The organism is Proteus sp. fly-1067, assembly GCF_040139345.1.
Taxonomy (GTDB): Bacteria; Pseudomonadota; Gammaproteobacteria; order Enterobacterales; family Enterobacteriaceae; genus Proteus; species Proteus vulgaris_B.
The window spans coordinates 1-57,671 of sequence record NZ_JBEEUL010000017.1 but is presented as its reverse complement, the minus strand read 5'-3'; the positions used below and the strand labels follow the sequence as shown (position 1 = coordinate 57,671).

Annotated in this window: 50 protein-coding genes and 5 tRNA genes (1 of these 55 running past the window's edge); 14 read left to right on the top strand and 41 right to left on the bottom strand. The window is 39.4% G+C overall.

Features of this window, described 5'->3' with window-relative positions:
- Together ABN217_RS17555 and ABN217_RS17550 are read left to right on the top strand one after the other, a co-directional pair.
- Positions 1 to 2, top strand: a 2-nt sliver of a protein-coding gene (locus tag ABN217_RS17555; RefSeq protein ID WP_349459701.1) for a fimbria/pilus outer membrane usher protein. It extends 2,524 nt beyond the left edge of the window; only 2 of the gene's 2,526 nt are visible here; the start codon falls outside the window, past its left edge; its stop codon straddles the left edge of the window (only 2 of its three bases are visible, at positions 1 to 2).
- Between the two features lie 9 nt (positions 3 to 11).
- On the top strand, positions 12 to 1,034 hold the full coding sequence (locus tag ABN217_RS17550; protein ID WP_340894702.1) for a fimbrial protein: 1,023 nt from the start codon (positions 12 to 14) through the stop codon (positions 1,032 to 1,034).
- A 76-nt stretch (positions 1,035 to 1,110) separates the two neighbouring features.
- Here ABN217_RS17550 and yigL read toward each other — a convergent pair whose 3' ends face one another.
- The 4 genes from yigL to pldA form a co-directional block, all read right to left on the bottom strand.
- The gene (gene yigL / locus ABN217_RS17545; protein ID WP_197269660.1) at positions 1,111 to 1,911 is read right to left on the bottom strand and encodes a sugar/pyridoxal phosphate phosphatase YigL; all 801 of its coding nucleotides are present in this window, start codon (positions 1,909 to 1,911) and stop codon (positions 1,111 to 1,113) included.
- A 12-nt stretch (positions 1,912 to 1,923) separates the two neighbouring features.
- A complete protein-coding gene (gene pldB, locus ABN217_RS17540) occupies positions 1,924 to 2,928 on the bottom strand; it encodes a lysophospholipase L2 (protein WP_349459700.1) in 1,005 nt (334 codons plus the stop codon).
- Between the two features lie 18 nt (positions 2,929 to 2,946).
- Positions 2,947 to 4,776, bottom strand: coding sequence for an ATP-dependent DNA helicase RecQ (gene recQ / locus ABN217_RS17535; protein WP_340894699.1), 1,830 nt, complete (start codon positions 4,774 to 4,776; stop codon positions 2,947 to 2,949).
- Between the two features lie 114 nt (positions 4,777 to 4,890).
- Positions 4,891 to 5,766 (bottom strand): phospholipase A, encoded by an 876-nt coding sequence (gene pldA, locus ABN217_RS17530; RefSeq protein WP_072070834.1) that lies wholly within the window; start codon positions 5,764 to 5,766, stop codon positions 4,891 to 4,893.
- Positions 5,767 to 5,998: 232 nt separating this feature from the next.
- On the opposite strand from pldA, the gene ABN217_RS17525 reads away from it, so the two are divergent.
- On the top strand, positions 5,999 to 6,466 hold the full coding sequence (locus ABN217_RS17525; RefSeq protein WP_036939522.1) for a thioesterase family protein: 468 nt from the start codon (positions 5,999 to 6,001) through the stop codon (positions 6,464 to 6,466).
- A gap of 145 nt (positions 6,467 to 6,611) precedes the next feature.
- On the top strand, positions 6,612 to 7,505 hold the full coding sequence (rarD, locus tag ABN217_RS17520) for an EamA family transporter RarD (RefSeq protein ID WP_109410165.1): 894 nt from the start codon (positions 6,612 to 6,614) through the stop codon (positions 7,503 to 7,505).
- Here the strand turns inward: rarD and ABN217_RS17515 are convergent.
- From ABN217_RS17515 to lptM, 7 genes are all read right to left on the bottom strand, one after another.
- Positions 7,502 to 7,909 (bottom strand): hypothetical protein, encoded by a 408-nt coding sequence (locus ABN217_RS17515; RefSeq protein ID WP_349459698.1) that lies wholly within the window; start codon positions 7,907 to 7,909, stop codon positions 7,502 to 7,504. The two genes, rarD and ABN217_RS17515, sit on opposite strands and share 4 nt — an antisense overlap.
- 151 nt (positions 7,910 to 8,060) lie before the next feature.
- The gene (gene uvrD, locus ABN217_RS17510; RefSeq protein ID WP_036939531.1) at positions 8,061 to 10,217 is read right to left on the bottom strand and encodes a DNA helicase II; all 2,157 of its coding nucleotides are present in this window, start codon (positions 10,215 to 10,217) and stop codon (positions 8,061 to 8,063) included.
- A gap of 144 nt (positions 10,218 to 10,361) precedes the next feature.
- Positions 10,362 to 11,078, bottom strand: a complete 717-nt coding sequence (gene yigB, locus ABN217_RS17505; RefSeq protein WP_196554235.1) for a 5-amino-6-(5-phospho-D-ribitylamino)uracil phosphatase YigB — start codon at positions 11,076 to 11,078, stop codon at positions 10,362 to 10,364.
- Positions 11,078 to 12,001 (bottom strand): tyrosine recombinase XerC, encoded by a 924-nt coding sequence (gene xerC / locus ABN217_RS17500; protein ID WP_197269663.1) that lies wholly within the window; start codon positions 11,999 to 12,001, stop codon positions 11,078 to 11,080. The genes yigB and xerC overlap by 1 nt, the downstream gene beginning before the upstream one ends.
- Complete coding sequence (locus ABN217_RS17495) at positions 11,998 to 12,708, bottom strand: DUF484 domain-containing protein (RefSeq protein ID WP_072070839.1); 711 nt, start codon at positions 12,706 to 12,708, stop codon at positions 11,998 to 12,000. The genes xerC and ABN217_RS17495 overlap by 4 nt, the downstream gene beginning before the upstream one ends.
- Positions 12,709 to 12,733: 25 nt before the next feature.
- Entirely contained in the window at positions 12,734 to 13,558 is an 825-nt protein-coding gene (dapF, locus tag ABN217_RS17490; RefSeq protein ID WP_072070840.1) for a diaminopimelate epimerase, read from the bottom strand.
- Positions 13,559 to 13,599: 41 nt separating this feature from the next.
- Positions 13,600 to 13,767: an LPS translocon maturation chaperone LptM gene (gene lptM / locus ABN217_RS17485; RefSeq protein ID WP_072070841.1), complete on the bottom strand. Its 168-nt coding sequence runs from the start codon at positions 13,765 to 13,767 to the stop codon at positions 13,600 to 13,602.
- A 79-nt stretch (positions 13,768 to 13,846) separates the two neighbouring features.
- Here lptM and cyaY point away from each other — a divergent pair, with 79 nt between their 5' ends.
- Complete coding sequence (cyaY, locus tag ABN217_RS17480; RefSeq protein WP_072064599.1) at positions 13,847 to 14,164, top strand: iron donor protein CyaY; 318 nt, start codon at positions 13,847 to 13,849, stop codon at positions 14,162 to 14,164.
- Positions 14,165 to 14,232: 68 nt separating this feature from the next.
- Here the strand turns inward: cyaY and ABN217_RS17475 are convergent, their stop codons facing one another.
- Entirely contained in the window at positions 14,233 to 16,827 is a 2,595-nt protein-coding gene (locus ABN217_RS17475; RefSeq protein WP_340894693.1) for a class I adenylate cyclase, read from the bottom strand.
- A gap of 987 nt (positions 16,828 to 17,814) precedes the next feature.
- Here ABN217_RS17475 and hemC point away from each other — a divergent pair.
- From hemC to hemY, 4 genes are read left to right on the top strand one after another with little or no spacing between them, the layout of a single operon-like run.
- The gene (hemC, locus tag ABN217_RS17470) at positions 17,815 to 18,756 is read left to right on the top strand and encodes a hydroxymethylbilane synthase (protein WP_196554232.1); all 942 of its coding nucleotides are present in this window, start codon (positions 17,815 to 17,817) and stop codon (positions 18,754 to 18,756) included.
- Positions 18,753 to 19,490: a uroporphyrinogen-III synthase gene (gene hemD, locus ABN217_RS17465; protein WP_196554231.1), complete on the top strand. Its 738-nt coding sequence runs from the start codon at positions 18,753 to 18,755 to the stop codon at positions 19,488 to 19,490. The genes hemC and hemD overlap by 4 nt, the downstream gene beginning before the upstream one ends.
- A 20-nt stretch (positions 19,491 to 19,510) precedes the next feature.
- Positions 19,511 to 20,764, top strand: coding sequence for a uroporphyrinogen-III C-methyltransferase (gene hemX, locus ABN217_RS17460; protein ID WP_349459697.1), 1,254 nt, complete (start codon positions 19,511 to 19,513; stop codon positions 20,762 to 20,764).
- Between the two features lie 4 nt (positions 20,765 to 20,768).
- On the top strand, positions 20,769 to 21,989 hold the full coding sequence (hemY, locus tag ABN217_RS17455; protein WP_196554229.1) for a protoheme IX biogenesis protein HemY: 1,221 nt from the start codon (positions 20,769 to 20,771) through the stop codon (positions 21,987 to 21,989).
- 85 nt (positions 21,990 to 22,074) lie between these two features.
- Here hemY and ABN217_RS17450 read toward each other — a convergent pair whose 3' ends face one another.
- The 19 genes from ABN217_RS17450 to trxA all read right to left on the bottom strand — a co-directional run bounded on the left by ABN217_RS17450 (position 22,075) and on the right by trxA (position 39,501).
- Complete coding sequence (locus ABN217_RS17450; protein ID WP_196554228.1) at positions 22,075 to 22,392, bottom strand: hypothetical protein; 318 nt, start codon at positions 22,390 to 22,392, stop codon at positions 22,075 to 22,077.
- A gap of 978 nt (positions 22,393 to 23,370) precedes the next feature.
- Positions 23,371 to 23,447 (bottom strand) — tRNA-Pro (locus ABN217_RS17445).
- A 28-nt stretch (positions 23,448 to 23,475) separates the two neighbouring features.
- Positions 23,476 to 23,562 (bottom strand) — tRNA-Leu (locus ABN217_RS17440).
- A 22-nt stretch (positions 23,563 to 23,584) separates the two neighbouring features.
- A tRNA-His gene (locus ABN217_RS17435) sits at positions 23,585 to 23,660 on the bottom strand.
- 64 nt (positions 23,661 to 23,724) lie between these two features.
- Positions 23,725 to 23,801: transfer RNA gene (locus ABN217_RS17430), tRNA-Arg, on the bottom strand.
- 217 nt (positions 23,802 to 24,018) lie between these two features.
- Positions 24,019 to 24,756 carry a lipopolysaccharide N-acetylmannosaminouronosyltransferase gene (wecG, locus tag ABN217_RS17425; protein WP_196554227.1) on the bottom strand — a complete coding sequence of 246 codons (738 nt, stop codon included), beginning with the start codon at positions 24,754 to 24,756 and terminating at the stop codon, positions 24,019 to 24,021.
- A complete protein-coding gene (gene wzyE / locus ABN217_RS17420) occupies positions 24,756 to 26,120 on the bottom strand; it encodes an ECA oligosaccharide polymerase (RefSeq protein ID WP_349459696.1) in 1,365 nt (454 codons plus the stop codon). The genes wecG and wzyE overlap by 1 nt, the downstream gene beginning before the upstream one ends.
- On the bottom strand, positions 26,117 to 27,202 hold the full coding sequence (locus tag ABN217_RS17415) for a TDP-N-acetylfucosamine:lipid II N-acetylfucosaminyltransferase (RefSeq protein WP_196554226.1): 1,086 nt from the start codon (positions 27,200 to 27,202) through the stop codon (positions 26,117 to 26,119). Before ABN217_RS17415 ends, wzyE begins: the two co-directional genes overlap by 4 nt.
- Positions 27,199 to 28,455, bottom strand: a complete 1,257-nt coding sequence (gene wzxE / locus ABN217_RS17410; protein WP_072070850.1) for a lipid III flippase WzxE — start codon at positions 28,453 to 28,455, stop codon at positions 27,199 to 27,201. Before wzxE ends, ABN217_RS17415 begins: the two co-directional genes overlap by 4 nt.
- A gap of 2 nt (positions 28,456 to 28,457) precedes the next feature.
- Positions 28,458 to 29,588 carry a dTDP-4-amino-4,6-dideoxygalactose transaminase gene (gene rffA, locus ABN217_RS17405; protein WP_196554225.1) on the bottom strand — a complete coding sequence of 377 codons (1,131 nt, stop codon included), beginning with the start codon at positions 29,586 to 29,588 and terminating at the stop codon, positions 28,458 to 28,460.
- 1 nt (position 29,589) lies between these two features.
- Positions 29,590 to 30,303, bottom strand: a complete 714-nt coding sequence (gene rffC / locus ABN217_RS17400) for a dTDP-4-amino-4,6-dideoxy-D-galactose acyltransferase (RefSeq protein ID WP_196554224.1) — start codon at positions 30,301 to 30,303, stop codon at positions 29,590 to 29,592.
- Positions 30,281 to 31,162: a glucose-1-phosphate thymidylyltransferase RfbA gene (rfbA, locus tag ABN217_RS17395; RefSeq protein ID WP_072064612.1), complete on the bottom strand. Its 882-nt coding sequence runs from the start codon at positions 31,160 to 31,162 to the stop codon at positions 30,281 to 30,283. The genes rffC and rfbA overlap by 23 nt, the downstream gene beginning before the upstream one ends.
- 19 nt (positions 31,163 to 31,181) lie before the next feature.
- A complete protein-coding gene (gene rffG, locus ABN217_RS17390) occupies positions 31,182 to 32,249 on the bottom strand; it encodes a dTDP-glucose 4,6-dehydratase (protein WP_072070853.1) in 1,068 nt (355 codons plus the stop codon).
- Positions 32,246 to 33,508, bottom strand: coding sequence for a UDP-N-acetyl-D-mannosamine dehydrogenase (gene wecC, locus ABN217_RS17385; protein ID WP_109410126.1), 1,263 nt, complete (start codon positions 33,506 to 33,508; stop codon positions 32,246 to 32,248). The genes rffG and wecC overlap by 4 nt, the downstream gene beginning before the upstream one ends.
- Positions 33,505 to 34,635, bottom strand: a complete 1,131-nt coding sequence (gene wecB / locus ABN217_RS17380; protein WP_069369918.1) for a non-hydrolyzing UDP-N-acetylglucosamine 2-epimerase — start codon at positions 34,633 to 34,635, stop codon at positions 33,505 to 33,507. The genes wecC and wecB overlap by 4 nt, the downstream gene beginning before the upstream one ends.
- A gap of 129 nt (positions 34,636 to 34,764) precedes the next feature.
- Positions 34,765 to 35,823, bottom strand: a complete 1,059-nt coding sequence (gene wzzE, locus ABN217_RS17375; RefSeq protein ID WP_349459704.1) for an ECA polysaccharide chain length modulation protein — start codon at positions 35,821 to 35,823, stop codon at positions 34,765 to 34,767.
- A 24-nt stretch (positions 35,824 to 35,847) separates the two neighbouring features.
- The gene (gene wecA / locus ABN217_RS17370; protein ID WP_197269670.1) at positions 35,848 to 36,936 is read right to left on the bottom strand and encodes a UDP-N-acetylglucosamine--undecaprenyl-phosphate N-acetylglucosaminephosphotransferase; all 1,089 of its coding nucleotides are present in this window, start codon (positions 36,934 to 36,936) and stop codon (positions 35,848 to 35,850) included.
- 411 nt (positions 36,937 to 37,347) lie between these two features.
- The gene (gene rho, locus ABN217_RS17365) at positions 37,348 to 38,607 is read right to left on the bottom strand and encodes a transcription termination factor Rho (RefSeq protein WP_036939597.1); all 1,260 of its coding nucleotides are present in this window, start codon (positions 38,605 to 38,607) and stop codon (positions 37,348 to 37,350) included.
- 567 nt (positions 38,608 to 39,174) lie between these two features.
- Entirely contained in the window at positions 39,175 to 39,501 is a 327-nt protein-coding gene (gene trxA, locus ABN217_RS17360; RefSeq protein ID WP_006535838.1) for a thioredoxin TrxA, read from the bottom strand.
- Positions 39,502 to 39,620: 119 nt separating this feature from the next.
- On the opposite strand from trxA, the gene rhlB reads away from it, so the two are divergent.
- Both rhlB and gppA read left to right on the top strand, forming a co-directional pair.
- A complete protein-coding gene (gene rhlB, locus ABN217_RS17355) occupies positions 39,621 to 40,922 on the top strand; it encodes an ATP-dependent RNA helicase RhlB (protein WP_349459694.1) in 1,302 nt (433 codons plus the stop codon).
- 3 nt (positions 40,923 to 40,925) lie between these two features.
- Positions 40,926 to 42,434 carry a guanosine-5'-triphosphate,3'-diphosphate diphosphatase gene (gene gppA, locus ABN217_RS17350; protein WP_196554220.1) on the top strand — a complete coding sequence of 503 codons (1,509 nt, stop codon included), beginning with the start codon at positions 40,926 to 40,928 and terminating at the stop codon, positions 42,432 to 42,434.
- Positions 42,435 to 42,507: 73 nt separating this feature from the next.
- Here gppA and rep read toward each other — a convergent pair whose 3' ends face one another.
- The gene (gene rep, locus ABN217_RS17345) at positions 42,508 to 44,532 is read right to left on the bottom strand and encodes a DNA helicase Rep (protein WP_196554219.1); all 2,025 of its coding nucleotides are present in this window, start codon (positions 44,530 to 44,532) and stop codon (positions 42,508 to 42,510) included.
- Positions 44,533 to 44,903: 371 nt separating this feature from the next.
- Positions 44,904 to 46,379, bottom strand: coding sequence for a ketol-acid reductoisomerase (gene ilvC, locus ABN217_RS17340; RefSeq protein WP_196554218.1), 1,476 nt, complete (start codon positions 46,377 to 46,379; stop codon positions 44,904 to 44,906).
- Between the two features lie 169 nt (positions 46,380 to 46,548).
- On the opposite strand from ilvC, the gene ilvY reads away from it, so the two are divergent.
- Positions 46,549 to 47,436 carry an HTH-type transcriptional activator IlvY gene (gene ilvY, locus ABN217_RS17335; RefSeq protein WP_072070861.1) on the top strand — a complete coding sequence of 296 codons (888 nt, stop codon included), beginning with the start codon at positions 46,549 to 46,551 and terminating at the stop codon, positions 47,434 to 47,436.
- On the opposite strand, the gene ilvA is transcribed toward ilvY, so the two are convergent.
- From ilvA to ilvL, 6 genes are all read right to left on the bottom strand, one after another.
- Positions 47,422 to 48,996 (bottom strand): threonine ammonia-lyase, biosynthetic, encoded by a 1,575-nt coding sequence (gene ilvA / locus ABN217_RS17330; protein ID WP_196554217.1) that lies wholly within the window; start codon positions 48,994 to 48,996, stop codon positions 47,422 to 47,424. The genes ilvY and ilvA overlap by 15 nt on opposite strands.
- A 3-nt stretch (positions 48,997 to 48,999) precedes the next feature.
- Complete coding sequence (ilvD, locus tag ABN217_RS17325; RefSeq protein WP_196554216.1) at positions 49,000 to 50,850, bottom strand: dihydroxy-acid dehydratase; 1,851 nt, start codon at positions 50,848 to 50,850, stop codon at positions 49,000 to 49,002.
- A 72-nt stretch (positions 50,851 to 50,922) separates the two neighbouring features.
- A complete protein-coding gene (locus ABN217_RS17320) occupies positions 50,923 to 51,849 on the bottom strand; it encodes a branched-chain amino acid transaminase (protein WP_349459693.1) in 927 nt (308 codons plus the stop codon).
- A gap of 10 nt (positions 51,850 to 51,859) precedes the next feature.
- Positions 51,860 to 52,135, bottom strand: a complete 276-nt coding sequence (gene ilvM / locus ABN217_RS17315; protein ID WP_023583660.1) for an acetolactate synthase 2 small subunit — start codon at positions 52,133 to 52,135, stop codon at positions 51,860 to 51,862.
- Positions 52,132 to 53,781, bottom strand: a complete 1,650-nt coding sequence (ilvG, locus tag ABN217_RS17310; RefSeq protein ID WP_349459692.1) for an acetolactate synthase 2 catalytic subunit — start codon at positions 53,779 to 53,781, stop codon at positions 52,132 to 52,134. The genes ilvM and ilvG overlap by 4 nt, the downstream gene beginning before the upstream one ends.
- Positions 53,782 to 53,911: 130 nt before the next feature.
- Positions 53,912 to 54,013 (bottom strand): ilv operon leader peptide, encoded by a 102-nt coding sequence (ilvL, locus tag ABN217_RS17305; RefSeq protein WP_071788577.1) that lies wholly within the window; start codon positions 54,011 to 54,013, stop codon positions 53,912 to 53,914.
- A gap of 442 nt (positions 54,014 to 54,455) precedes the next feature.
- On the opposite strand from ilvL, the gene ABN217_RS17300 reads away from it, so the two are divergent.
- Positions 54,456 to 55,988, top strand: coding sequence for a YifB family Mg chelatase-like AAA ATPase (locus ABN217_RS17300; protein ID WP_197269673.1), 1,533 nt, complete (start codon positions 54,456 to 54,458; stop codon positions 55,986 to 55,988).
- Positions 55,989 to 56,034: 46 nt separating this feature from the next.
- On the opposite strand, the gene ABN217_RS17295 is transcribed toward ABN217_RS17300, so the two are convergent.
- Entirely contained in the window at positions 56,035 to 56,373 is a 339-nt protein-coding gene (locus ABN217_RS17295; protein WP_072070866.1) for a MaoP family protein, read from the bottom strand.
- Between the two features lie 115 nt (positions 56,374 to 56,488).
- Between ABN217_RS17295 and hdfR the strand changes: the two genes are divergently transcribed.
- Positions 56,489 to 57,310 carry an HTH-type transcriptional regulator HdfR gene (gene hdfR / locus ABN217_RS17290; protein ID WP_115351255.1) on the top strand — a complete coding sequence of 274 codons (822 nt, stop codon included), beginning with the start codon at positions 56,489 to 56,491 and terminating at the stop codon, positions 57,308 to 57,310.
- Between the two features lie 203 nt (positions 57,311 to 57,513).
- On the opposite strand, the gene ABN217_RS17285 is transcribed toward hdfR, so the two are convergent.
- Positions 57,514 to 57,589, bottom strand: a tRNA-Trp gene (locus ABN217_RS17285).
- Positions 57,590 to 57,671: the final 82 nt, after the last annotated feature.

The window sequence follows — 57,671 nt, the reverse complement described above, 5'->3', positions numbered from 1 at the left end:
AGGTGATAACAATGAATAAATATATAACTCTAGGTTGTCTGTCTGTTCTTTTGTATACATCAACCACTAAGGCTGAATTTAGGGCAGATCTCACGACTAAGACAGTAACTTATTCAGCACCTATTTATGTATCACGTTCAGCACCAATTTTAACGGAAGTCGCCACAATTCCGTTAGGAACAATGAATGCATGGACATGGTGGAACCTTTCTGGAGGCGAAGTTAGGCCAGGGATTTATTTACCTGGTTCGTTTAATGCTTCCAGCCCTAGAGTCAATGGGGCTTATGTTAGAGAACTCAATAGCAGTGGTATTGGCTATACGTTACATGGCACCATTAGCGGAAGTTGTAGTGGATCTGCTTATGTAGATGGGCAGCAAAATATTGATGGTAACTATAGTAACAGGCTTATTTGTTCATCTAACACCACCAGCGGTAACTACTCTGTTACATTAGAAATGAAGCTATATAAGCTACGTGATAATGTAAAATCGCAAACCATTCCGGGTATATGGGCTGCAATGTTGATTGTCTATAACAATGGTTTTATCACCAGTGACTATACAGGTAAAACGGAGCCAAGAATTAATCTGTCACCGTTAACCATTATTTCTAGTGGTTGTGATGTGGTGAATAATAATATTAATGTTCCTCTTGGCGCTGTACCTAAATCCAGTTTTAATGGCGTGGGCTCTGTGAGTGCAGAGAGTATTAAAGATTTCAATATTGATTTAAGTTGTGATCCTGTTTCACCGATTAAAATTCGATTTGATGGTGTTGCTGATAGCCAACAAACCGCAGGAACAATTGGTTTAAGTAATCCAACAGACAGCAATACTGCTAAGGGTTATGGCATACAGGTTAAGTATCAAAACCAGCCAATAAAGCTGGGTCAATTAATAACAGTAAGTGAAAAAAACAGCAGTGCAGGAAGTTATTCTATCCCTTTAGAAGCGGGTTATATCCAAACATCTGATACAACGAGTGCGGGTAAAGCGAATGGGACATTACAATTTACAATGCAATATCACTAACAAAGTTTAGGCTGATTTAAAAAGATAAAAAGAAGGCGAACACTATTATCTTGTTCGCCTTTTTCTTTAGAGAGGATCACACTTGGTATAACTTACGTAAATAATGAGGAACTGCTTCATCCGCATTAGCACCAATGACTTCCATATTGGGTAGGAGATCTTTTAATGTCTGGTGCGCATTTTCCATAATGCAACCTTTACCCGCCATCTGTAGCATCTCTTTGTCATTCATACCATCACCAAATGCGATAGCATCTTTTGCAGAGTGTTGCATCAGTTCAGCCACTTGCTCTAGTGCCTCACCTTTAGATACGCCCCCTGCCATCACTTCTAAGCAATTACGTAGTGAGAAACTCACATTGACCTTATCACCCCAGAGCTGATTAATTTCATTCTCTAGTTTCAACAATAGCTCATGATCATCTGAGGTAAAAAAGACCTTACAGACATTGGTGGTCGGGAATCCTGTTTTACAATATAATTCATAGCTAAAGTCTGATTCTCGAAAAAACTCACAAGCCCCCGGCATCTCTTTATTAACATACCAGTAGTCACCCGCATAAATATTAGTTTCAATTTCAGGGTGATCAAAAACCATAAGCGCCAAATCATAAGCGATTTCAGGCTCAAGATCTTGGCTAAAAATAAGGTCGCCATGCGTGTTATGCACTCTTGCACCATTAGACGTTATCATATAAGCGTTAATGCCTAATCCATCACGAATTTGAGCAACATCAACATGATGACGGCCTGTTGCAAATACAAAATGCACCCCTTTATTAATAAGTAGGTGCAGAGTTTCTTGCGTATAGGGAGTTAATACATGATTAGGTGATAACAACGTGCCATCAAGATCTGAAGCGACTATCGAATACATACACATTCCTGATTAAAATAAATGCTTATCATAAAACTCACAGATTTCATTCAATGCTTGTGAGCGTAGCTTATCTATTTCGAACAAGATTTCATGATGCGCACCCTTAATCACCAGTGGCAATTTTTGCTTTTCTTCTCTTGTTCTGGACTGACTATAACGTTCACAGAAAGCCCTTAGCTCTTGATTATCGACCACCTTGTCATGCTCAGCTTCAAGCACTAATAAAGGGGTATCAATCTCTCCCGCATGTTCAATTAACCAATCTCCTGTTTTCAGGCTTTCGCCCATCCAATGATAAGTAGGGCCACCTAATCGTAGCTCAGGAAAATCAGCGTAATAACGTAAATAACGACGGTATCGTTCATGGCTATGTGTTAACACATTAAGAATAAAAGGTAATGGAAACCATTTACCTGTTGATACTGCGTAGTTATTTCTTTCAGATTGACTTTGTTCTGCTCGATTGACTAAAAAATTAGCCACCCAGCGAGGTATCGGTAATTTAATACCAAACATCGGCGCACTTAATGCGGCGGCTTTAAAAACATGAGGATATTTTAGAAGATATCCCGCTAAAATAGCACCACCCATTGAATGAGCTAATGCAAAATAATGTTGGTATTGATAAGGCAACACTATCGTACCAATGAATGTTGAGAAGTCATCAATATAATCACTGAATTTTTCTACATGACCTTTTTGTGTGTCTTCTAATAGTCGGTCTGACAGGCCTTGTCCTCGATGATCAAGCAAAAAAACATCATAGCCAATATGGAAAAAATCAAATGCAACTTCAGGGTACTTTACATAGCTTTCACTACGGCCTGAAGAAATTACTAGTGCTTTATTGTGCGATGGTGAACGCCAATGAACATAACGGATCTTTACTCCATCGACACCCGTAAATTCACCTTCTTCACGCTGGTTCCAAAAATCCAATAAAGTGCCATTCGTAAAAGCAGAAAACTGCTTTTCACGAGATAACCACGAATGTTTAAAAAGAGTGGTTGTCATTGGCTCTCCTTGTTGGCGTTATTCGAAGCCCTCAATATGGTCACGGATCAGTGTCATAAAAGCAGGTCCAAATCGTTCTAATTTTCGTTGGCCGACACCGTTTATTAATAACAACTCATCAGGATAAACAGGACATTGCTCTGCCATCTCTATCAATGTGACATCATTAAAGACCACAAAGGGCGGAATATTTTCTTCATCAGCAATAGATTTACGTAATTTACGTAGTTTCGCAAATAATTTTCTATCGTACTGTCTATGCGCATTTTTTGTTTGTTGATTACGGCTTTTTGTTGGACTTAATAATCTAGGCACGGCTAATTGTAATGGAACTTCACCTCGTAAGATGGGTCTTGCCATCTCAGTAAGCTGTAATGCAGAGCGGTGTACAATATTTTGTGTCACCATACCCAAATGAATAAGTTGGCGTATCACACTCACCCAATGTTCATGACTTTGTGCTTTACCAATACCATAAACAGGTAATGTATCGTGTCCTGCATCGCGAATACGTTGATTATTCGCTCCTCTTAATATTTCAACAATATAACCAATTCCAAAGTGTTGCCCCGTACGATAAATGCAGGATAAAGCCTTTTGCGCATCGATCAACCCATCATATTGCTTAGGAGGATCAAGACAAATATCACAGTTACCACAGGCATTTTGCCGATGTTCATCGAAATAATTAAGGAGCACTAGTCGTCGGCATGTTTGCGCTTCAGCAAATGCCCCCATTGCGTTGAGCTTATGCATTTCAATCGCTTTTTGGTCACTTTCCGGCTTTTCATCTAAACAACGACGTAACCATGCCATATCAGCGGGATCGTAAAATAATACGGCTTCTGCAGGTAACCCATCCCGCCCTGCACGCCCAGTTTCTTGGTAATAAGATTCAATATTACGAGGTATATCAAAGTGAACCACAAAACGCACGTTAGGTTTGTTTATCCCCATTCCAAACGCAACGGTTGCAACAACAATTTGCAAATCATCGCGCTGGAACGCCTCTTGTACTTTAGCTCGCTGTGTCATCTCCATTCCGGCATGATAACCTGCAATACTCAATCCTCGCTTACTGAGTCGCTCTGCGGTTTCTTCTACTTTACTGCGACTATTACAGTAAATAATGCCTGATTTTCCTTTTTGGCCACGAATAAAGAGCCAAAGTTGATCAAGTGGTTTGTATTTCTCGACTAAAGTGTAGCGGATATTCGGTCTATCAAAACTGCTGATATGAATTAAAGGATCACGTAAGACTAGCTGATTTATAATGTCATAACGTGTTGTGTTATCTGCTGTTGCTGTCAGTGCAACAATAGGAACATCGGGAAGATATTGCCTTAATAATCCAATGCCACGATACTCAGGGCGGAAGTCATGCCCCCACTGTGAAATACAGTGTGCTTCATCAACAGCTAGCAATGCAGGTTTCCACTGCACTAATTGGTGAAGAAAGCTCTCCATCATTAAACGTTCAGGAGCAATATACAGCAGTTTTATTTCACCCTTTTGACACCGCATTTGAACATCAAGTTGCTCTTCACGGGTTTGTGTTGAGTTTAAATAAGTAGCTTCAATGCCATGAAGACAAAGCTGATCGACTTGATCTTTCATCAAGGAGATCAATGGCGACACAACGACGGTTAATCCATCTAACAATAATGCCGGAATTTGATAGCAAAGGGATTTTCCACCCCCAGTCGGCATCACAACAAGGCAATCACGTCCTGTTGTAATAGTATGGATGATCTCTTGCTGACCAGGACGAAATTGCTGATAACCAAAGGTTTCTCGCAAAATAGTCTGTGCTGATGGCATTGAATTAAGAACTTCTGCTGTGGACACGCCGTTCCTCTGAAAAGCTGCTGATAAAAACTATGATGAGGAGTCAAAGAAAAGGCACCAATATGAAGGTGCCGTCATCATTTATAGCGTTATGCTACCCCAGAACGAAGAAAATTACAGCATATCATTCAGCATCACACCCACACCAACACGTGTCTGGCGAAAATTATAGTCAATCATCGATTCACCATAACCGCTAAATACTTGGGTATAAAAGCGAACATGCTTAGTAATTGGATAGCTCCAACCTAATTCAGCGGCGCCATAACCACTGTTCCAGTTATAGCGTCCTGTTGCAGTGATCACACTCTCACCTAATCGATAACCTGCTTTTAAACGATAATAGCCCATGTAACGATTAATTTCTGGATTATCATCACGTTGTGCACTTTCGCTAAAGCGATACCATGGTTTTAAATCGAGCTGCAAATTACCTTTTTGTGCCATAAATCGCGCATAAACTCGATTCCAACTACGAGATGTAGGATCTGAACGCCCATTTGATTCATGATTAAAACCTGTCTCAATTTCACGAAGTGTCCAACCTGCAAATTTATAGTCAGTAGCCCAGCCTAGAAAGAGTTGTGGCTCATAGTTTGTCTCACGGAAAGGAGCTGATTCTTTCTTATTACTTAATTGCCACCAAGAACGTTGAGTATAAGACGCTGCTAACACAGAGTTTTCACCCGCAATACCACGCCATAAAGGAAAAGCCAAACTAAGCTGAAATTTTACCTCATCTTTTTTAGCCTTATTACCCCAATCATAACTTTGAATCGCCTCTTTATTCATATCAGAGGTATCAGTGTAAATAATATAATTAGATTCATAAGGATAAAGAACAAAAGGTGAGTCGTATTCTTGTAATAAACCGGAAATAATACTGCCCTGAACAAGCGGTGCAGGAGATGATGATGTTTGAATTTCGGATGCAAATCCCCATGCTGGATAGAATAAAGCCACCGCAAGTAAAGAACGGATGTAACGCATAGTTAATTATCCTGTTTCATTATTGAATAATATAGAAGTTAGTACTTACTTTATAATTAGTTCTTATAAATGTGCTTTATTACACTTAAGCCACCATATTTTACACGTAATCGCCATTAAATCTCGTATATTTTTACACCATTATATTTATAGCACGAATGGGAAATTACGGTTTCGTCATGTATCATTAACATTATATTAACTTTATGACGTAATATCGGAGGTTCTAAAAATGGAAAAGCAATTAACATTAGAAGAGGCTCAAACCTTAATTGGTCATGTTTTTGTGTATAAAATGCCGTTTAACCAGTTGATTGGGTTAGAGCTAGTTCGTTTTGAACAAGATTATGCAGAAATTCAATTCCGCTACCAAGATAAATTGGTCGGTAATATTGCTCAACGTATTTTACATGGAGGCCTTATTGCTTCGGTGCTTGATGTCAGTGCAGGATTAGTTTGTGTTGGTAATGCATTAACACGTTTAGCACCTATATCCCAAGAGCAGTTAGAACAGAAACTTGCTAAAATGGGTACGATTGATTTACGGGTTGATTATTTACGACCTGGACGTGGGGAGTGTTTTACTGCAAGTAGTCATATCTTGCGCAGTGGTAATAAAGTCTCTGTTGCTCGTGTTGAATTACATAATGAAAAACAAGTTCATATAGCAAGTGGAACAGCCACCTACATTGTGGGTTAAGTCTTTGTTAAAATTCATTATGCGCTATGATGCTGAGAATGTTATTAATTACTTGTAAAAATGCATGCCTAATGACACATTAGATAATGTCATTGGGTATGATAACCCCGTCACACATTTCCTTTCCATCAATTCCAGAGATAGCATGAGCCAGAAAAACACGATGAAAGGCGTTTTATGTGCCTTAGGCGCCTATTTGATCTGGGGTATTGCCCCTGTCTATTTTAAAAGCATTCAAGAAGTGCCCGCAGAAGAGATCCTTACACACCGTATCCTATGGTCATTCTTTTTTATGTTGATTTTAATGACGATTAGTCGTCATTGGCCTTATTTACGACAATTAATACGTCAACCTAAAAAAATCCTACTCTTGGCGCTGACAGCTGTCATTATTGCAACTAACTGGCTTACCTATATATGGGCTGTTAACCATGGCTATATGCTAGAAGCTAGTCTTGGTTACTTTATTAACCCCCTTGTTAACGTCCTGTTTGGTATGCTTTTCTTAAGCGAGCGTTTTCGTCGTATGCAATGGGTAGCGGTGGGTTTAGCCTTTACGGGGGTATTTATTCAGTTATGGCACTTTGGTTCTGTACCCGTGATTGGTTTAAGTCTTGCCGTAACTTTTGGGCTTTATGGTCTACTGCGTAAAAAATTAGGTGTCGATGCACAAACAGGAATGTTGGTCGAAACATTATGGCTATTCCCTGTCGCATTAATTTACATCTTATTTTTTACCCACTCACCAACAAGCAATATGCTTGAAAACAGTTGGTCATTGAATACCTTGTTAATCGCAGCCGGTATTATTACAACTGTACCATTATTGCTCTTTACTGAAGCTGCTCATCATCTGCGTTTATCAACCTTAGGCTTCTTCCAATATATTGGCCCAACTTTGATGTTTATTCTTGCCACAATGGTATATGGCGAGCAAATTGATGCAGAAAGATTAGTAACCTTTGGCTTTATTTGGGTTGCCCTTATTTTATTTACCTTAGATGCACTCTATACGCAACGTCGTTTAAGACGCGGTTAATCCCCCAAAACTGACTCTTCCGCTAAATTACTAATTTGTATAAAAGCGGGAGAGCGTTTCTTCTTATTTTTCTTTAGCAAATGCACACTCTTTGAGAATTCTTCCGCATAGCGATATGAACGCCTAAATAACGTAAGCATCGCGTTATTAATCACTTGAATATGGTTAATCACAACACTGTAATTAAGATTGATACGAGGAATATAATCACGCTGGTGTCTCAATAGCTTACAATACAAATCTTCTTCGAATTCATTGATGGGTCCACTGGGATGATAAGTATCACAAAGAACTTCCTCAGTATCTTCGATCAAAAATTCATAACTAGAAGAAGATGTCGGAGAAATTCGCGAGCTAGGCGATACAAAAGTGTAAGTGTGAAAAAATAGACTAGAAATTTTCATCAATTAATTAATTCCGTTAAATAAGAATAGATAACGAGATTATTAAGCAACCAAATCGAACTTCCCTTAAAAAAAACACCTTTACTTATTTGATAGACAAGTAAGGGTGTTTTTTATATTAAGATAGTAACTGCTCACTTTAAATGACGACTTACTCTAGTCGAGCAAATGCAGCCACCAGCCATTTAATACCTTCGCCATTAAAGGCAATTTGTAATCGACAATGCTCACCACTACCTTCTATATTAATAATGGTTCCATCACCAAATTTAGGATGTTTCACTCGTTGTCCAAGGGAATACCCCGTATCATTACTGATAATCGGAGTTCCTAAACGGCTATGATTAACAGGACGTGAAACTGTCGCGCGTAAACGTACTTCTTCGACACACTCTTTGGGTAACTCGCCAATAAAACGAGATGGCCGATGACTTACTTCTTTTCCATATAGGCGACGGTTTTCAGCGTAAGTAAGCGTTAACTTTTTCATTGCACGAGTGACACCAACATAGGCCAAACGACGCTCTTCTTCTAAACGTCCACCTTCATCTAATGACATTTGGCTTGGGAACATGCCTTCTTCAACACCCACAATAAAGACTTGTGAAAACTCAAGTCCTTTAGCTGAGTGAAGCGTCATTAGTTGAACCGCATCTTGATACGCATCAGCCTGGCTTTCACCCGATTCCAATGCCGCATGTGAAAGAAACGCTTGCAATGGCATCAAATCTTCGTCTTCATCTTGATAACTAAATTGACGAGTTGCGGTGACAAGCTCTTCTAAGTTTTCAATACGAGCTTGGGCTTTTTCACCCTTTTCTTGCTCATACATCGCTTTCAAACCTGAATCACGAATAATTCGGTCTGTTTGTACATGTAACGGCATATCTGCCGTTTCAGATGCTAACGTCTCAATTAACTCTAAGAATCGCTGTATTGCCGCTGTTGCTCGCCCTGCTAGCATTTTATGTTCGATAACCTGTAATGCACTTTCCCATAAAGTAATTTGGTTATCTCTTGCAACTTGGCGAACAATATCTAATGTTCTGTCTCCAATACCTCGTGTTGGTGTATTTACAACACGTTCGAAAGAAGCATCATCATGGCGATTTGCGGTTAATCGCATATAAGAGAGCGCATCTTTGATTTCTTGACGTTCAAAGAAACGTTGCCCACCATAAATACGATATGGCATTGCCGCTTGTAGTAATGCTTCTTCCATTATACGAGATTGAGCATTACTACGATAAAGAATGGCACAATCTGTCAGCGCACCACCTTCTTCTTGCCAGCGCTTAATTCGGCCAACTACATAACGCGCTTCATCTAAATCATTAAAAGCACAATACAGTGAGATAGGCTCGCCTTCTGCACCTTCAGTCCACAGATTTTTGCCTAATCTATCACTGTTGTTTGCTATTAGTGCATTCGCAGCTTTTAGAATATTGCTTGTAGAACGATAATTTTGCTCTAATCGGATAGTCTCTGCGCCAGGAAATTCATTTAAGAAGTTTTGAATATTCTCAACTTGTGCACCACGCCAACCATAAATAGATTGGTCGTCGTCGCCTACAATCATCACTTTACCCGTTTGACCCGCCAGCATTCTAATCCATGCATATTGAATACGGTTAGTATCTTGGAACTCATCAACCAAGATATTAGTAAAGCGATTTTGATAATGTTCTAAAATTTGTGGCTTATTCAACCAAAGCTCATGAGCACGTAATAAAAGCTCTGCAAAGTCCACCAGCCCCGCACGATCGCATGCCTCTTGATATGCTTGGTACACTTTTAACCATGTTGTTTCAACAGGATTACCATAGGTTTGAATATGCTGAGGGCGTAGTCCTTCATCTTTTTTACCGTTGATGTACCACATTCCTTGTCGTGCAGGCCATTGCTTATCATCAAGATTCATCGATTTAACAATGCGACGAATCAGACGATATTGATCGTCACTGTCAATAATTTGAAAATCTTGTGGTAGGTTTGCATCAAGATAATGTGCGCGTAATAAACGATGAGCCAAGCTATGGAAAGTCCCAATCCACATGCCGCCTTGACTGGTACCAATTAAATCTTCGATACGATGACGCATTTCTGCAGCCGCTTTATTGGTAAACGTCACAGCCATAATAGAAAAAGGGGAAGCTTGCTCAACAGATAATAACCAAGCGATACGATGTACCAATACGCGTGTTTTACCACTGCCTGCGCCAGCAAGCACCAACATATTTATGCGAGGTGCGGCCACGGCTTCGCGCTGTTTATCATTAAGGCCTTCTAGCAGATATGAGACGTCCATAATTACCAATCATTTAGTGAGGAAAATACTGTGGATATATACAGAAATAGTGAGTAAGCAACAAACTAACAGGATTTCATCCGTGATGCAAAGTAAAGCCTTTTTCAATTGCGTTTATCTCTGCCATTTTGACCTAAGATCACGTTAAACCAACTCTATCAGTTTACTTAAATCTGTAATTTCAATATGTGGCATCACGCGAGTTTCGCCTTCTTCAAACAAACTACGGTTATCAAGGTTAATCCAGCAAGCTTGTAATCCACTATTAACAGCACCTTCAACATCCGTCACAAGATGATCGCCCACATGTAAAATTTGTTGATGAGGCACTTTTAAAAGCGTTGCTGCTTTATCAAACATATCAGAATAAGGCTTAGAGCGACCGTCAGGGCCAGCTTTCAAAATATGTGAAAAATACTGCCCTAAACCACAACTTAGCGGGTTTGCATTACCATTTGTAATGGCAATTAACGGAATTTTTTCTGCTAATTGAGTGAGAACTTGATGTGTATTTTGAGGCACATTAATACGACTACGCCAATAAGCAAAGTGCGCCATAATCTCATCTGCACCTTGCTTTGCTTTGGCTTCACTGTAATTGTAATCTAACAACATATTCCTAGCGGCAAGCCAACGCCACTGTGTAATATCGTGAAATATCTCTGGATTATTTTCTATAAGTGGCTTTTTATAAGCATTCACATCTTCTTCTGTGAAATGATTAAAACGCAGATCATATTGACGAATAAAAGCCAGTGTCTCTTTTTCCGTTTTATCCATCACTGGCACATTGTCATACAGCGTATCATCTAGATCAAAAGTCATCGCTGCAATTGGCGTCAGAGTTCTGTAAAAACGCATTATGATTTTTCTCTCTTAGCTCTCGGATGAGCAGCATCATAGACTTTCGCTAAATGCTGAAAATCTAAATGGGTATAAACTTGTGTCGTTGATAAATTAGCGTGCCCTAATAATTCTTGTACCGCACGTAAATCACCACTGGATTCCAGTAAATGTGTAGCAAATGAGTGGCGTAATTTATGAGGATTCACATGGCTATTTAGTCCTTGCTTTACCCCCCAAAGTTCAAAACGTTTTTGTACACTACGCACTGATAAACGCTTACCACTTTGAGTTGAGATAAAAACAGCCTTGTCTTCTGGTGCATAAAGTTCTCGCATCGGAAACCAATTTTGTAACCATTCTATCGCTTTTCTTCCTAGAGGAACTTTACGCTCTTTACTTCCTTTACCTAATACACGCACCTCACCTTCATTTAGATCAATATCATTAATATTGAGATTGGTCAGTTCAGATAAACGCAAACCCGCACCATACATCACTTCTAGCATGGTTCTATCTCTGACAGAAAGGGGATCGTTTAAGTCGATATTCATTAATTGATTGACTTCATCTACATCCATATTTTTAGGAAGGTGACGACCTGATTTAGGTGTACGAATACCTTTCGCTGAATTAACATCCAGCATACCTTGTGCTACTTGCCAATCAAGAAAGCTACGTAACGCAGAAAAACGCAAAGCTAGACTGGTCGGCTGTAACCCGCTTCGATGGCTTTTTGCCAATAACATACGTACATGTTGGCTTTCAAGTGATTGCCATTGCGTTATTTTTATCTCAACCATCATTTGCACTAAGGCCATCAATTGGCGATGGTAATTTTCTACTGTGACAGAACTTAATCTACGTTCAACTTGAATGTGACGCAGAAATTGCTCTATAGCCGTGGTGAGTGTTTCTGGAAGATCACTTGGTTGACTCATTGTCTTGCCACCCAACGTGTTAATAATTCCGGTAAGATATGAGCTAATTTATCCAACATGACGGTTCCCATTCCTTCCTGAAAATGTTGATTATCTCGGCTATTAAAAATAATCACACCTAAATCACCATAATGTCCTAATAATGAGAGAGCAACAGAACCAGAACGCCGTACATTAGGCATCAACAACATGATCTCTTGCCCATTGAGCATGCCTAAATAGTGATTATCATCACCCATACGCTGAATGCGGAAGTGTTCAAAAGCTTGGCGAGAGAGTGCAAGTGCCTGTGCATCTAAAGGCGGTTGTAATTGCCAACGATCGGTAAATAAACGCAATTGAACAGAGTACAGACCTAATTTTTTAGCCCAGAGGTTTAAACGCTCTAACATTTCATTAAGAGAGTCACTGCTGGACAACTCAGAAATTAATAATAAGAGTTGGCTAAACAAAGATTCATTCTCAGAAGCTTGCTCTATCAATAAACGCATATCTTCTTCAAGATAGTGAATGCGATTACGTTGGCGTGACATTATCCACTCAACTAATGAGACAGTACCTCGAATGGGATGAGGAACTTTCATTTGCTCAATGTAGCTTGCATTACGGATAAAAAAATCAGGATGCTCTGTAAGGTAACGAACCACTTGTTGATCATTAAGTTCGTTTGTTTCAGGGCAACAGAACTGCTTATTTTTATCCGTCATACAGATAGCCTCTCAAAAAATAATATTATAGCTGGATGATCCCATCATAAATATGTGTCGCAGGCCCGGTCATATAAAGAGGGTTACCCACTCCTTTCCATTCGATAAACAGCGATCCGCCAGGCAACGTGACTTTCACACGTTTATCTAATAAACCTTGAGAAATACCGATCGCAACAGCGGCACAAGCTCCGCTACCACAGGCGTTCGTTTCACCCGCACCGCGTTCAAATACTCGCAAATGAAGATTATTTCTGTCTACGATTTGCATAAACCCAATATTAGCACGTTCAGGGAAACGTTCATGTTGCTCTAATACTGGCCCTAATAATTCGACTTCGGCTGTTTTGATATCTTCAACTTGTATAACACAATGGGGATTTCCCATTGAAACTACACCACATAATACAGTACGTTCCATTGCCCTGATAATATAGGTCTTTTCTGCTTTTTGTGCGCGAAAAGGGACTTTTTGAGGATCAAATTCAGGCTCACCCATGTTGACGCACACATCATCATTATCCATAACATGTAAGGTCATTCTACCGGACTGCGTACTAACTTTTATCTCTCTTTTATTTGTAAGCCCTTTTAGTCTCACAAATCGAGCAAAGCAACGCGCGCCATTACCGCATTGTGCAACTTCACTTCCATCCGCATTAAAAATACGATAATGAAAATCAAGCTCAGGATCATAAGGTGCTTCAACCACCAACAATTGATCAAACCCAACACCAGTATGACGATTGGCTAATCGACATATCAATTCTGGTGAAAAATAAACATTTTGGGTCACGGCATCGACCACCATAAAGTCGTTACCAAGACCATGCATTTTTGAAAATTGCATCTTGCCCCTGCCTGAAACGAAATTACCGTTTCTAAGATTGACTAATTGGTCTGAGTTGAGGCGCTCTCAACTTGCTGGCTTGGCTGGGATGACTGCGTCATTTTTGCCTGAGTATCTTCAGGAGGGAAATAAAGAGGGCCTTTCAAGCCACAACCCGAAAGAGAAATCAGTGTTATTATAGCAAGAGTGCAACGTAAATACGTTTTCATTCGAAATCTGCCTGTCATTTATTTGGTTAATATCCTCTATAATCGCAGTTAGATCTCGAAAAGCAAATAGGAAATGAAGATGAACGACAGTGAATTTCACCAATTAGCTGACGAACTCTTGTCAGAAATAGAACAAACTATTGATAATTATGAAGGTGACGCAGATATTGATTGTGAAATCAATGGCGGCGTAATGACATTAACCTTTGAAAATAATAGTAAAATTATTATTAATCGTCAGGAAGCGTTTCATCAAATTTGGCTAGCGACACGCTCTGGTGGCTATCACTTTGATTGGAAAGATGATCAATGGATTTGTGATAGAAGTGGCGGTGAATTTTTAACCATGCTAGCACAAGCAATAACAGAACAAAGTGGGGAAGCGTTTTCTTTCTAAAAAGCACGGTTAGTTACACAAATGGGAGCTATGATAGCTCCCATTTGTGTTTATAAGTTTGTATTCAATTAAGAGTGTTGCACAGCTTTATAATCAGTAAATCCGTGGGGAACAACATTCATCTCAGGTTGAACTTCTTTACTACCTAGATCGGATAATTTACCAAATGATCCACCAGCAAAAGGTAACACTTGTGTTGATCCTTCCACTTTCACAATTTGATAAAACTGTGGCAAGTTAAAATTAATAAAGCTTGAGCCATATGTGAATCGATCATGAGAGGAAGAGTAAAAACGGCTAACATCTTTCACTAACTCTTCTTTGCTTCCTTCACAATGGGAATAAATTTCGACTCGATTTGCTTCATCTAAAATATAGATATTAAAGACATTATTATCTTCTGTGGTTTCAAAGAAGAATTGGATAATCCCTTCACACGCAAAACCATCAATGACCGCAGGTAAATAACGAGCGTCTTTATCCAACTTAACAGGCAATCCATGAAGTTTGTTATATGAAATTGCACCATAAAACTCGATAGCATTTTCTAATTTTTGCACCGAGACATTGAGGCGTTCAAAAAATAATCCCCAAGTTTGCCCTGCAATACGTAAAGCTTTAAAACGTCCCGGCTCTAAACGATTCGTTGATAAGCGTAGCTCAATACATTCTGATACTAGCTGTTGCACGCGGGTACGAATTAAACCACGTAGATGTTGGCTATAGCAGAATACTTCAACAGAGGCCGGCGGTGCCGCATCTTGGTGCATTTTACCTAAAATCGTTTTTAACGATTCCAACATAGACTGTGTGCCACTGAAATGAAGAGTTCTTACCTCATTCCAAGAGTTGCGGTACAACAAATCGATGCTACCAATAAGGCATTGCTCTTTTTCACCAAAGCTAAACACATCCAGTTTTCTAAAATCAAAGTGAACCACTTGATCAGAAAAACTCTCTGTTGGATCTGTTTCCAAATTGACAATAATGGCTAGATGTCTAATTTCGCAAGGGCTATACAATGCTTTTGGTGTTGGTGCTGGTAAACGAATAGGGAAATGGCTCGACATATCCCTGACTAATTCATGTAGTTTAATTTCATCACAAGAGGAATCCCCTTGATGAATATAAACACGAGACTCTTTTGTTAACAGCCCATTAAAGTAAGACCATGCCACTAATTTATTTAGATAGCGGTTATATTCTAATGGTTGATGTCCAACGATATTTTCAAAATCAGGGGCACGATTATATAAATACCATCCGCTACGATTTGCTCGGCCTTGAGGTACATAAATAAAGGTTAAATGTGACTCTGATAAATCAGGTGATATTTGCGGGTTAACCAGTGTTACTTTGCCAGGCAATGCTTCGAATGCAGCATAAAGTTTACGTGTTAATACGCCAATATCTTGTGGGCTTGCGCTGACACTTAAGTTATTGCGACGCGCGAAACGGATAAGATTACGATAGCTTTGCATCATCGTATCTAATAGTTCGTTATGCGCATCTCGTACTCGCTCGATTTTCCAGCTATCACGGGTATCGAGGATCGTTAAACGTTCGTTATCCCATTGCCACTGAGTCACTAATTGCGATAAGACTTGTCGTCTCCAACCTTCGGATTCATTTTGTGTTTTTTCGTTAGATAGTTTTTCACACACTTTCAGGTAGAAACAGCGACGAATAAGATCAAGGCGAGTTAAATCATTGATAGAAACTAAATAACGCGTAACACGCTCAAGCATCATACAATAAGCATCTAAACCGTAATTAACGATTTCACCACGGTGAAGATGTTGCTTCATCTCTAATGCCAGCAGTTTTCCATTAGGATAATCCGCTGAATAAGCTTCCAATAAAATACTTTTTAATACTGCTTTATATGGTGAATCAACGCTTTTATAAAGCTGCCATAAACTTGCACCAAAATACTCTTCTGCTGAAAGTTCACCTAACCCCCCTAAATCTAACCACTCATTGGGTGTTAATACGCCCTGAGCATAAAGGGAGTTAACATATTCATCATAATGGTGCTCTTCTTCTACTGGCACCATCGTCCATAGCAAGCGTTTACCTGCAAGACGTACTGCAGTACGGTAAAATTCGTCAAGTAAAAGAATATGTTGGGTAGAACCACAATCTTCTCCACCTAAGCTACCGCTTGCATGATGGCGAAATCTATTTTCATCGATTAAGAAAAATGTAACGTCAATGCCTAGCTCACCAGCCCACTGCTCAATCAGTTGGCACTTACGTTGTAAAAGTGCACGCTCATCCTGATCCAGCCATGATTGATGGCAGACCCAAATATCAATATCAGAGCAGTGACTTTGCCCAATAGAAGAAGTGCTACCCATCGAATAGATGCCAGTAATTGGCAACTCTCCGCTGGCGTACCCTTCCATTGGCTCATCACATAATGCGTTAATCAGCTTATTGGCCCATTGACGTTGCATGTCATCAGGTTCAAAGAAACATGTACCGTGAGGAACATTTCCTTGTAGGTAGCCGGGTAACTCAGGATGGTGGTAATGCAATAAAACAGGAATTAAACCATAGACCTGTTTAAAAACATCACACATCGATGCAAATGCTCGTTCCAGTCTGAGTTGATTAATCGCATCCAGCCGTTGCTTCAGTGTTTCAATATAAAGATACAAGAGTTTCGCCTGAACAATACTAAGAAGATAGTAGAATCTGAGTTTATAAGTGACCGAGCCTGAGTTAATCCATTATTAATAGATAAAACTTTACTAACAAAATCTCGGAAACGTGATCAATTTAACACCTTGAGCGCAAGGCGTAAAGAGGAACTCAAAATATAGCACCAAGATCTAAAAATGATATTTAAGGGCTTAATCGTGTAAAGCTTCATAATTAATATCATTATAATCATATAGATAAATCATTTTATTTGTAAAAAAAATGACGATAAAAATATCTCAATCCATCATTTACCCTACAAAAACCCCTGCTTACTTGATGATGAACAACAAAATAAATACTGACAAAGCTTAGAAAATGGCTAAAAAAATGAAAATAAAAGCAACTAATTGATAAATATAGTTTTTTTATATTTTTTATTTTTATATTCAAATAATGAAATATTTTTTCATATTAAAATAATAATAATAAAATAAATATTTAATATTCATTAGATATTTATTTTATTTAAATCTTAATCTATTTTTCTATTTTTTATTATTTCTTTTATTTTTATTTAATAATATTTTTGTTAAATTTTATCGTGTCTTTATATATGAGAAAGTAATCATCAAAAAAATGTCATTTGAAATAATGGTTGTTTTATCAATGCGTTCAGATTGGGTGTTACATTTATCTTATTTATCGGTCATTACATGTTAACAACAATAAATCAATGTTTTATTTTTGTAAATAACCACACTGTTTATATAGATATAAAAAGAATAAAACTCAGAAAATAAATAAATTCATCGCAATAGATCACTATTTTACTTATTTTTTATTTTCTTTTTCTTTTCTTCTTTTTCGATTACCCCCCTATTTCTTTCATTGTTATCACTACTCAAAACGCCTTAACTGGAAAATTGAGCCTTAAAGTGTTAAAACAATGCCTTATTTCTAAACAAAAATATCGCTAATCGCTCGGAAGAGATAATACTATTATGTCAAAAAGTACCATCCGTATCGCTACCCGCCAAAGCCCTCTTGCTATGTGGCAGGCGCTTTATGTGAAAGAACAACTACAACTTGCTCATCCAGGTTTAGTCGTCGAATTAATACCGATGGTCACTAAAGGTGACATCATTTTAGATACACCTTTAGCTAAAGTGGGTGGTAAAGGGCTCTTTGTAAAAGAATTAGAACTTGCTCTACTTGGATCACGCGCAGATATTGCCGTTCATTCTATGAAAGATGTTCCAATTGATTTTCCCGAAGGTCTAGGATTAGTGACAATTTGTGAACGCGAAGATCCTCGAGATGCCTTTGTTTCTAACCATTATGATTCATTAGAGCAACTCCCAGCAGGTAGTATTGTGGGCACATCAAGTTTACGTCGCCAATGCCAATTAAAAGCACAACGCCCTGATCTGATTATTCGTGATTTACGAGGTAATGTAGGTACTCGCTTAAGTAAATTAGATAACGGCGATTACGATGCCATTATTCTTGCTGTTGCAGGCTTAAAACGTCTTGGTCTAAATGAACGTATCCGCACACCATTATCCGCCGAGCAATCCTTACCTGCGGTTGGACAAGGTGCTGTGGGAATTGAATGTCGTTTAGATGACGATGATACTCGTCAGTTATTAGATGCTCTCAATCATTCCCGAACAGCAATTTGTGTTAAAGCAGAGCGCGCAATGAATACGCGCCTTGAAGGGGGTTGCCAAGTTCCAATTGGAAGCTATGCTATTTGGCAAAATGACAAAATTTGGTTACGGGCTTTAGTCGGTTCACCTGACGGCGAAACTATTTTACGTGGTGAGCGTTTAGTTCCCCCACAAGAAGCTGAAACCGCAGGTATTTCTCTAGCTGAAGAGCTTTTAGATAAAGGTGCCAGAGCCATTCTAACAGCGGTATATCAAGGCAATACACCTGCATGAGTATTTTAATCACTCGCCCTGATCCTGCAGGAAAAGCATTAACCCAGCGTTTAATTAATGCAGGGAAAATAGCATTTCAAGCACCTTTAATAGAGATCATCGCAGGTCGTGAGCTTCCTTTATTAGATACTAAGCTAAAAGGATTAAAGGCGGGTGATTGTGTCTTTTTACTTTCTAAAAATGCGGTGTCATACGCAAACTGGCAACTAAATCAATTACAACAATCATGGCCAGATACGCTATCCTATTATGGAATAGGTCAAAGCACAGCAAAGGATTTCCAACATTTAAGCGGTCTTTCTATTCACTATCCTGAGCAAGGAGAAACTAGCGAAGATCTTCTCGCGCTTCCTACTCTCAATCAGGTGAAAGATAAACAGATCTTACTGCTTAGAGGTAACGGTGGTCGCGACTTACTTGCAACAACATTGCGCCAACGAGGTGCAATGATTGATGAATGCGAATGTTACCAACGCCTATTTATTCATTACTCCCCTGACGATTTTGCACTTCAGTGGGAAAAAGCACAGGTTGATACACTTGTTGTCACTAGCGGTGAAATGTTACAACAACTCTTTGATCTGGTCGCTGAATCTAAGAAAGCATGGCTGTTAAACTGCCATTTACTGGTGGTGAGTGAACGATTAGCAACAATAGCAAAAAGATTAGGGTGGGAAACCGTCACCGTTGCTGAAAGTGCCAATAATGATGCTTTATTTCATGCATTAATATAGAACCTAAATGAGACACCGATATGACGGAACAGAAAAATACAAATGATAATGACTTACCAAAAGATACAGCTAAAGCTGATGAGAATGTCCGCTATCAGGAAGTCAAACCTGTTAATAATAAGCGCTCAGGCCTAATTGGAAGTGCTGTTGCTATCCTTGTTATTTTGGCAATCGGTGGTGGTCTTTACTATTACACCAATCAACAAGCTTCAAAGTTAAATGCAGAAAATCAATCACTTAAATTAGAGCTAACTCAATTACAGCAGCTACAAAATACCTATCAACAACGCTTTGATAATATTGATAGTTTGTTTAACTCACAAAAACAAATTATTGAGAAATTACAAAACGAACGCCAAACCACAGATAATCAAATTCAAGATCTACAAACTCGATTTGCGGCTATTTCCAGTGCAGATGTCAAAAGTTGGTTATTAGCACAAGCCGATTTTATGGTGAAAATGGCGGGTCGTAAGTTATGGAATGATCAAGATGTGGTGACCGCAGTAAGTTTACTAAAAGGTGCTGATAGTAGCTTGGCAGAAATGAACGATCCAAGTTTACTTGAAATTCGTCGTGCTATTAATGAAGATATCAGCAGTTTAGCCGCATTAACCAAGATTGATAATGACGGCACTATCTTACAGATAAATCAGTTAGCTAATCAGGTTGATAATCTTCGTTTAGCAGATCTTGAGCGTAATGGCCCCCCTATGGATAAAGATGACGAAACTATTTCAGGTTCGTTGTCAGATTGGAAACAAAACCTAAGTAAAAGCTGGAAAAGCTTTATGGATGACTTCATTACTATCCGTCGTCGAGATACTGAAGCAGTGCCTTTATTAGCGCCAAACCAAGATATCTATTTACGTGAGAATATTCGTTCACGTTTATTAATTGCTTCCCAAGCTGTCCCTCGCCATCAAACTGAGATCTATCAGCAATCGCTTGAGGCAGTATCCACTTGGGTTCGTGCTTATTTCGATACCTCTGATCCAAGTACAACCGCATTTTTAGAGACTGTCTCTGAATTAGAAAAACAACCTATCACGCTGACAATGCCTACAGAATTAAAAAGCCCAGTACTGTTAGAAAAACGTGTAGAAAGACAGATCCGTAACTTACTGGCGCAAAATGAGTATACTCAACCGAAAGCTGTTGAAGCTCAAGATGCGCAAGCAGTAGAAGCTGAACAAAGTACACCAGAAAGTGCACAAGATGCAGCTGCCGATAGTACAGCAGCTGATGCGCCTGTAGCACAACAAGGAGAATAAGCTTATGTTAAAAATACTGCTCCTTTTTGTGGTGCTTATTGCGGGCATCATTTTTGGCCCAATATTGGCAGGACATCAAGGCTATGTGCTTATACAAACAGATAATTGGAATATTGAAACCAGTGTTACCAGCCTCGTCATTATGTTTATTTTACTGCAATTGGCGCTGTTGCTGATTGGTTGGAGTTATCGCCGTTTTATTGGTACAGGTTCAAAAGCCTATAGTTGGTTTTCTTTCCGTAAACGTAATCGAGCTCGTAAACAAACGAGTATGGCGTTAATGAAATTAGCAGAAGGCGACTTTAAAGAAGTTGAAAAACTGATGAGTCGCAATGCAGACTATGCGGAACAACCGGTTGTAAACTATCTATTAGCGGCAGAAGCAGCACAACAACGTGGTGATGAATTCCGAGTTCAGCAACATCTTGAACGAGCCGCTGAACTTGCCGATACCAATCAACTTCCAGTTGATATTACTCGAGTGCGTATTTTATTAGCACAAAATGAAAATCATGCGGCGCGTACTGGAATTGATGAATTATTAAATCAGGCTCCTCGCCACCCGGAGGTTTTACGTTTAGCTGAAACGGCTTATACACGAACCGCAGCTTGGCAAGCATTACTTGATATCATTCCATCTATGCAAAAAATTGCATTACATACGGATGATGAATTAGAACAATTACGCCAAAAAGCCTACATTGGTATTATGGGACAAAAAATGTCCGAAAGTGGCTGTGACGGGTTAAAAAATTGGTGGAAAGCACAACCACGTAAAGTACACCATGATAATGCATTACGTGTTGTTTTAGCTGAACATCTTATTGAGTGCAACGATCCTGTTACTGCCCAAACGATCATTTTAGAGGGGATCAAACGTCAGTATGATGAACGCTTGATCTTACTGTTGCCACGTTTAAAAAATACAGATGCTAATGTGATTTTAAAAGTGCTAAATTCACTTATTAAGCAACATGGTCCTACACCATTACTCAACAGTACATTAGGGCAAATTGCCATGCAACAAGGGCAATGGGTGCAAGCAGAATCGGCATTTCGTAATGCGTTAAAACAGCGTCCTGACGTTCATGACTTTGCGTGGCTTGCTGATGCCTTGGATAAACAGAAAAAATCTGAGGAGTCGGCCAAAGTTCGTAAGGATGCTTTATTAATGACGCTTAAAAAAGATTCTGTCATTTTTGAAGAGCCGAAAAAAAGTAAATAAGCGCATTCGATAAGAATGTGATCATAAATCGTTTAATCACCTGATCTAAAAACCCTCTTTATTATTGAGGGTTTTTTTATGTGATTTAAAAGCCATATTGAAATAACAACACCACTTCTACACATAAAGTCAAAAAGAGATATATCCAAGCAATACGGTAAAAACGACCGGGAATTCCTTTCACGTTTTCTTGATTAAATGACAAGTAATATTTTCTTGCTTGGTAAAACACCACGATATAAATCAGCGCAATCCCCTGACAAAGAAAAGCCACATACTTAGCCCATGATTTGCCACCAATAATCAGCATAATCAACGGGATCAAAAAGAATAATAATGGGCCAAACTTCTCTATGAGAAAGAGTCTTTCCTGTGCAAGGTATGCTTTTTGTTTATTTATCATGATGCTACTATCTCCCGTCTATCCTTGTGCTGGATGATAACGTGATAAGGCGATGAACACAAAACGGATAGGCTATATGACGTAAAAAAAGCACATAGAAAAAAACGCCTGTATAAAACTATACAGGCGTATAAATATACAATCAGGTCTACAGACGGATGGTGCCTCACTCAACGTTTCGTCCTGTTGATGATGAATGATGTTCATCGTTAACGTGGACGTAGGCACCGAATAATCGGCTCTGCATCATTCCTAGGTTTATGAAGTCAATGCTGTCATAAGGAGTGGAATGAGCATCTACGATATAAATAATGCATTTAGCGTGCCAATTTTTATTTTTTTGATAATAAAAATCTCCCGCCTCAAAAATATAAGATAACTTATTGAATTTTAGTTTTCCTTTTCTGTTTCACTCATTTTTTATGATAAAAAGTACATCACCTATGCTTTCATACTGCTATTGCTAAATAGAAAAGAAAATATAAGGCCTAACATACGTCTCTTTTTCACGACAATAAAAACACACAACTTATTTAATAACATTAAATCAATGGGTTAAATGTCGCCCATTAGCGACATTAAAAATGCCAAGTGTTGGCATTTACCGACACAAAAAATAAAATCGTTATATTTCATATAATTAAATCACGTTTTTTTACTAATTCATCTATTCGTTTTATGAAGAGTAAAATAAGGCAATAATTTAAATTATTAATAAAGCTTAAGTGATAAGACCAGATATCACTTATAAAGAGTGACGTTATTGTTCCTATTTGAGATCAATTAAGGATAAGCACCAGAAAAAGATAGCTAAAGCTAGAATTGGATATGGATATGGATATGGATATGGATATGGATATGGATATGGATATGGATATGGATATGGATATGGAAAAATAAATATACTGAGTTTAAATATGAAATTATAAATTACAGATACGAAAAAGCCCCGATTTTTTTATCGGGGCTTTTTCTTATTGGTCGGCGAGAGAGGATTCGAACCTCCGACCCACTGGTCCCAAACCAGTTGCGCTACCAGGCTGCGCTACTCGCCGTCTGAATCACTGCTCTTATCTTGTTTATTGGTGCGAAGGGGGGGACTTGAACCCCCACGTCCGTTAGAACACTAACACCTGAAGCTAGCGCGTCTACCAATTCCGCCACCCTCGCATAAACAATAACTAAGATAAGATGGGGTGGCTAATGGGACTCGAACCCACGACAACTGGAATCACAATCCAGGGCTCTACCAACTGAGCTATAGCCACCATAACAGCTATCTTATTACTTCTTACAACAACGCTCTTCACCGTAACTCTTAGCACGCTTTAATGGCGCGCCCGACAGGATTCGAACCTGAGACCTCTGCCTCCGGAGGGCAGCGCTCTATCCAGCTGAGCTACGGGCGCTTCACGCCGTTGCGGGAGAGGATAGTACGGATTTACGCACTGTCTGTCTAGTGCTTTTTGAAAAAAAAAGTTTGTTTGACGATAGTTTGTGCATTTCGTCGATAAATGGAGCGTTTTTACACGCTAAGCGCCCCACTAGTATAATAATTAAACAATAAAGATGCTAGATGAAAGTGTGAATAAATCATTTAGCTAACAAATAAACATCCAATGACCATCACAATTTATTGGAATAGTAGTATCCAACAAATTTTAACAACTTAAATTGGCGCTTAATTCGGCTTGGCTGTGATAACAAACGATATAACCATTCTAAGCCAAGGTTCTGCCATGCTTTCGGTGCTCTCTTAACATGACCTGTGAATACGTCATAAGTCCCCCCCACGCCCATATATAATGCATCAGGGTAAACTTCACGGCATGCACGAATAAATAGCTCTTGCTTAGGTGAACCCATAGCAATAGTCACTATCTTCGCACCAGAGGCCTTTATACGCTCAAATAACGCATCTCTATCTTGAGGTGTGAAGTAACCATTTTGGCTCCCCACAATATTCACATTCCATTGTGATTTTAGTTTCTCTTCGGTTTGAGCCAGAATTTCTGGTTTACCACCAACAAGAAAGACTGGCGTTCCTTCTTTACCTGCTCTTTCCATTAATGCTTCCCATAAATCTGCACCCGCAATACGAGAAACATTGGCATCTGGATACTTACGGCGAATACCACGCACAACACTAATACCATCTGCATAAAGATAATCAGCTTCGTTAAGCAATTCATTCAAGGCAGTATCGGTTTCTGCGGTTAGGATTTTTTCTGCATTTATCGCAATCAGAGATCCACTTTTTATTTGTGTTCCTTCATAAAGATAATCCAGAAAATGAGCCATATCTCGAAATCCCCAGATATTATGTCCACGGATTGAATACTTCGGAATTGAATTGGATCCCATTACTTTTCCTTTTTCTCTAAACGAGGTTCACCTTGTATTTGACGAGTCACGTAATTACGCACTAATCCCGCGCTTTCAAATAACCAATAAAGCAGTTTTGCAACAACTAAACATAAACCAAAAACCAGACAGAAAAACACAACACGAGAGACAAATGAATCAACCCCTTCTCGCGCTAAAACAATCATATTAAAAATCGCCCCAAAGCAGAATGCTTGTAAAATAGCGGATTTATAAGGATTGTTTTCATTAAGTCCTTGCTGATACAACCAATCAAACCATTTAATAATTAATCCCACCACGATTGCGCCTAATGGGATAAACACAACGCCCCCCATCACCACTAAAGAACCAATTAAGGTTGGTGAAATCGCAAGGCCTGCATGGTAATCAAGAACTTCCCATGTAAAGTAGTTTGCTGAATTGAGTACCACATCAGGACGTTCAGGCCACACCCAAGAGGGAATAAAAACATAAAAATCACGAATAATTGGAGCAAGCCCTTGAAACTCAATCTTGTCATAATTATCAAGTAATAATGCTAAATTTTCCCAAGGGGAGAACGTATCACGAGTTAGGTACAAGAAAGTATAGAAAGCCTCAGCCCCACTAACATCAAGCCCATAGCGTTTTAATGCCAGCCAGAACATCCCGACAATACTCATCACACCCGCAGCAACCAGCATCCACAACGTTATCCAACCACGAACAATGCCGATAAATAAAAACAGAGCAAAAGCGATAATGATATTCGCGCGAGTTCCACCCACAATGATATAAGTTAAAATTCCGAAACCAACCGTTGCACACAGGAAGAAAATCCAGCGCTGCTGTGTCGGTTTTAAGAAATAAACCACCAGCATGGCGGGAATAAAAAAGTAGAAAAAGCGCTTAAGCGCAACACCAGATACTTGGCTTGAAAAAATTTGGCTATATGTTTTGAGCTTAAAGAGTAAAAAACCATTTTGTAGGAAGAAAATCCCTACTGTTACAAATGCAATTAATGCCAATAAGATCCAAGTAAGATTGGTTTCTACTCTATTCATCGTAAATAACGACCTAGAAGGGCCGCTAACGGGCTTTCTCAACCTAACCTTATAAGTTACATAATAAATAGCATAGAAGCTGGTAGAAGCTAATAATGCGTATAATAATGAATCAACAGGAACAACAGCCACATCAAATTGGAACACCAACATACAGGTCAGTGGAAAGCCAAAATAGAATGTCAGCAAATAGAGCATTGAGAAAAAAACATTAAAATTGAAACGAACTTGACGAAACTCTTGATAAGTCAGTAATAAAATAAAACTTAAGGAGATAAAATAAACGAGTGTCAAGCCACCCAGTTCCGCCAATGTCATTGGGGTTCTCCTGTACTTATCTCAATCAACTGTTTCCAACCATCAGTAAAATTAGGCGCAAAGAAGGTAATATTTTGGCGATCAAGTATAAGTAATTGACGTTGAGCTTCTTCAATCAGAGCAGCATCTAATTTATCACCTGAGAAAAAGACTGGAACATTCTGTTCTGTTAAATCTTGCCAAAATGGATTTTGACGGCTAATAACAAAAGGGATCGCAAATTGGATAAGTAGACAAAGCGTACCAATGCCTTGCTGGCGATGAAAAATAAAATAGCCTAAATCACATGTCTTTAATAAGGCTAAATAATCATCAAATGCCAGTTTATCACGTAAAATTTCAACCTGATTATCAGGAAGTAATTGATTAACAGCTTGAGAGACTTCATCAATATATACGTCATTATTATCAGGATATCCCATGGGGATAATCACTTTTGCACGCGTTCCATATTGTTCTGCTATTGATTGTAATGCTTCAATATGGCGATTTGATCTGTCCCCTGAATTTCCGACAATAATAGTGATTTGTTGTGCATCAATAGATGACTTTTCTGTCACAGTCAGTGCTGGTTCCATTCTTGTTGGGAAATAAAGCAAACTTGCTGGAATATTAACGTTAAACTGCGCGAAGTAGTTAAGATCACCTCGTGTGCCGAACACTCGCCCTACTCGTTTTTGTGCTAACTTGCGAAGAAGATAAAATAGTCTAAATTTGAGCTGCTTAGAATCCTGATACAGATCGGCCCCCCAAATATGCCACCAAAACTGATGCCGCTTAATTTTACCTGTCAGTAATGCCAGCCAAATCGGGGCATTAAATTGGCCTAAAAAAAGAAATCGTTGGTGAGTATCAGCCTTTGCCAATGTAATCACTCTCTGGGCAACCTGTTTTTTATCCGATAAACACTCAATGTCTAAAGCTGGGTAGCTTTCTTGTAGTGAAGTATCTTTACTGGCAACGATAAAACGAGGTTTATACGTTAATCCCGCCTCTGTGACGAGGTGGTCGTTAAAAAACCGTAACATTGTGTTGTTATGATGCACAATGTCTGAACCTAGTACGTAAATCAAAGTTGTCATTTGCGCCTGCAATAAATCACGAAAACAGAACTACAGAGAAGGAAGTAAATAATATACGTTGCCATATAGGCTTGAGCTGCACCAAGTGCGCCATGTTCAGGAATAAGCCAACGGGAAAATAGTGTTAGTAAAGCAAATTGACTTACTTCTGTAAGGATATAAAAACGTAATGCCGCTTTTGCAATGACCAAATAGCCAAAGACATAAGCGCCTACTTTTAAAACATCACCGACAAGTTGCCATGCAAATAAATCACGCATAGCGACAAATTTGTCTGAAAACAGTAACCAAATCGCAAAATCACGCAATAACCACACCATAAAACTAGCAACGGCAACTGCAGGAAGTACAAACTTCAGTGATTTTACGATCTCTTTGGTAATGTCACTCTTTTGCGTTAATCGAGAGAGTGTTGGCAACAAATAAACCGAAAAAGAGGCTGTAATAAACTGCAAGTAAGCATCTGAAATGCTAGTTACACCTTGCCAAATACCAACATCATCCCAGCTATAGTGCTCAGCAAGTAGATTACGCATCATAATATAAGCGACTGGCAACGTAATCGATGTCAATATCGCCATAATCGTAAATTTACCAAGATGGCTTGCTATTGCCTTATCCCAACGGGGTTTAAGCTCACTTAACGCAAATCGCTTACGCTTTACTACTAAAAATGTAGCAGGAAATAAAATAAGTGCAGGCACTAATGCAAGTCCAATTAATGCACCGTGATAACCCGCAAATAAATAGCATAAATAATAAGCAATAACACCAATGATACTACCCGTGATAATTGATAATGCATTACCAGCGGCATCACGATACCCCTTTAATATCGCTAGGAAATAATTGCTATACGCTATTCCCATTTGAATAAAAGCAACAGCTCTTACAATATCCTGATATTGATGATAATCATCGCCAAATAACACTTGGCTAATGGGTGCAGAAAAAAGAAGAAATAAAATAGCTAACAGTGTAGAAAACAGCAAAATCATAGATGATGAAGTACCCAACACTTTTTTGCGCTGAATCTCATCATCTTGATATTGTGCGATTAATTTTGTTACACCATTAAAAATACCCGCACCAGACAATACGCCAAGTACGGTAATTAATTGACGAAAGTTACCTGCTAACCCCACGCCAGAAGGACCAAAGGAGACAGCGAGTAATTTGACAACAAGCAGACCAGCCCCGATTTTTATCAGGGTTGATCCCGCTGTCCAAATTGATGCTTTGGCTAATGACATAATTAAGCAAAGAAATCGCGAATATGGCCAATAACGATTTGCTGTTCTTCTTCTGTCATATTGTAAAACATAGGTAAACGCACTAAACGTTCACTTTCTTGTGTAGTGAAAATATCTTCACCATCAAAACGACCAAATTTCATACCTGCTGGGCTGGTATGCAATGACACATAGTGGAAGACAGTTAAAACATCGTGCGCTTTCATATAATCATTAAACGCAGTACGTTGCTCGATATTGTTCAGTTTGATATAGAACATATGCGCATTGTGTTCTAATCCTTCAGGAACGATTGGAAGCGCTAATAAGCCTTTCTCTGCTAATGGTGTCAATGCATCATAATAAATCTGCCAAAACGCTAAGCGACGTTCATTAATTCTTTCAGCTTCTTCAAGCTGTGCCCATAAATATGCAGCTTGTAAATCTGACATTAAGTAACTAGAACCAATATCACGCCAAGTATATTTATCGACTTGTCCACGGAAAAATTGGCTACGATTAGTGCCTTTTTCGCGGATAACTTCTGCACGATTGATTAAGTCAGGATCGTTAATGAGCGTTGCACCACCTTCACCACCTGATGAATAGTTTTTAGTTTCATGGAAGCTATAGCAACCAATATGACCAATAGTGCCCAATGCCTTACCTTTGTAAGTTGACATGACACCTTGTGCTGCATCTTCGATAACAAATAGATTATGTCTTTTCGCAATAGCCATAATCGTGTCCATTTCACACGCAACACCCGCATAATGAACAGGCACGATAGCTCGAGTTTTGTCTGTAATTGCCGCTTCAATTTTTGTTTCATCGATATTCATGGTATCTGGACGAATATCAACAAAAACAATGGTTGCCCCACGTAATACAAACGCATTAGAGGTCGAAACAAAGGTAAAACTCGGCATAATGACTTCATCGCCAGGCTTGATATCTAATAAGATAGCGGCCATTTCAAGCGATGCAGTACAAGATGGCGTTAACAGCGTTTTATGACAATGAAATTGTTCTTCTAACCACTTTTCACATTTTTTTGTGAAATTGCCATCACCACATAGCTTGCCACTTTCCATGGCTTGTTTCATATATTCTAATTCGGTGCCGACAACGGGTGGTTTATTAAACGGAATCATATTATCCCCTGTATAACCAATAAGTGGTGCTCTCTATTAAGCCCCCACTGTGTGTGTATAAACGCGAAGCTGCAATATTGCTGATTTGTGTTGCAACATATAGGGTTGAAATACCTTGCTGTTGACACCAAAACTTCGCGGCCGACATCAGTTGTTTACCAATGCCTTGTCCTGTTCTATTGGGCATTACTGCAAGTAACCCCACTCTTGCTTCACTTTCAGATAGACGACGTAAAGTGACAAAACCACTCATGTTATTTTCAATATCATAAGTCAGTAAGCAAATATCATCGAACGTGCCTAGTACGGCTTTTTTAACCCATAATGCGTAAAAACGACTGCTATCGCCTTCTTGATACCAAGGTGCTCGAAAACGGCTTTGAACAAAAGCCTCTGATGCCGTTTTCATCAGTAAATTAATATCAGCATCATTGGCCTTTCTAAAATATAATTCGGGCGCTTTCTTACAAGCATTTTCTATGCCAATTGGAAGTTTAAAATCAATTTCACCTTCCGCAAATTGAAAACCTAATTGACTGAGTTTATCGATGAGTGAAAGCTCATGAGATGCGACTTTAGCTTGAACCAGAGCAAATGCATCAAGCTGTTTGTCTATTAATGCAGGCGCTTGAGTATCAAACTCAAGACGCCCTGTTTTGAGTGAGAAAAATTCACTTTCCCACTCAAGATAATTAATATTGGCGAGGACGGACATGTAATAAATCCAATAGATAGCGACCATAACCCGTTTTAGACAGTGATTTTGCACTTTCTCTTACTTGGTCATCATTGAGCCATCCATTACGCCAAGCAATCTCTTCAAGACACGCCACTTTAAATCCTTGGCGCTTTTCAACGGTTTGAACGAAAGTACTAGCCTCAATTAAACTGTCGTGAGTGCCGGTATCTAACCATGCAAAACCACGCCCTAACAGTTCAACATTAAGCTCGCCACACTCAAGATACATCTGATTAATAGACGTAATTTCTAGTTCACCACGAATAGAGGGTTTTACTTTTTTAGCAAAATCAACCACACGGTTATCGTAGAAGTAAAGCCCTGTTACAGCCCAATTAGATTTCGGTTGTTCCGGCTTTTCTTCAATCGACAGCACTTTAAAATCATCATCAAATTCAACAACACCAAATCGTTCAGGATCCATGACTTGATAACCAAAAACTGTCGCTCCCCGTTCACGTTGAGCAACTTGTTTTAGTTTTGGACTAAAGCCTTGACCAAAATAGATATTATCGCCTAGCACTAAACAGCAATGATCATCACCAATAAATTCTTCACCTAAAATAAACGCTTGAGCTAAACCATCTGGCGATGGCTGTATTTTATATTGAAGATGAACACCAAATGCAGAACCATCACCTAATAAACGTTGGAATGAGGTCATGTCATCGGGTGTTGTAATGATCAAAATATCTCGAATACCAGCAAGCATCAGAACTGAAAGCGGATAATAGATCATGGGCTTATCGTAGATAGGCAATAACTGCTTCGATACCCCTTTGGTTATCGGATGTAGTCGTGTACCAGAGCCACCCGCTAGAATAATACCTTTCATCATTTATCCTTTTACTTAATCAGTTTCCAAGCCCTAAACGTTCACCTGCGTAAGAGCCATCAAGTACACGTTTCCACCATGTTTCGTTATTTAAGTACCACAAAACAGTTTTACGAATACCTGATTCAAATGTCTCTTCGGGCTTCCAACCTAATTCAGCTTCAATTTTCGCAGCATCAATGGCATAACGCAGATCATGACCAGGTCTATCTTTTACATATGTAATTAAATCAGCGTATTGAGAAACACCTTCCGGTTTTGCTGGATATAACTCTTCTAATAGCGCACAAATTGTTTTAACAACATCAATATTACGGCGCTCATTATGACCACCAATATTGTAGGTTTTACCCGGTGTTGCTGTTGTTGCGACTAAATAGAGTGCTCGAGCATGATCTTCAACATAGAGCCAATCACGAATTTGCTCACCTTTTCCATAGACAGGTAATGGCTTTCCTGAAATCGCATTTAAAATAATTAAAGGGATCAATTTTTCAGGGAAGTGATAAGGACCGTAGTTATTTGAACAGTTTGTGATCACCGTAGGTAAACCGTAAGTCCGTAACCATGCACGTACTAAATGGTCACTTGATGCTTTAGATGCAGAATAAGGGCTACTTGGGGCATAAGGTGTGGTTTCAGTAAAGAAATCATCTGTACCTTCTAGATCGCCATACACTTCATCTGTTGAAATATGGTGAAAACGAAATGCCGCTTTCTTATCTTCAGAGAGTACTTGCCAATAATGGCGAGCCGCTTCTAGTAATGTGTAAGTACCAACAATATTGGTCTCAATGAATGCCGCAGGGCCATCAATAGAACGGTCAACATGACTTTCAGCCGCTAAATGCATCACAACATTTGGTTGATATTGAGAAAATAAGCGGTCAAGCTCTGCTCTATCACAGATATCAACTTGCTCAAATACATAGCGTTCGCTGTTAGCTACTGTCGCTAATGACTCTAAATTACCGGCATAAGTCAGCTTATCCACCACAACAACGCTGTCATTGGTGTTTTCAATAATATGTCGAACAACAGCAGAGCCGATAAAACCGGCTCCACCTGTAACTAGAATGCGTTTCAACGCCATACTCCTTTAGTATCTACAATCCATTTTTGAGTGACTTTACTACCAGGGATCGCTTTAAATTGCTGATGATCAACGAGCATTAAGACAATATCCGCATCTTTTAATGCTTGCTCAGTTGACACTAACTCCGTGATCCCTTTCAGTTTGGTTGGTAACTCATGAATATTAGGTTCAACAGCCCATGTTGTACCGCTGTGCCAATCTGCCACTTGTTTAGTGATGTTCATGGCTGGGCTTTCACGTAAATCATCAATGTTAGGTTTAAAGGCTAAACCAAAGCAGGCTATTTTAATTTCATTAGCGCGTTTACCCGTTTCAGTCAGACAATCCGCAACCGCCGCTTTCACTTGATCAATAACCCACACAGGTTTGCCATCATTGACTAAACGCGCAGTGTGAATTAAACGAGATTGCTTTGGATTTTGTGACACGATAAACCAAGGATCAACTGCAATACAGTGTCCACCAACACCGGGGCCTGGTTGTAAAATATTGACGCGTGGATGGCGGTTCGCCAAGCTAATTAGCTCCCACACGTTGATATCTTGGTCAGCGCAGATCAGTGATAATTCGTTAGCAAATGCAATATTAACATCACGGAAGCTATTTTCCGTTAGCTTACACATTTCTGCGGTACGCGCATTGGTGATAACACATTCACCCTCAAGGAAAATTTTGTATAGCTCACTCGCACGCTCGGAAGATTTACGGTTCATCCCACCAACAACTCGGTCATTGCGAATAAGCTCAATCATAACCTGACCAGGTAATACACGCTCAGGACAATAAGCAATATCAATATCTGCTTCTTCACCGTCTTGATGAGGGAAGGTTAAATCTGGACGAGCTTCAGCTAACCACTGTGCCATTTGTTCAGTAGAACCAACAGGTGACGTCGATTCTAGGATAATAAGGTCGCCTTTTTTCAGTACAGGTGCAATAGAGCGAGCTGCCGATTCAACATAAGCCAAATCAGGCTCATGTTCACCTTTAAAAGGTGTTGGTACCGCAATAAGGAAAGCATCTGCTGGCTGTGGGGTGGTGTAGGCTTTTAAGTGCCCCTCTTCAACGGCTTGTTTAACAACTTTATCAAGATCAGGTTCAACAATATGAATTTGACCTTTATTAATTGTATCAACTGCATGCTGATTAACATCAACACCGATGACGCTTTTTTTACGAGAGGCAAAAGCAGCCGCTGTAGGTAAACCAATGTAGCCGAGGCCGATAACAGAAATAGTTTCAAAACTCATAATGTCACCTGATTTTTTTTCAATGCTTCAAGAATACGTTGGCAGGCATGTCCATCACCATAAGGGTTTGTCGCCTTACTCATTTGGTGATATGCGTTTTCGTCTGTCAATAAAGAGGTTACTTCGCTAACAATACGTTTGGTATCGGTTCCCACCAAACGAACAGAACCCGCTTCAACCGCTTCTGGACGTTCTGTGGTATCACGCATGACAAGAACAGGTTTACCTAATGAAGGCGCTTCTTCTTGAATGCCACCAGAGTCAGTCAAAATAAGGTAAGCATGGTTCATTAGATAAACAAATGGGAGATAATCTTGTGGTTGTATTAGTTTAATGTTGTCAATGCCGTGAAGAATACGTTGAACAGGCTCACTCACATTTGGGTTTAAGTGAACAGGATAGACAACTTCAACATCAGGATGTGCTAAGGCGATTTCAGCTAATGCTTGGCAAATACGTTCGAAACCACCACCAAAGCTTTCGCGACGATGTCCCGTCACAAGGATCATTTTTTTATCTGGCTGAATAAAAGGATAGTTTACAGCGAGTTCATTTAAGAGTGTTTGATTGCCCATCACTCTATCACTCACCCAAAACAGTGCATCAATAACAGTATTTCCAGTAACAAAAATATTTTTATCTGCAACCGCTTCTCGTACCAGATTTAATTTTGCTGTCTCTGTTGGTGCGAAATGATACATGGCAAGATGCCCTGCAATGGTACGGTTGGCTTCTTCTGGCCATGGTGAATAAAGATTGCCTGTACGCAATCCTGCTTCCACATGGCCAACTGGAATGCGTTGATAAAAAGCGGCTAAACTTGCTGCCATGGTTGTCGTTGTATCACCATGCACCAAAACAACATCAGGTTGGAATGATGCTAATACCGGTTTTAACCCTTCTAAAATACGACAGGTAATATCCGTTAAATCTTGTCCTGGTTTCATAATATTGAGATCGTAATCTGGTTTGATCTCAAAAAGATTTAATACCTGATCAAGCATTTCTCGATGTTGGGCCGTAACACATACCTTCGCTTCAAACGAATCATCATTTGCTAAAGCGTGCACTAAAGGTGCCATTTTTATCGCTTCAGGGCGTGTGCCAAAAACAGTCAACACTTTCACAGTGGCTCTCTTTTTTTCGTTGTTATATCGCTTATTTTTGGGAAAGCAATATGCCCTTATACTCAATACATCAGGTGCCGAAACACCTGATGTCTCGTTATTGTCATCAATGACAAAATTTAATAGTTATTATTTTTTTAATGAGCTACGTCTTACTAATGCAACACCTGCGCCTGCTAATACCCCAATTGCCCCCCAAAGTACCATCATAAAGGCACGGCGAGGACTATCACGTTTTACAGGATCTTCAGGAGTACGTAAGAAACGGTAAGTTTGGAAGTTATCTTGCAATTTTGCTCCCACAGTGAGGGTCGCTAACATTGCTGTATTTTGATCATAATCACTATCAAAATCAGCACCTGTCGCCACTAAAGTTTCTAGTTGCGATTGCAATAGAGGAACACCTAGCAGGAATAATTTAGAGTCAGGCAACTCATCAATCGCAATAGATGTCTGTTTTTGAGAAATACCTTGTTTCTCAGCAACTTTTATTGATTGCTCTAATAAGTTAATTTGACGTTGGTAAGCCGCTTGAGCCGCCATTTCTTGGCGTTTAACTAACGCTTTCATTGACTGTGTTCTTGTTGCCCATGCAGTTATCACTTCTTCATTAAGATGAGTAGACGCTCTTTTATTAGCGAAAGCGATATACTCATTTAATAATTGGCTCGCCTCTTTTGATGATTCTGCAATGAGTCTTAATTGATCATTAACCAATTTTTTCTCATCAGAAGGCGTAAATTGAATATTATTAATTAACTCATCCAATAACGCTGCATTAGCTTGCTCATCGTTTTCTTTGCGTTGCTTGAAATAATCCGTTTGTAGCCAAAACTCGCGACGAGTATCAAAAGCAGCAATTTGAGTAACAAACTCTTGATAAGCTTCATCAGGGATACTTAAAGCTGGGGTTTGTGCTGATGGATTAATTTGTGTATCAAGATTACGTAAAAACTGAGATTGCGAATAATAACTGCCTAAGTTATTTATCGTTGGTTTCTCTGTCATTGCAATTGCACTCCATTTAGGTTGCATCAAATATGATGCCCCAAGTGCAATCACAGCAAAAAGCAGAGCGAACCCTATAATCCAGCTTTTTCCTGACCAAAGCGCACAACAAAGACCTCGGATATCGAGTTCGTTATCTGGCTGATTACCCTGTCGGGAAGCGTTATTTTCCGAGTTCATCACGTTAAAAGACCTCTGCTTATATTAATGCTGTTGTGTTGCTCTACGTAAGCGACGCTTATGTCGTTTAATAAAACGAGCGACCCGCCACGCGCGTTTAATGCAATAACCATACATAACAAATGCAAGCAAGAATAATGCCAACATGAACCATTCAGGGACAAATGATAGGTTTTGACCGATAATACCAATCGCGGCTAAAAGTGCAGCAGCCACCGTTATTAAAATAAAGGCTTGGCGAGAGGTAAAACCCGCACGCATAATCAAATGATGAATATGTTGACGGTCTGGTGAGAAAGGGCTCATCCCTTTACGTAAACGGCGGTACATAATTGCCACCATATCCATAAGAGGAATAGCAATTATCCATAATGCAGTGACTGCTTTTACAGGACGAGGCTGAGTCTGTGTTGATGCAACTAATAGCCAAATGATAGTAAACCCGATCAGGGTACTACCAGCATCCCCCATAAAGACTTTGAATTTTTTACCGCAGACCCCTAGGTTCAAAAGGATATAAGGCAAAATTGCAGCAATAAATGAGAAACACCAGAATGCGAGCGCAGAATTACCACTTTGATATAACAAAATACCTAACGCGCCAAAAGAAACACAAGAAAGACCACCTAATAACCCATCAATACCATCAACCATATTGAAAGCATTAATTGCAGCCCAAACGGCAAAAAGTGTCACAATGTAACCAAAAGGCCCTAAATGCATTTCCCAAGGACCAAAAGCATGACCAAGTGTGTCCAGTTTTAATCCTGCCCCCACCATCATCACGATCCCAACAAATGCTTGGATAGTTGCTCTTATTTTGACACTAATATCAAAGCGATCATCTAACGCACCGATAAAAACAAGAAGTCCCGCACATGCCAGATATAATTCCTTATGAGGAATGTAAATATCTGAAATATAAAATGCGAAAACAATACCAAAATAGACTGAAATCCCGCCCACAAGAGGGATCAATCCATGATGTTTTTTACGATAATTTGGTTTATCCACGAGTCCTATTTTTTTTGCAATTTTACGAGCAAAGAATAAAAATGCGAAAGAAAATAAGAACACATAAAAAACGCTTGTGCTCATTTTTAGTATATCCACAGTACTGTTCTCTATAATAAATATAGCTGGTTATTTTACCCTTCCATGTGTTTTTATTCTTTTTTCCAGCTCCACCACGACGAGTTTCTTCAAAACCCACCACCCTTCATCAATTATAAGTTTTCCTTAACTATTTTTTATTGATGCCATCGCTATTTTTATCAATTACTAAAACATGCAATATATATACCAACTTCTCGCTAAAATATTGCACTCAAAATTTAATTACACCCATAAAAAATAAAAACAAAAAACGCCACAATAGTGTGGCGTTTTTATCATATCGTCATTCTAACAAAGTAAACGAGCTTAACAGCATATAAATTGAGGGGATATTACTTATTCTGTAACAGAGCACACTCTTTTAATATTTTAATGTTGTTATTAGCTCAGCCGCTTTGTTAATAAATCTTATGAGCGTTTCATAAAGTCAAAGAACTCTTCATTTGTCTTCGTCATCGCTAATTTATTAATGAGGAATTCCATCGCGTCGATTTCACCCATAGGATGAATAATCTTACGCAGGATCCACATTTTTTGTAGCTCATCTTGGGTCGTCAGCAATTCTTCTTTACGTGTACCAGAACGATTATAATCGATCGCTGGGAAAACACGTTTTTCAGCAATTTTACGAGACAGGTGCAATTCCATATTACCTGTACCTTTAAATTCTTCGTAGATAACTTCGTCCATTTTAGAACCAGTATCAACGAGCGCTGTTGCAATGATAGTTAAACTACCACCTTCTTCAACATTACGAGCCGCACCGAAGAAACGTTTAGGGCGATGCAATGCGTTTGCATCCACACCACCAGTTAACACTTTACCTGACGAAGGTACAACAGTGTTATAAGCACGCGCTAAACGAGTAATAGAGTCTAACAAGATGATAACGTCTTTTTTATGCTCAACTAAGCGTTTTGCTTTTTCAATGACCATCTCTGCAACTTGTACGTGGCGAGAAGCTGGTTCATCAAAGGTAGAGGCGATAACTTCACCTTTTACCAAGCGTTGCATCTCAGTTACTTCTTCTGGACGTTCATCAATCAGAAGTACCATCAATACGCAATCAGGGTAATTATGAGCAATATTTGCTGCAATATTTTGCAGCAACATTGTTTTACCTGCTTTTGGTGGAGCAACAATAAGACCACGTTGACCACGGCCGATTGGTGCGGCTAAGTCAAGAACACGCGCAGTTAAGTCTTCTGTTGAACCATTACCACGTTCCATGCGTAAACGATTATTAGCATGTAAAGGTGTTAAGTTTTCAAAGAGGATTTTACTGCGGGCATTTTCTGGTTTATCAAAGTTAACTTCATTAACTTTTAGGAGGGCAAAATAGCGTTCACCTTCTTTAGGAGGACGGATTTTCCCTGCGATGGTGTCACCAGTGCGAAGGTTAAAGCGGCGAATTTGACTTGGAGAAACGTAGATATCATCGGGACCAGCAAGGTAGGAACTGTCTGCGGAACGTAGGAAGCCGAAGCCATCCTGCAATATTTCCAGCACACCGTCACCGAAAATATCTTCTCCACTTTTCGCGTGTTGCTTCAAGATAGAGAAAATAATGTCTTGCTTTCTCATTCGAGCCAGGTTCTCTAGCCCCATATTTTCGCCAAGTGCTATCAGTTCTGATACCGGCGTATTTTTTAATTCGGTAAGATTCATAATGGTGGGTTCTTAATAACTCGGGGTAACTCTCGAACTATGAACGTGAATAGTATAACAGCGAATCGCTGTCAGTTTCGTCATGTGTAAAATTACAGATTATAACTTTCTAACATAAGGGTATAACTAAAATGATAATGTTAGAGAGTATTAATACTATTAGACCAGTCTGCTTTATACCCAGAGAAGTGACATTCATTGTCTTAATGCTATGAGTGTACTTTCAACTTATGGGTTAGGAACATACTTGGAAAAATTTATATTCCCTGAATACTATAGATTATTCTAAGGCAACTTGACTGGTTAGATGAATTCAGATTACTTATATTAAATATCATATTAGATTAAATATCATATCATGTTATTCAATTCTATTACTTTGCACGCTTGATATTCAATATCTCAGACTTATTTAATCATGTCTAATCATATTGACAAGAAGATCCGATATATTATGTAAGTAAGTGGCGCTAACTTATCATGCTTCGAAGCGGACGTCTAGCGGTCAATAACAGAAATACTGACAAGGTCTAAACGTCCTACTTTATTTTTGATATCTAAATCAAATTAGATATTTTCGTCTAAAAACTCTTTTAGTTGAGTTTTTGACAACGCACCTACTTTAGTCGCTGCAACTGCACCATTTTTGAATAAAATCAGTGTAGGAATGCCACGAATACCGTATTTTGGTGCTGTTAGTGGGTTTTGATCGATGTTTAGCTTCGCAACTGTTAATTTACCAGCGTATTCTGTTGCAACTTCATCTAGAATAGGAGCAATCATTTTACATGGGCCACACCATTCAGCCCAGAAATCAACGAGCACGGGGCCGGTTGCATTTAATACATCAGCATCGAATTTGCTGTCAGATAAGTGAAGGATTTTATCGCTCATTGTTCTACTCCAAAGAATAATATTGACCGTACCAGTGTAACATTAAATAACAAAAGTCTGTCTGCATTTCAGCGGATAAACTTTTGTAATGCAACCCATAACTGATATTCTATTACATTATGAGCAAAACATATTTGACAGAAAAGAAGTTTTCCGACTTCGCCTTGCATCCAAAAGTGATAGAAGCCCTTGAGAAAAAAGGGTTCTCTAATTGTACACAAATTCAGGCATTGACGTTACCTATCACTGTGAAAGGTCAAGACATTGCCGGGCAAGCCCAAACAGGAACAGGCAAAACGTTGGCGTTTTTAACCTCAACGTTTCATTATCTTTTAACGCACCCTGCAAAAGAAGGGCATGAAGCGAACCAACCTCGTGCTCTTATTATGGCACCAACACGCGAATTAGCCGTGCAGATTTATTCTGATGCTAAAGAGCTTGCACAAAGCACAGGGATTAAGATGGGTCTCGCCTATGGTGGCGACGGCTATGATGAACAACTAAAAGTATTAAGTAATGGTGTCGATATTGTTATTGGCACAACTGGGCGCTTAATTGACTATGTTAAGCAAGGTCATATTAATCTTAGCGCAATTCAAGTTGTAGTACTTGATGAAGCGGACAGAATGTACGATCTCGGCTTTATTAAAGATATTCGTTGGATCTTCCGCCGTATGCCAGTTGCGACTGAGCGTATGAATATGTTGTTCTCTGCAACACTATCTTACCGTGTAAGAGAACTTGCCTTTGAACAAATGAATAACCCTGAATACGTTGAAGTTGAACCTGAACAAAAAACAGGTTTTAGTATAAAAGAAGAGCTTTTTTATCCTTCAAATGAAGAGAAAATGCGCCTTCTTCAAACGTTAATCGAAGAAGAATGGCCTGATCGCTGTATCATTTTCGCCAATACAAAGCATCGTTGTGACGACATTTGGGCACACCTTGCCGCAGATGGACACCGCGTTGGTTTATTAACAGGTGATGTTCCTCAGAAAAAACGTCTGCGTATTTTAGAAGATTTTACCCAAGGTAATCTTGATATTCTGGTTGCCACCGACGTTGCAGCTAGAGGTCTTCATATTCCATCTGTAACACATGTTTTTAACTATGATTTACCTGATGATTGTGAAGATTATGTTCACCGCATTGGTAGAACTGGACGTGCGGGTAATAGTGGTAATTCAATCAGTCTTGCGTGTGAAGAATATGCCCTAAATTTACCTGCAATTGAGACCTATATTCAACATGCTATTCCTGTGAGTAAATATAATAGTGATGCGTTATTGACAGATCTTCCTGAGCCTAAACGCCGTCACCGCCCTCGCCAAAATCAGCCTCGTCGCAATAATGCGCCGTCGCGAAACCGAGGAAATAATACTCAACGTAACAACCGAAATAAACGCCCGAGTCATCCATAAATTATGCTGAAATCTTCATCACTTTATGCTGCTATTGATTTAGGTTCTAACAGTTTTCATATGTTAGTCGTTCGAGAAATTGCGGGTTCAATACAAGTACTTTCCCGTGTGAAACGTAAAGTTCGACTCGCTGCGGGCCTAAACAGTGAAAATGAATTGTCAGAACAGGCAATGGAACGCGGTTGGCAATGTTTACGACTGTTTTCTGAATATCTACGTGATATTCCAGCAGAACAAATCAAAGTCGTCGCAACAGCCACATTACGTATTGCTAAAAATGCAGATATTTTTGTCGCTAAAGCCTCTGAAATTCTGGGTAATACGGTTCATGTCATTAGTGGTGAGGAGGAAGCACGCCTTATCTACCGTGGTGTTGCACATACCACAGGTGGTGCAGAACAACGTTTAGTGGTGGATATTGGTGGTGGAAGCACTGAGTTAGTGACAGGTACCGGCGCTAAAACGACGCAATTGATGAGCCTAAGTATGGGTTGCGTGACTTGGTTAGAGCGCTATTTTACTGATCGCACTCTCACTCAAGAAAATTTTGCCAAAGCACAAGATGCAGCGAAAGCTATACTCGCCCCTGTTGCAGAGAAATTACTTCAACAAGGCTGGCAAGTCTGCGTAGGTGCATCTGGTACTGTTCAAGCTCTGCAAGAGATCATGATTGCGCAAGGAATGGATGAATTAATTACCTTGCCTAAGTTGGAACGACTTAAACATAAAGCAATTGAATGTGGAAAGTTGGAAGAGTTGGAAATTGAAGGGCTCACTTTTGAACGAGCCTTAGTGTTTCCAAGTGGACTTGCTATTTTGATCGCCATATTTGAAACCTTGCACATTAAAAATATGATCCTTGCGGGAGGCGCATTAAGAGAAGGGCTAGTCTATGGCATGTTGCACTTACCTATTGAGCAAGATATTCGCCAACGCACCCTTCGCAATATCCAACGTCGTTTTCAAATTGAAATTGAGCAAGCACACCGCGTACAACAACTGGCTGAACATTTTTTTATTCAAGTCAGTAAAAGTTGGCAGTTAGATAATCGTTGTCGTGAATTACTTAATAGTGCCTGTGCATTACATGAAATTGGGCTCAGTGTTGATTTTCGTCAAGCACCGTCACATGCAAGCTATCTACTTTCTCATCTTGATTTACCTGGATACACACCAGCACAACGACGTTTATTAGCATCGTTATTAAGAAATCAAATGGGAATTATCGATCTTGCCCCTCTTAATCATCAAAATGCATTGCCGATAAATCAAGCCTATCAATTAGTGCGTCTACTGCGATTAGCTATTATTTTTGCTAGCCGTCGCCGCGATGACACACTTCCCGCATTGCGATTACGTACTGAGGGTGAAACACTCATTATTACCCTGCCTTATCAGTGGCTTAATGAGCACCCATTACGGGCTGAAAATCTCCAAGAAGAGATCCAACTACAGAGTTATGTGCATTGGTCTTTAATGATTGAAGAACAAAATAGCTCTCGTATAAGTTAACTTTTTACTTATACAAAAATAAAAACCCCTTGTACATTTATATGACAAGGGGTTAATTTTAATAACTAATAAATTATTCAGATTTATGTTTTGCTAGCATTGCTCTTAATCCCGCCACACCCTTTTGCCCTTTTTCTTGCTTCTCTTCTGCACTTAACGCTTTCTTTTTATTAGTATCCCAATTTAAATCATCTTGAGGTAATTCATACAGAAAACGACTTGGATCTGGTCGAATTAATTCGCCATATTGACGTCTTTCTTTGCATAATGTAAACGTGAGTGTTTTTTGTGCACGAGTAATGCCCACATAAGCAAGGCGTCGCTCTTCTTCAACATTATCTTCATCAATACTGCTTTGATGTGGCAATATACCTTCTTCCATTCCCACTAAAAAAACATGTGGAAACTCAAGACCTTTAGAGGCATGCAATGTCATTAACTGAACCTGATCTAGCTCTTCTTCTGTTTCACCGCGCTCCATCATATCGCGCAGAGTAAAGCGGTTAACCACTTGAGAAAGAGTCATAGGTTCATGTAATTCATTACCTTCTAGCATTTCACTCATCCATGAGAATAGCTGATTAATATTTTTCATCCTCATTTCTGCAGCTTTTGCACTACTTGAGGTTTCATATAACCAACTTTCATAATCCATTTCATGCAATAAATCGCGCACAGCCAGCAGTGGCTCTCGTTCCGATTTTTGCACTATACGTGACATCCATTGTGAGAATGCTTGTAATGAATTTAAACCTCGTCCAGTTAGCGTTTGGCTTAACCCTAAATCAAAACAGGCATTGTATAAGCTTTTATCTCGAATTTTTGCCCATTCACCTAATTTTTGGATTGTTATTGGTCCAATTTCACGACGAGGTTTATTCACAATACGTAAAAATGCCGCATCATCATCAGGATTAGTAATGACTCGCAAATAAGCAAGAATATCTTTTATTTCCTCTCGTGAGAAAAAGGAGGTTTCCCCTGAAATACGATAAGGAATGCGATTTTGCATCAGATATTTTTCAAAAACACGAGACTGATGGTTACCACGATAAAGTATCGCGTAATCTTTATAATTCGTTTTATTAATAAAATGGTGGGCAATTAATTCACCCGCTACACGCTCTGCTTCATGCTCTTCATTATTTGCCGTTAAAACTCGCAGTTCATCACCATAACCTAATTCAGAAAATAATCGTTTTTCAAAAACATGAGGGTTATTTTCAATCAATATATTCGCTGATTTTAAAATGCGCCCTGAAGATCGATAATTTTGCTCAAGTTTGATTACATTGAGTTGTGGAAAGTCTTTTTGTAACAACACGAGATTTTGAGGGCGAGCACCACGCCATGAATAAATGGATTGATCATCATCACCTACAACGGTAAAACGAGCCCTTTCGCCTACCAACCACTTTACCAATTCATATTGGCTTGTATTGGTATCTTGATATTCATCCACCAACAAATAGCGGATGCGTCTTTGCCAGCGCTCTCTGACTTCTTCATTTGTGCGCAATAATAGGGTTGGTCGGCTAATTAAGTCATCAAAATCGAGCACATTACAGCTACGCAGATGTTGTTCATAACGTCGAAAGCATTCGGCAAAAGTATGGTCTTGTTGCGATCTCGCCATTCCAATTGCTTGTTCTGGCGTGAGCATATCGTTTTTCCAGTTAGAGATTTGGCTCTTTAACTGAGAAAGTAAATCTTTATCTTCTTCTAATAAATCTACTGTTAATTCTTTGAGTAGTGCAGACTGGTCTTGATCGTCAAATAATGAAAATTTAGCTTTAATCCCTAACGCTTTATATTCGCGTTTAATAATTTCCAATCCCAATGTATGGAACGTTGAGATCATCAATCCCTTCGCTTCTTGGCGCCCTAATGTTTGAGCAACACGCTCTTTCATTTCACGCGCAGCTTTATTGGTAAAAGTAACCGCCGCAATCTGTTTTGCGGGATATTGGCATTGACGAATAAGGTGTGCAATTTTATTAGTAATAACCCGTGTTTTACCCGACCCTGCGCCAGCCAAGACCAAACAAGGACCTGACACATATTCAACTGCTTTTTGCTGACCGGGATTTAATCGCATACTTTTTCCAAACTTCATTAACCAAGAACATAACGGGGGATAATTGTAGCAGAAACCAGCCAAAGTCTTGAGTATTCCCCCTTTCAATTTTCCTTAAACTATAAAAACGAAAAATCGTACTCCATGAAGAAATACGGTTTCAATAAAATTTAATCTTTATTTTCTGCTTATTTTTCTAAGCTATTTACGTGAGAAGAAGGCGGCAAAGGAGGTTATCCCAAGGAGCATACATCAGTATGTGACTTGGGTAACCGAGTGTAGCCAACGCACTTATCGCGTAAATAACGACGAAAAATCAATCAGTATGTGCCTTGGGTAACAGAGCGAAGCCAACGCACTTATCGCGTAAAGAGTGACGAAAAATCAGAAAATTAGTTGGCGACGGCAATCTTCTTCATATCCGTCATATACCCGCGCAACGTTTTACCTACGGCTTCAATTGGGTGCTGACGAATTGCTTCATTGATATCACGTAATTGTGCGTTATCTGTTCCATTATCTTGAACTTTTTTCGCTAAATCACCAGATTGCAATGTTGTCATAAACTCTTTCAGCATAGGAACAACAGCGAATGAGAACAGATAGTTACCGTATTCTGCGGTATCAGAGATAACCACGTTCATTTCATATAAACGCTTACGAGCAATGGTATTTGCGATTAATGGCAACTCATGCAGTGATTCATAATATGCTGATTCAGCAAAAATACCTGCTTCAATCATCGTATCAAAGGCTAATTCAACACCGGCTTTAACCATCGCAACCATTAATACTCCGTGATCAAAGTACTCTTGCTCGCTGATTTTTCCCTCATATTCAGGGTAATTTTCAAAAGCACTCGCTCCGGTCTCTTCACGCCATGTCAGCAAGTTTTTATCATCATTTGCCCAGTCAGCCATCATTGTCTCAGAGAATTTCCCTGAAATGATGTCATCCATATGTTTAGCAAACAGCGGAGCCATGATCTCTTTCAATTGTTCTGATAATGCATAGGCACGCATTTTTGCTGGATTAGATAATCTGTCCATCATCAAGGTGATACCACCTTGCTTCAAGGCTTCCGTAATGGTTTCCCAACCAAACTGAATTAGCTTACCTGCATAACCTGGCTCTACGCCATCAGCAACCATTTTGTCGTAACATAACAGTGAGCCTGCTTGTAACATACCGCACAGAATTGTTTGCTCACCCATTAAATCTGATTTTACTTCAGCAACAAAAGAAGACTCTAAAACGCCGGCACGATGTCCACCAGTTGCCGCGGCCCATGCTTTAGCAATAGCCATACCTTCACCTTTTGCATCGTTCTCTGGGTGAACAGCAATCAATGTTGGAACACCAAAGCCACGCTTATATTCTTCACGAACTTCGGTACCTGGACATTTCGGTGCAACCATAACAACGGTAATGTCATCACGAATTTTTTCGCCCACTTCAACGATATTAAAACCATGAGAATAGCCTAATGCTGCACCTGATTTCATCAATGGTTGAACCGCTTGAACAACCGCTGAGTGTTGTTTGTCTGGCGTTAAGTTAACGACTAAATCTGCTTGTGGGATCAGTGCTTCATAGGTTCCAACTTCAAAACCATTTTCAGTCGCACGACGCCATGATGCACGTTTTTCATTAATTGCTTCTTGGCGTAATGCATAGGCGATATTCAAGCCAGAATCACGCATATTTAAACCTTGGTTAAGGCCTTGAGCGCCACAACCAACGATAACGACTTTTTTGCCTTTCAGGTAATTTGCTTCATCAGCAAATTCTTCACGTGACATAAAGCGACATTTACCTAATTGCGACAACTGCTGACGCAGATTCAATGTATTAAAATAATTTGCCATAGAAGACTCCAAAATCGTTGTGTATGTGTTTGCTATTATTATCCTCACTCTCTGTGAGGTGTTGCATGACTTTACTATAGGGGATGAAAGCCGTTGCTTAAATTGATATATTTACAAGATAGTGTTGCAAAAAATGCAACGTTCTTTTTTATCACATGAGTGCCTGACAATGGATATTCGTGATCTCAAGCTCTTTGTACATTTAGCGGAAAGCTGTCATTTCACCAAGACTGCACAAGCAATGCACGTCAGCCCTTCTACACTATCTCGTCAAATTCAACGCCTTGAGGAAAGCTTAGGCCATCCACTATTTTTACGTGACAACCGACAAGTCACCCTTACTGATGCTGGCGAACAATTAAAGCGCTATGCCCAACAAACCTTATTGCAATATAAGCAACTTAAACACACGCTAAATCAAAATAGCCCCAGCCTTTCTGGTGAGTTACGCCTATTCTGTTCTGTGACTGCCGCTTACAGTCATTTACCTCCTATTCTTGATCGTTTTCGAGCTGAAAACCCATTAGTCGAAATAAAACTCACGACAGGTGATGCGGCTGATGCGGTCGATAAAGTGCAATCTGATGAAGCGGATTTAGGTATCGCGGGTAAACCAGACAAACTTCCTGAAAATATCTGTTTTGAAAAAATAGGTGAAATCCCATTAGTGCTGATTGCACCAGCACTACCTTGCAATGTTCGCCATCTTGCAACTCAAGAGAAACCAGATTGGCTCAATATTCCGTTTATCATTCCTGAACATGGCCCATCAAGACAACGGATCGCACTATGGTTTAAGCGCCATCGTATCCATAATCCCTCAATTTATGCGACGGTTTCGGGACATGAAGCAATTGTTTCAATGGTTGCATTAGGTTGTGGTATTGCACTTATCCCTCAGGTTGTCGTTGATAACTGTCCTGAACCTGTACGTAATCGCATCTCTTCACTTGATAATATTTCAATGGTAGAACCTTTTGAATTGGGCGTTTGCACATTACACAAACGCCTTCAAGAACCTGTTATCAGTGCTTTTTGGCGACTACTCCACGACTAAACTTGCTGGTTGCGGTGACAAGAATAATTGAAAAGAAGGGTTTCCTGTTTCATCATGATACTCATAACCCAAGTCATCTAAATGTCGCTCAAAACGCTCTTCCGTTTCAGGGAGTTCAAATGCCACCAGCACACGTCCATAATCCGTACCATGGCTACGATAATGAAATAAGGTAATATTCCAATAAGTCCCTAATGTTTTTAGAAACTTCATTAAAGCGCCCGGAGATTCTGGAAATTCAAAGCTAAACAGGCGCTCTTTAAGTGGTTTATTCGGACGCCCACCAACCATATAACGCACATGCAATTTTGCCATTTCATCATCAGATAAATCAGCAACTTGATAACCCGCTACCGTGAGTTCACGTAAAATTTCTTTGCGTTCTTGTAACCCTTGGCTTAACCGTACACCGACAAAAATACGTGCATTTTCGGGATCAGCATCGCTATAACGATAATTAAACTCAGTAACAACCCGTTGACCTAAGATTTGACAAAAACGTAAGAAACTCCCTTTCTGTTCAGGAATAGTCACCGCTAATAGCGCTTCACGTTTTTCACCGAGCTCACAGCGTTCAGAAACATAGCGTAAACCATGAAAATTCACATTTGCACCAGAAAGAACATGCGCAAGACGCTCACCTTTGATTTGGTGTTCTTCTACATATTTTTTGAGCCCAGCTAATGCCAATGCACCTGAAGGCTCTGCAATCGCACGTACATCTTCAAATAAATCTTTTACTGCGGCACAAATTGCATCGCTATCCACAGTAATAACATCATCAACATATTTTTGGCATAAACGAAACGTTTCATCACCAATACGCTTGACCGCAACACCTTCAGCAAATAATCCAACTCTTGCTAATTCAACGGGATGCCCTACTTCTAAAGCAGCTTTTAAGCATGCAGCTTCTTCAGCTTCAACACCTATTACTTTAATCTCTGGCATAAGCTGTTTGATTAATACGGCGACACCTGCAATTAAGCCACCGCCACCAACAGGCACAAAAATTCGATCAAGATGAACATCTTGTTGTAAAAGCTCCATCGCCAATGTCGCTTGCCCAGCAATTACAGCAGGATGATCAAAAGGCGGCACAAAGGTGTATCCCATCTCTTCTGATAGCGCGATAGCTTTTGCTTTTGCTTCATCAAAATTAGCCCCATAAAGCAAAGCTTCTCCACCAAATTGGCGAACAGCATCAACTTTGATATCTGCTGTTGCCACTGGCATCACAATGAGAGCTTTTACTCCCATTCGATTGGCTGACAATGCAACACCTTGCGCGTGGTTCCCCGCTGACGCCGTCACGACACCTTTTTCTTTTTGCTCAGGAGTCAGTCCCGCTATCATGGTATAAGCACCACGTAATTTAAAGCTATGAACTGGTTGTCTGTCTTCTCGCTTAACTAAAATAATATTTTCTAAACGTTCAGAGATTTTTGTCATCTCTTGAAGCGGGGTTACTATTGCGGCTTCATAAACGGGTGCGCTCAGCGCCGCTTTTAAATATTCAGCGCTACTTGGCGCTGAATTTAAAGGTCTAAAGGCAGCCATTTTTTAGCCCCCTAATTTAGATTTATCACGCACCGCGCCTTTATCGGCACTAGTGGCTAAAGAGGCGTAAGCACGTAAGGCAAATGAAACTTGGCGCTGTCTATTTTGTGGTGTCCATGCTTTATCACCACGGGCATTTTGTGCATCACGACGAGCTGATAACGTTTTATCATCTACCTTTAATGAGATTTCTCGGGTTGGAATATTGATAGAGACAATATCACCTTCTTCCACTAAACCAATTACTCCACCATTTGCCGCTTCAGGTGAAACATGCCCGATAGATAAACCAGATGTGCCACCAGAGAAACGTCCATCAGTGATAAGAGCACAAGCTTTCCCTAATCCCATTGATTTTAAATAAGAGGTTGGGTACAACATCTCTTGCATTCCAGGGCCACCTTTAGGGCCTTCATAGCGAATAATTACCACATCGCCAGCAACTACTTTTCCACCTAAAATGGCCTCTACCGCATCATCTTGGCTTTCATATACTTTTGCGGGGCCACTAAAGACCAAGTTATCTTCATCAACACCCGCTGTTTTAACGATACAACCATCTTCCGCTAAATTACCAGATAACACCGCCAATCCACCATCTTGGCTATAAGCATGTTCTTTACTACGGATACATCCGTTTTCACGATCAGTATCTAAGGTTGGCCAACGACAATTTTGAGAAAATGCTTTCGTTGTACGAATACCTGCTGGGCCTGCTTGGAACATTGATTTTACTTGTTCATCTTGTGTTAACATTACATCATATTGTGCTAACGTTTCTGGCAAGCTTAATCCTAAGATATTACCCACATTGCGGTTGAGTAATCCGGCTCTGTCCAATTCACCTAAAATACCCATAACTCCACCTGCACGGTGAACATCTTCCATATGATATTTTTGTGTACTTGGAGCTACTTTGCATAAATGAGGTACTTGGCGAGAAAGCCTGTCGATATCTTCCATAGTGAAATCAACTTCACCTTCTTGAGCCGCTGCTAATAAATGCAGAACCGTATTTGTCGAGCCGCCCATTGCGATATCTAAGATCATTGCATTTTCGAAGGCTTCTTTTTTGGCAATATTGCGTGGTAATGCAGATTCATCATCTTTTTCATAATAGCGTTTGGTTAATTCAACAATACGCTTACCCGCATTAATAAATAGTGTTTCACGATCAGCATGTGTTGCAAGTAATGAGCCATTTCCCGGTTGAGATAATCCCAGAGCTTCAGTTAAACAGTTCATGGAATTTGCAGTAAACATACCCGAACACGATCCACACGTTGGGCAAGCTGATCGTTCAATTTGTTCACTATCAGCATCACTGACATTTGGGTTTGCGCCTTGGATCATGGCATCAACCAGATCTAATTTGATCAGTTGGTCTGAAAGCTTCGTTTTTCCCGCTTCCATAGGGCCACCAGAAACAAAAATAACCGGAATATTTAAACGTAAAGACGCCATTAACATTCCTGGGGTGATCTTGTCGCAGTTTGAGATACACACCATTGCATCAGCACAGTGCGCATTAACCATATACTCAACAGAATCAGCAATAAGCTCACGCGATGGTAAAGAATAGAGCATTCCACCGTGCCCCATTGCAATGCCATCATCAACCGCAATGGTATTAAATTCTTTAGCGACACCACCAGCGGCTTCAATTTGCTCAGCAACGAGTTTTCCTAAATCCCGCAGATGCACATGACCCGGTACAAATTGCGTAAATGAGTTCACAACTGCGATAATGGGTTTACCAAAATCAGCATCAGTCATTCCTGTTGCACGCCATAAGGCACGGGCTCCAGCCATATTACGACCGTGTGTCGTTGTTGCTGAACGGTATTTAGGCATTTTTCACACTCCTGCGATAAAGAAAGCGAGTAGGGAACGATCTACCCGCTAAACAAATTTATTTGATTATGTTTATGAATTGATTGGATCTAACCAGCCGTATTTATCTTCTGTTTCACCCGTAAACAGACCAAAGAAGGCTTTTTGAATTGCTTTGGTCACAGGACCACAACGTCCGATACCTACTTGAATACCATCAACGCTACGTACTGGTGTTATCTCTGCGGCTGTGCCTGACATAAAGACTTCGTCTGCAAGATAAAGTGATTCACGAGAAAGCACTTGTTCACGCACTTCATAACCTAGATCTTTTGCTAATTTGATGATGGCATCACGCGTGATCCCTGGCAGTGCTGATGAAGTAAATGGAGGTGTAAAAATAACACCATCTTTTACTTCAAATAAGTTTTCACCTGCACCTTCTGATAAATAGCCATGAACATCTAATGCTATTCCTTCTTGATAGCCATGACGACGCGCTTCACTTCCCACTAATAATGATGATAAATAGTTCCCACCAGCTTTTGCTGCGGTTGGAATAGTGTTTGGTGCCGCACGATGCCAAGAAGAAACCATCGCATCGATACCTTTATCTAAAGCCTCTTCACCAAGATAGGCTCCCCAAGGGAATGCAGCGATAATCACATCCGTTTTATAACCTGCTGGCGGATTAACTCCCATACCGACATCGCCAATAAAAACTAATGGACGAATATAAGCACTGACTAATTTGTTTTTACGTAAAGTTGTGCGACATGCTTCCATTAATTCGTCAACACTTTGCTCAACTGGCATACGATAAATTTTTGCCGAATCATGTAAACGTTGCATGTGTTCACGATGGCGAAAAACCACTGGTCCTTTATGAGAATCATAACAACGCACACCTTCAAACACAGAAGTTCCATAATGTAATGCGTGAGACATAACGTGCACTTTTGCCTCAGCCCATGGAACCATTTCACCGTTAAACCAAATATAATCAGCTTGCTTTGTCATTCTTTTATCCTTACATGGCACTGAGTGCATTCATGAACCGTAATTTTTCTTTTTGTTGATGTGATACTTGAATACCTGCAACATCAGCTAATTTTGTTAACTGGCTGCATAAAAGTTCTAATGGTCGCTGGCTGCTTACAGTCAGGCTTAAATTGATATTATTACTTTCCGTGATATTCATGTTCATTGAGCATATATGAAAACCACGATGGCGGATAACTCTCAGGATACGTTCTAAGATCTCTGGACAAAAACGGGCTTCAATTGTGATATTGTGTTGGTTCATTTTGATTTCTCCATCATCTCATCATTACTTGCGCCCGGCGGAACTAAAGGCCAGACATTTTCAGCGTCATCGATAGATACCTGTAGTAAATAAGGGCCATCGCTCTCTAATAAACATGTAATAGCATCAGCAACCTGTGCTTTTTCTGTGATACGTTGCCCCGGAATATCAAATGCTTTTGCCAAGGCAACAAAATCTGGATTATCCGTTAAAATTGTTTCGCTATAACGTTGTTCAAAAAATAGTTCTTGCCATTGGCGAACCATACCAAGACGTTGGTTATCTAATAACACCAGTTTGATTGGTAATTGTTTACGTTTGATTGTGCCCAGTTCCTGCACATTCATCATAAAAGAACCATCACCTGAGACGCAGATAACACAAGCATCAGGTCTAGCAATTTGAGCACCAACAGCAGCTGGGATACCAAACCCCATGGTGCCTAAACCACTTGAGGTAATAAAATTTTCAGGTGCATCAAATGCCATATGTTGCGCCGACCACATTTGATGCTGGCCAACATCTGTTGTCACAACAGTATTTTTAGGTTTGGCATCTGATAATTGTTTTAATAACAAAGGGGCATAAATTGCAGAACCCGGATGATCATAACGCCAAGCATGTTCTGTTTTTAATTCTTGTACTTCTTGTTGCCAAGATGCGATAGATAATGACTGAGACAATACAGGCAACAACCCCTTAGCATCCCCCAATAACGCAACATGCGCCTGTTTCAATTTATTTAATTCTGCATGATCGATATCGATATGGATAACCTTGGCATTAGGCGCAAAAGTATTTAATCGCCCCGTGACACGATCATCAAAACGCGCACCAACAGCAATTAATAAATCACTACGCTGAACTGCATAATTTGCCGCTTTAGTGCCATGCATGCCTAACATACCTAAATAATTATCATCTAACGCATCAGCACAGCCCAACCCTTTTAACGTAGAAACAACAGGTATTTCGGTTTGTTTCACAAACTCTCTTAATGCATCCACTGCATTGCTCATGGCAACACCTCCACCTACATACAAAATAGGTTTTTGTGCCTGTGCTAACATCTGTTTAGCTTGTGCTAACTCTTGTGTTGGATAAGGAAATTCTTGTTCCTCAGGTAATTCATAACTTGATAAATGGGAAGCATCAGCTAATTGAACATCTTTCGGGATATCAATTAAAACAGGGCCAGGACGCCCTTGAGAGGCTATAGAAAATGCCTCTGATAATACTCTTGGTAATTCATCCACAGATGAGACTAAAAAACTGTGTTTAGTACATGCCAACGAAAGACCTAAAACATCAATCTCTTGAAATGCATCAGTCCCAATTAAATCAGAGGCAACTTGCCCTGTAATAGCAACAACAGGCACAGAGTCTAACAATGCATCAGCAAGTCCAGTGATAACATTAGTAGCGCCTGGGCCTGATGTCGCAATACAAACACCCGTTGTACCTGTAGAACGGGCGAAACCGATAGCAGCAATGGCAGCACCTTGCTCATGACGACATAAAATATGTTCAATACCGCCATCATAGAGTGCGTCATAAACAGGCATAATCGCACCACCAGGATAACCAAAGACGGTTTCAACTTGCTGTTTTCGTAATGCCTGTACTAACCACTGTGCTCCATTCATCCTCTCACCCTACCATCTTAACTTCTTGTTTAATTTGAATTTATTTTCTATTTAATCTCTTTTTCAAACTCAGGCTCAAAAAAAACCCCCGCGCCTTTCGGTGCGGGGGTTTTTAAGAGATCCGGCTAGTTTAGTTAGCCTTTCTTCGTCCTAGTGCAGCCCCGCACGGTGGGTTAATAATCACCACCACGCTGACAATAATTAGGCTAATCACTAGGACGATAGTATTCATAGTTTTATAACTTCTTTTCTTATTAAAAATGTATGTTTGTTGTGTTTTCTTTCACTCTGTCCTTTTAGAGTTATCATGATATTTTAGTATTGACAACGTTTATTTTAAAAATAATCTCAACATAATGATTTTTATGAATATTTTTATAAACCAAACACCCATCAGACTATTAACCTTTAAATTATTAATTTATTAGTGATTAATGCTGTTGTTATTGCTGGTATTTTATTTTTTTAATTATTGAATTTTTTTATTTGAACTTAGATGATAAATATATATTTAATTAATTTTATATTACTTTAAATAATTATATCTGAATTTATATTTTTATTATATTTCAATACGTTATTTTATTTTAGAGATATCTCGCATTTATTTAACACTCCATTTAACACACAAGAAAAAATAAATTAAAAAGATTAAAAATAATGGAGAATAAAAAATGGCATTGGCAATAATATATACTCGAGCTTCTTTAGGAATTTCAGCACCACTTATTACGATTGAAGCACATATTAGTCAAGGATTACCCGGATTAACATTAGTGGGCTTGCCTGAGACAGTCGTTAAAGAAGCAAAAGACAGAGTAAGAAGCGCATTAATTAATAGTGGATATATTTATCCAGCAAAAAGAATAACAATTAACCTTTCGCCTGCCGATTTACCCAAAGAAGGGGCGCGTTATGATCTACCTATTGCACTTGCAATATTAATTGCATCAGAGCAATTAACCTCAAATAAATTAGAACGTTATGAGTTTATTGGAGAGCTTGCACTTTCAGGTAAGCTTCAACGAGTAAACGCTATTATTCCTTCCGTACTTAGCGCTTCAAAAGATCATCGAATATGTATTGTATCAATAGAACATCAAACGGAAGTTTCATTATTACCAAATAGATCTGCTTTATTAGCCTCTCATCTTTTAGAAATTTGTCATCATCTAGAAAATAATACGCCATTAATTGAAGCGGAAGAATTTATTATTAATGACGCAATTGAAAATCAAGATAATAAAGATATGAGCGATATAATTGGTCAGAATAATGCAAAAAGAGCTGCAGAAATTACAGCAGCAGGAAATCACAACATTTTATTTCTTGGCCCGCCTGGAACTGGGAAAACAATGTTAGCACAAAGAATAAGTACGCTTCTCCCTCCTTTAACCCCCAAAGAAGCACTTGATGTCTTGGTCATTAGTAGTTTAAGAGGAATTACATTTAATGAACGAAAATGGCCCTTAAGACCTTTTAGAGCACCGCATCATACTTCATCTGCGGTTGCTTTAACGGGAGGTGGAACACTTCCTAAACCAGGAGAAATTACCTTAGCACATCATGGGATCTTGTTTTTAGATGAATTGCCAGAGTTTGAACGCCGTGTACTGGACGCATTACGTGAGCCACTCGATGCGAGAGAGATTACTATTTCACGAGCCAAAGCCAAAATAAGCTATCCAGCAAATGTTTTACTGATAGGTGCATTAAATCCAAGCCCAACAGGACACTATCAAGGTAATCATAATCGAGCACCAATAAAACAGATATTACGCTATTTAAGCAAGGTTTCTGGGCCTTTTCTAGATAGATTTGATTTATCTGTCGAGATGCCCCTTCTTCCTCAAGGCGCACTGATTCATCCTTCATTTGAGACAGAAAATAGCATGACAATTAGAGCCCGAGTTTTAAAAGCAAGAGAACGGCAATTTTTACGGTGCGGAAAAGTGAATACTTACCTAACAGGGAAAGAAATTGAATGCTATTGCTCATTAAATACCAGTGATGCCACTTTTCTCGAGGATACACTCAATAAATTAGGATTATCTATACGCGCATGGCATAAAATCTTAAGAGTATCGAGAACAATTGCAGATCTTGCTGATGAAGAGAAAATACAGAGAAATCATTTAATTGAAGCATTAAGCTTTCGCGCAATGGATAGATTAATGATCTATTTACAAAAGCAATTAGATGGATAAATAAAAAGGAGCGAAAAAACGCTCCTTTTTACTAAAACTAATGATATTAATCATCAGAGTCGGTATAGTCATCAGATGGATCGAGCTGTGGCTTTCCACCCGATAATGTATGAAAACGTTTTGGACGACTTATACGACTGGTATATTTCTTCCAAATTTTTTCTTCAACCGTTGCTGCTTCTCGTTCGCCACGACACATGGCAACAAATAATTTTTCCGTTTCAGTTGTAGGCTCTCGTTTACCTAAATCAAGTTCATTAAAGGCTTGACCATGACGTTCCAATATCTGGGATTCCTTGATAGTGAAATCGCCATGACGAGAAAAACCACGCGGATAATGTTTATTGTCAAAAAAACGATTAGTCGTGATAAAACTTTCTGCCATCTGACACACTCCTAATTCTCTATCGTCATACTTATGGCGCGGAGTATTAGATAGTCATGCGGTTCTGTAAAACAAAATATTTAAATCGTAACGACAAATTTTTTTGGAGATAGATGTGGATACCGAATTACTGAAAACCTTTTTGGAAGTCAGTAAGACTAGACACTTTGGCCGAGCCGCTGAATCTCTTTATTTAACGCAATCTGCGGTTAGTTTTAGAATACGGCAATTAGAAACACAATTAGGCACAAATCTGTTTACCCGCCACCGCAATAATATCCGCCTCACTGTTGCTGGTGAAAGGCTTATTCCTTATGCTGAATCGTTAATGAATACTTGGCTTTTAGCTAAAAAAGAAATTAGCCATGCATCTCAACATTCTGAGTTATCAATTGGCGCCACAGCATCACTCTGGGAAGCTTATCTAACATCTTGGTTACAGGAATCTTATCTAGAAAGAAAAGAGCTCAGAATCGAATCTAGAGTCTCTACGAGGCAATCTCTTGTAAAACAACTTCATGCAAGAGAACTTGATCTTCTTTTTACAACTGAAGCACCCAAGATGGATGAATTAGAAAGCAAAATTATTGGCGATATTACTTTTCAGTTGATGAAAATAAAATCAGATAAAACAGAAGAAATAGCACAATTTATCAAAATAGAGTGGAGTGCAGATTTTCAGTCCTTTATTCCAAATGGAATAGTGCCAAAAATTGATCCTATTTTAACCACTAATTCAGCAACTATTGCCTATCAATTAATGAAAACAACACATGCGGTTGCTTTTCTTCCCACACATTGGCGTGATCTTTATTCTGATCTTATGCCAGCCTCAACGGATATTGTTCAAAAGCCTTTATTTGCTGTTTGGCTAAATAGCAGTGATCAACAAGCATTAATACAACAACTATTAAAACAGCCTATAAACCAACAATAAAGCTTAGTTTTTTCTATAGTTATCAATAAATATCAATAGTGTCATACTGATATATTGGTATAGGGAAATGTGTTGTCAGCTTGTAGGGTAAAGCATAATAAATGCTCAGGAAGAAAGATTTATAGGATAACAGATAACAAAAAGCCCAGTTAATTAACTGGGCTACAAAGAAGTATAAATTTTGTTATTACTTAATTGGTAACTGGCAGGGGCGGAGAGGCTCGAACTCCCAACACCCGGTTTTGGAGACCGGTGCTCTACCAATTGAACTACGCCCCTAAATAGTTGGCGGAACGGACGGGACTCGAACCCGCGACCCCCTGCGTGACAGGCAGGTATTCTAACCAACTGAACTACCGCT

Coding starts and splice junctions, on each gene's coding strand:
- ABN217_RS17550 (WP_340894702.1), top strand. CDS start 12: ATGAATAAATATATAACTCTAGGTTGTCTGTCTGTTCTTTTGTATACA.
- yigL (WP_197269660.1), bottom strand. CDS start 1,911: ATGTATTCGATAGTCGCTTCAGATCTTGATGGCACGTTGTTATCACCT.
- pldB (WP_349459700.1), bottom strand. CDS start 2,928: ATGACAACCACTCTTTTTAAACATTCGTGGTTATCTCGTGAAAAGCAG.
- pldA (WP_072070834.1), bottom strand. CDS start 5,766: ATGCGTTACATCCGTTCTTTACTTGCGGTGGCTTTATTCTATCCAGCA.
- ABN217_RS17525 (WP_036939522.1), top strand. CDS start 5,999: ATGGAAAAGCAATTAACATTAGAAGAGGCTCAAACCTTAATTGGTCAT.
- rarD (WP_109410165.1), top strand. CDS start 6,612: ATGAGCCAGAAAAACACGATGAAAGGCGTTTTATGTGCCTTAGGCGCC.
- ABN217_RS17515 (WP_349459698.1), bottom strand. CDS start 7,909: ATGAAAATTTCTAGTCTATTTTTTCACACTTACACTTTTGTATCGCCT.
- uvrD (WP_036939531.1), bottom strand. CDS start 10,217: ATGGACGTCTCATATCTGCTAGAAGGCCTTAATGATAAACAGCGCGAA.
- yigB (WP_196554235.1), bottom strand. CDS start 11,078: ATGCGTTTTTACAGAACTCTGACGCCAATTGCAGCGATGACTTTTGAT.
- xerC (WP_197269663.1), bottom strand. CDS start 12,001: ATGAGTCAACCAAGTGATCTTCCAGAAACACTCACCACGGCTATAGAG.
- ABN217_RS17495 (WP_072070839.1), bottom strand. CDS start 12,708: ATGACGGATAAAAATAAGCAGTTCTGTTGCCCTGAAACAAACGAACTT.
- dapF (WP_072070840.1), bottom strand. CDS start 13,558: ATGCAATTTTCAAAAATGCATGGTCTTGGTAACGACTTTATGGTGGTC.
- lptM (WP_072070841.1), bottom strand. CDS start 13,767: ATGAAAACGTATTTACGTTGCACTCTTGCTATAATAACACTGATTTCT.
- cyaY (WP_072064599.1), top strand. CDS start 13,847: ATGAACGACAGTGAATTTCACCAATTAGCTGACGAACTCTTGTCAGAA.
- hemC (WP_196554232.1), top strand. CDS start 17,815: ATGTCAAAAAGTACCATCCGTATCGCTACCCGCCAAAGCCCTCTTGCT.
- hemD (WP_196554231.1), top strand. CDS start 18,753: ATGAGTATTTTAATCACTCGCCCTGATCCTGCAGGAAAAGCATTAACC.
- hemX (WP_349459697.1), top strand. CDS start 19,511: ATGACGGAACAGAAAAATACAAATGATAATGACTTACCAAAAGATACA.
- hemY (WP_196554229.1), top strand. CDS start 20,769: ATGTTAAAAATACTGCTCCTTTTTGTGGTGCTTATTGCGGGCATCATT.
- ABN217_RS17450 (WP_196554228.1), bottom strand. CDS start 22,392: ATGATAAATAAACAAAAAGCATACCTTGCACAGGAAAGACTCTTTCTC.
- wecG (WP_196554227.1), bottom strand. CDS start 24,756: ATGGGATCCAATTCAATTCCGAAGTATTCAATCCGTGGACATAATATC.
- wzyE (WP_349459696.1), bottom strand. CDS start 26,120: ATGACATTGGCGGAACTGGGTGGCTTGACACTCGTTTATTTTATCTCC.
- ABN217_RS17415 (WP_196554226.1), bottom strand. CDS start 27,202: ATGACAACTTTGATTTACGTACTAGGTTCAGACATTGTGCATCATAAC.
- wzxE (WP_072070850.1), bottom strand. CDS start 28,455: ATGTCATTAGCCAAAGCATCAATTTGGACAGCGGGATCAACCCTGATA.
- rffA (WP_196554225.1), bottom strand. CDS start 29,588: ATGATTCCGTTTAATAAACCACCCGTTGTCGGCACCGAATTAGAATAT.
- rffC (WP_196554224.1), bottom strand. CDS start 30,303: ATGTCCGTCCTCGCCAATATTAATTATCTTGAGTGGGAAAGTGAATTT.
- rfbA (WP_072064612.1), bottom strand. CDS start 31,162: ATGAAAGGTATTATTCTAGCGGGTGGCTCTGGTACACGACTACATCCG.
- wecC (WP_109410126.1), bottom strand. CDS start 33,508: ATGAGTTTTGAAACTATTTCTGTTATCGGCCTCGGCTACATTGGTTTA.
- wzzE (WP_349459704.1), bottom strand. CDS start 35,823: ATGAACTCGGAAAATAACGCTTCCCGACAGGGTAATCAGCCAGATAAC.
- rho (WP_036939597.1), bottom strand. CDS start 38,607: ATGAATCTTACCGAATTAAAAAATACGCCGGTATCAGAACTGATAGCA.
- trxA (WP_006535838.1), bottom strand. CDS start 39,501: ATGAGCGATAAAATCCTTCACTTATCTGACAGCAAATTCGATGCTGAT.
- rhlB (WP_349459694.1), top strand. CDS start 39,621: ATGAGCAAAACATATTTGACAGAAAAGAAGTTTTCCGACTTCGCCTTG.
- gppA (WP_196554220.1), top strand. CDS start 40,926: ATGCTGAAATCTTCATCACTTTATGCTGCTATTGATTTAGGTTCTAAC.
- rep (WP_196554219.1), bottom strand. CDS start 44,532: ATGCGATTAAATCCCGGTCAGCAAAAAGCAGTTGAATATGTGTCAGGT.
- ilvC (WP_196554218.1), bottom strand. CDS start 46,379: ATGGCAAATTATTTTAATACATTGAATCTGCGTCAGCAGTTGTCGCAA.
- ilvY (WP_072070861.1), top strand. CDS start 46,549: ATGGATATTCGTGATCTCAAGCTCTTTGTACATTTAGCGGAAAGCTGT.
- ilvA (WP_196554217.1), bottom strand. CDS start 48,996: ATGGCTGCCTTTAGACCTTTAAATTCAGCGCCAAGTAGCGCTGAATAT.
- ilvD (WP_196554216.1), bottom strand. CDS start 50,850: ATGCCTAAATACCGTTCAGCAACAACGACACACGGTCGTAATATGGCT.
- ABN217_RS17320 (WP_349459693.1), bottom strand. CDS start 51,849: ATGACAAAGCAAGCTGATTATATTTGGTTTAACGGTGAAATGGTTCCA.
- ilvM (WP_023583660.1), bottom strand. CDS start 52,135: ATGAACCAACACAATATCACAATTGAAGCCCGTTTTTGTCCAGAGATC.
- ilvG (WP_349459692.1), bottom strand. CDS start 53,781: ATGAATGGAGCACAGTGGTTAGTACAGGCATTACGAAAACAGCAAGTT.
- ilvL (WP_071788577.1), bottom strand. CDS start 54,013: ATGAATACTATCGTCCTAGTGATTAGCCTAATTATTGTCAGCGTGGTG.
- ABN217_RS17300 (WP_197269673.1), top strand. CDS start 54,456: ATGGCATTGGCAATAATATATACTCGAGCTTCTTTAGGAATTTCAGCA.
- ABN217_RS17295 (WP_072070866.1), bottom strand. CDS start 56,373: ATGGCAGAAAGTTTTATCACGACTAATCGTTTTTTTGACAATAAACAT.